Genomic DNA, 53,566 nt, shown 5'->3' with positions numbered 1-53,566 from the left:
CGGCGACTGGTTCGCCTATGCCGACGTCAACTACGCCCTCGTCGCCCAGTTGATCGAAGCCATCAGCGGCGAGCGGTTCGACCGGTTCATGGCCCGGGTCGTGTTCGCGCCCCTGGGCCTGTCGTGCGGCTACAATTGGAGCGGGGTTCCCCAGGCTGTCCGCGATCGCCGCGCCGTTCTCTATCGCAAGGCCCCGTCCGACGACGGCCCATGGGACCCCGAGGGCCCCTGGATCGCCCAGCTGGACGCCGCCGTTCCGCCCGCGCCGAAACCGGCCGTCCGCATCGCGCCCGAAGCGGCCAGCCGGAGTCTCGACAGCTACCGCCCCGGCGAGAACGGCTTCGTTTTCGGCCCGCAGGGCGGGCTGCGCGCCTCGGTCCTGGACCTGGCGGTCATCGGCCGCGTCCTGTTGGCCAAGGGCGCGCCGATCCTGAAGCCCGCGACCTTCGCCGCCATGACCACGCCGAGCTGGCGCTTCGATCCCAGGCGTCCGAATGGCGAGGGCTATGGCGGCCTGATCGCCGCCTATGGCCTGGGCGCACAGACCCTGACAGGCGGGTCCGGCGATAACATCTTCGATGGCTGCGCCGGCTGGATCGGCCACGCCGGCGACGCCTATGGCCTGACCTCCGGCCTCTGGGTCGATCCGATGACCGGACGCGGCGTCGCGTATCTGACCACCGGCCAGGCGGCGCCGCTGAAGGTCAACAAGGGTCGCTCGATGCTGACGCGGCAAGAGGAGCGGCTGGCCCGGCTCCTGGCCGAAGCGCTCTAGGCAGCCGCGCCGCGCCGGGCCATCGTCCCGCCATGACCAAAGCGCCGACTTCCCCCGACGAGACGATCTCGCCCGCGCGCGGCCGGCTGATCCTGGCGGCCACGGTGCTGGGCTCCAGCCTGGCCTTCATCGACGGCTCGGTCGTCAATGTCGCCCTGCCCGCCATCCGCGAGGCGCTGCGCGCGCGGCCCGAAGAGATCCAGTGGATCGTCAACGCCTACCTTCTGCTGCTGGGCTCGCTGGTGTTGATCGGCGGCTCGGCCGGCGACCGGTTCGGCCGGCGCAAGGTGTTCGCCCTGGGGGTGACGGTGTTCGCCACCGCGTCCCTGGCCTGCGCGCTCGCCCCGACCATCGCCCTGCTGATCGCCGCCCGCGCCCTGCAGGGCATCGCCGCCGCCTTCGTGGTGCCCGCCAGCCTGGCCATCCTGGGCGCGTCGTTCGACGAGAAGGCGCGCGGGCCGATGATCGGGGCCTGGGCCGGGTTCGGCGCGGTGACCGGCGCGTTCGGGCCGGTGCTGGGCGGCTGGCTGGTCGACGCGGTGTCGTGGCGCGCCATCTTCCTGATCAACCTGCCGATCGCCGCCGCCACCGTCTGGCTGACCTTGAAGGCCGTGCCCGAGAGCAAGGATCCCGACGTCGATCACCTGGACTGGCGCGGCGCGGTGCTGGCCGCCCTGGGCCTGGGCGCCTTGACCTGGGGCCTGACGGCGGCGGGGGCGCGCGGCTGGCAGAGTCCCGCCGTCTGGACCGCCTTGGTCGCCGGCGCGGCGATCCTGTTCGGCTTTGTCGTGCTGCAGGGCCGCGAGAAGCATCCGATGATGCCGCTATCGCTGTATCGCTCGACCACGTTCAGCGGCGCCAACCTGCTGACCCTGGCGCTGTATTTCGGCCTGACCGGGGCGATGTTCTTCCTGCCCTACGAGCTGATCGCGCATCACGGTTACAGCGCCGCCAAGGCCGGCGCGACCCTGCTGCCGATCTCGGCGGTGATGGGGACACTCTCCGGCGTCGCCGGCCGCGTCGCCAACAAGGTCGGGGCGCGGGCCATGCTGACCGGCGGCCCGATCGTCGCCGGAATCGGCTTCGCCCTGCTGGGCGCGCCATGGCTCGGTAGCGGCTTCTGGACCGGCGTCCTGCCGGGACTGCTGGTCCTGGCCCTGGGCATGACGATCAGCGTCGCGCCGCTGACCAGCACCGTGATGGCGGCCGTGCCCTCGAGCCATTCCGGCGTCGCCTCCGGGATCAACAACGCCGTCGCTCGGGTCGCCGGCCTACTGGCCGTGGCGGTGCTGGGTCTGGTCTATTTCGCGCCCGGCGGCGCGGGCTATCCGTGGGTGATGGGGATCAGCGCCGTGGCGGCGGTGGTCGCCGGTCTCGTCGGCCTGGCGACGATCAGAACCCCAGACCCTAAAACCGATGCGCCACGCCAAGAACCAGCTCCAGGTCCGGCGTCCGACGATTGAGCCCGACATAGGCCGAGGCGTCGAACTGCACGTCGCGCAGACTCCTGGGCGTCCAAGCCGCGGTCAGGTCGAAGCTGGCCTGGGTGACCCGGCCCGAGGGATCGTCGTCGACATCGACCCATAGCTCCGCGCCCAGGTTCACCAGTCCGACCGCGCGGCCGACCCCACCGGCCAGGGCGTAGCCGGCGTGGCGGCCCGCGCCGCTGGCGTTCGGCCGTGCGTCCAATTCGGGGGCGAGGCTCAACGACCAGTCGGCGTTCAGCGGGATCGCGACGGGCGCGATCACCCCGCCCTGCCAAGCGTCGTCGCCGATGCCGTTCGCGCCGGTCGGGGCGATGACGAACGGCTGAACGGCGACCGACAGGCCGTCGCCGGTCGGATTCTTCAACGACCACCGCAGGGCGAGCCCCAGGTCGCCGGCGCCGGAGACCGTCGAGGTCGCGCCGCCGGCCTTGGTTCTCACCCGCTCGCGCGCCGTCCAGGTCAACTGCCCCTCGACCGTCGAGGTCAGGCCCAGACGCAGCTCTAGCCCACCATACGAGACGTCGTCGACGGAACTCCCGCCGCCGCGGCTGAACGCGGCGTCGATCCCGGTCTCGGCCTGGAAGCGTCCGGCGTCCAGGACGCACGGCGGCGAGCCCTTGCCCGGCCGATCGGCGCAGAAGTCCCGGTCTTGAGCGTGGGCGGCGCCGGCGACAGCCAGGGCGGCGATGAAAACCGAGAGACCCGAAGCCTTCATTCCCGCCCCCTTCTTCAATTCTACATCGAGGCGTAAGCCGCCTCGATCAGGCGCACGGCGCGCGGGTCGCCGATCAACGCGTTGCCCTGCTTGTTCATCACGTACGAGCCCGACACGCCGCGCGTCGGATCTGCGAACGCGCACGAACCGCCCCAGCCGGAGTGGCCGAACGCCTCGGCGGTCGGACCGTAGAACATGTTCGGTTCATTGCGCATGAAGCCCGCGCCCCAGCTGATCACATAGGGCAGGACCAGATCCTGGCCGACGATGCGCTGGGTCGTGGCGGCCTTGATCCCGGCCGGGGTGATCAGCGAACGGCCGTCCAGGCCGCCGCCGCTGGCCAGGGCGCCCATCAGCCGGGCCAGGGCCGAGGCGGTGGCGTGGCCGTTGGCCGAGGGAATCTCGACCCGCCGCCATTCGGCCGCGCCCTTGCCGCCCGGCGAGGCCCACGGGGTCATGAAGGCGGCCTTCACCGCGGCGTTGATCTCGCCGAACGCTGGCAGGGCGGTCGGGCGCATCAGCTCGGCGACGCGGCCGTGCTCGCTGTCGGGCAGGCCGATCCAGATATCCAGGCCCAGGGGCCTGGCGATATCCTCGCGCAGCGCCGTTCCCATGGTCCGGCCGTCGACGCGGCGGAAGATCTCGCCGGCGATGTAGCCGAAGGTCAGAGGGTGGTAGCCGCTGGCCGAGCCGATCGGGAACAGAGGGGCCATGGCCGCCAGCTTGGCGCAGGTGGCGTCCCAGTCGAACCAGATGGCGGGGTCGGTCTCGTCCGGGAAGCCGGACAGCCCCGCCTGGTGCGACAGAGCCTGCTCGACCGTGACCGCCTGCTTGCCGGCCTGGGCGAATTCGGGCCAAACGTCGGCGACGGGCTGGTCGTAGGCCAGCCGGCCCTCGTCCACCAGCCGCGCGACCAGCAGGGCCGCCACGGCCTTGGTGGTCGAGAACAGGGCCGTCAGGGTGTCGGGGCCGAACGCGACCTCGCGCTTGCGATCGGCGAAGCCGCCCATCAGGTCGACGACGATCTCGCCGTCGATGGCGAAGGCGAAGCGGGCGCCCAGTTCGCCGTTGTTTTCGAAGTTCGCCTCGAACGCCTCGCGGACGCGGGCGAAGCGGTCGGGGCAGAGGCCGGTGATGTCCGTCATGGCTAGACCAAGCGCTCCCCTAAGCAAGCCGCTCGATGCGCACGGTCGGCGAGGTCTGCTTGATCCGCGCGCCCATGGCCACGATCGGCAGCTCCGGCGCGTTCCAGATGTTGGCGGCCGTGACCGTCTCGGCGACGCCGCCGACGGCGCGGGCCAGGCCGTACGAGAAGGTTTGCCCTTCCAGGATCGAGGCGGCGTAGAGCGCGGTCAGCAGGTCGCCGGTGCCGTTGGGCGAACGCTCGGACTTGGCGTGGGCGGCCAGCCAGGCTTCCTTCTTGTCGGCGAGCACGGCGCCGATCTCGGCCCCGCGCTGGACCGACGAAACCAGGGTCGTCTTGCCCAGCAGGCGGGCGGCCTTCATGGCCGAGACCGGATCGCGGGCGTCTGTCCCGGTCAGCTTTTGCAGCTCCCAGGAATTGCAGGCCACGACGTCGGCGCGGGGGATCAGGTCGGCGATGATCGCCTCCGCGGTGTCGGCCGGGATGTAGAGGCCCTTGCCGGCGTCGCCCATGGTCGGATCGACGATGACGACGGGCTTGCGCGTGGCCGCGCCCTGGCGGGGACTCTCGCGCACGGCGTCGATCACCCGCGCGGCGGCCCGGACCTGGGCGGCGGTGGCGAAGTAGCCGGTGATGACCAGGTCGACCAGGCCGAACAGGCCGTTGGCCTCGATGCCGTCCAGCATGCCCTCGAACACCTCGATCGGCACGGGCGCGCCGCCGGGCAGGCCCCAGCCGGGATGGCGGCCGTACAGCACGGTCGGCACGACCATCGAGTCGATGCGGAACTGCGCCAGGGCGGTGGCTTGGGCCGTCGCGCCCACCTGGCTGCCGGCGACGTGGCTGGAGATGATCAAGGCTAACGGCATGGCAAAGCGATTAGCCGAGCATTGCGGACTTGAATAGGGCGGTTTCGCGAGGGAGCCGAAAAGAGAAAGGCCCACCGTCGCCGGCGGGCCTTTCCTTTGAAAAATCAGACAATTCCGTAACGGAAACGTCGCTCTTTATAGCGACGCGGCCGACAGGAACCTAGTAGCGGTAGTGGTCCGGCTTGAACGGGCCGGCTTCCGGCACGCCGATGTAGTCGGCCTGGTCCTTGCGCAGGGTGGTCAGCTTCGCGCCCAGCTTTTCCAGGTGCAGGAAGGCGACCTTTTCGTCCAGGTGCTTGGGCAGGGTGTAGACCTGGTTCTCGTACTTGGCCTTGTTGGTCCACAGCTCGATCTGGGCCAGGGTCTGGTTGGTGAACGAGGCCGACATCACGAACGAGGGGTGGCCCGTGGCGTTGCCCAGGTTCACCAGGCGGCCTTCCGACAGCACGATCAGCTTCTTGCCGTCCGGGAATTCCACGTGGTGGACCTGCGGCTTGATCTCGTCCCACTTGAAGTTGCGCAGGCCGGCGATCTGAATTTCGGAGTCGAAGTGGCCGATGTTGCAGACGATGGCGTTGTTTTTCATCTTCCGCATGTCTTCGACGGTGATGACGTCCTTGTTGCCCGTCGCCGTCACGAAGATGTCGGCCTTGTCGGCGACGTCGTTCAGGGTCTGGACCTCGTAGCCTTCCATCGCCGCCTGCAAGGCGCAGATCGGGTCGACCTCGGTGACGATCACGCGGGCGCCGCCTTGGCGCAGCGAGGCGGCCGAGCCCTTGCCCACGTCGCCGTAGCCGCAGACCACCGCGACCTTACCCGACAGCATGACGTCGGTGCCGCGACGGATCGCGTCGACCAGCGATTCCCGGCAGCCATAGAGGTTGTCGAACTTCGACTTGGTGACGCTGTCGTTGACGTTGATGGCCGGGAACGGCAGTTCGCCCTTCTGGGCCATCTGGTACAGGCGGTGGACGCCCGTGGTGGTCTCTTCCGAGACGCCCGTGATGGCCGCGCGGATGGCCGAGTAGAAGCCCGGCTTCTCGGCCAGGTACTTCTTCATCACCGCGTAGAGGGCTTCTTCTTCCTCGTTCTGCGGATTGTTCAGGATCGAGGGATCCTTCTCGGCCTTCGGGCCCAGCACGCAGAGCAGGGTGGCGTCGCCGCCGTCGTCCAGGATCAGGTTCGGATAGCCGCCATCGTGCCACTCGAAGATCTTGTGGGCGTATTCCCAGTACTCGACCAGGTTCTCGCCCTTGAAGGCGAAGACCGGGATGTTGGCGGCGGCGATGGCGGCCGCGGCGTGGTCCTGGGTCGAGAAGATGTTGCACGAGGCCCAGCGGACCTCGGCGCCCAGCGCCGTCAGCGTCTCGATCAGCACGGCGGTCTGGATGGTCATGTGCAGGCTGCCGGCGATGCGGGCGCCCTTGAGGATCTGTTGCGGACCGTATTCGGCGCGCGTGGCCATCAGGCCCGGCATCTCGGTCTCGGCGATGGCGATTTCCTTGCGGCCGTAATCGGCGAGCGAGATGTCCTTGACGATGTAGTCGGCCACGGTCGGCTCCTGCGGTCGGTGTGTCGTGAAAATGAATTGTCTTGGGGCCGGCTTATACAGGGCCGAGCCCTTCCGAGCAATTAACGCATAAAGATATCTTTATGTCCGATGCCCTAGCGGGCGCGGAACATCGTGACCCAGAAGTCCCGCGGCAGTCCCCGACAGATCTGTAGCTCGCTGCGCTCGACCAGGACGAAACCCTTGCCGGTCCAGGCGTGGGTCGTCGACTCGCCGCAGTCGGCCACGCCCCGGGCCTTGGCGTAGGCATAGAGCTTCTGGGCGGCGGTGTCGTAAACGGCGTTGGTCGCCATGGCGCGCGCGTTGGCGTCGCCTTTGCCGCCAAGGTCGGCTAGGCGGACATGGCCGCCCCGTTCGTCGGTCAGCACCAGGGCCGAGGCGATCTGATAGGCGCCGACCCAGCAGGGGACGACCCACAGCACCACGCCGCGCGACAGCCGGTACGCGGTCGGGATCTCCGGCGTATCGACCTGACAGTCGAGCGCCTTGATCCGCGCCCTCACGGCGGCGGGCGGCGTATCGGCCAGGCCGGCCTGGCTCACCGGCTTGGCGGCGCGGATCACCGGCGCCAGAGGCGGCGCGGGCACGGCCGAGGCCGGGGCTGGCCCTCTGGCGACAAGCGCGGTGACCCCGCCGGCCCGCTTCTGGCGGTCGTCGATCCAGCGTAGGGCGGCCGAGGCGCCGGCCAGCGATATGGTGACGACCGTCCGCTCGCCCGCCTTCGCCTCCAGGGCCTTACCGCGCACGATCGCCGCCAGCAGGGCCGGCGTCTGGGCCTCGGAAATTCGCCAGCCGCGATCGTCGTCTTCCGCGCCCTCGGGCGGCTGGGTACGCGCCACGATCTCGCCGTCCACCGCCAGGGCCAGCGGCCCGGAGACCCCCTTGGCCAAATCGGCCGAGATGTTCAGGTCCAGTTCGGCGGCCGCGTCGGCTTGGGCCTCGCGGCGCAGGCGCAGGACGACGCCATACTGATCGCCCGACGGGAAGCCATAGCCCGTGCAGGCCCGAACGTTGTCGCAGGTGACCCACCAGTCGCCATAGACCACATCGGCCCGAGCCGGCGCGGCGATCGCCAGCAGCGCGGCGACGAGAACCGCGACCGGCCGGAGCATCCTAGAATCCCAACTCCGGCTGCATCGCGCCGGGCTGCTGGGTCTCGGGCAGGTGGCAAGTGAAGGTCGAGCCGGCGCCCGGCTCGCTTTCCAGCGCCACCCAGCCGCCGTGCAGCTCGACCAGCGCCTTGACCAGGGCCAGGCCCAGGCCAGGACCGCCCCGGTCGCGGCCGACGAAGCGGTCGAAGATGTGGGCCTGGACGTGGAACGGCACGCCCCGGCCGGTGTCGGAGACGTCCAGGCGCACCTCGCCCAGGGCGCGGCGGGCCTGCAGGGTGACGCGGCCGCCGGGCGGGGTCTGGCGCAAGGCGTTCTCGACCAGGTGGTCCAGGGTCTGGGCCAGGCGCTTGCCGTCGCCGCGGATCAGGCCGACATCTTCCTCGCACTCGACGGCCAGGGTCACCGCGCCCAGTTGGGCGTCCTTCAGAGCGCGCTCCTGGGCGTTCAGCAGCAGGTCGGCGACCCGGATGTCCTCGATCTCCAGCGCCATCTCGCCGGCGTCGATCTGGGCCATGTCCAGCACGTCGTCGATCGAGCGCGCCAGCTGGGTCGCCGCGGCGCGGACGGCGGCCACGTGGTTGCGGCCGCGCTCGGAGATGCCGTCGGCCCGCTCCAGCAGTTCGGAATAGCCGATGATCGTCGTCAGCGGCGTGCGCAGCTCGTAACTGACGTTGCCGACGAAGTCGCGCTTCAGCCGCTCGGCCTCGGCCAGGGCCGCCGAACGATCCGCGAGCGCGCTCTGCAGGTCGCGGGTGTCGGTGACGTCGGCGAAGGCGATCAGGGTCGCGCCGTCGGGCAGCGGCCGGCTCTGATAGACGACGATGCGGTCGTCGGAGGTCCGGACCTCGCCCGAGGTCGGGGCGCGCATCTGCGGATCGGGATCAGCCACCCGCCCCTTCAGCTCACGCCAGAAGGCCAGGTCGTGGAGGCGCGGCACGCACAGCTCGACCACGCCCTCGAAGTCGCCGGCCGCTTCCAGGGTATGGGGCGAGACGTTCCAGAAGGTTTCGAACGCCTCGTTGTGCAGGCGCAGACGGCCGTCCGAGCCGAACACGGCGACGGCGTCGTTCAGCTTGTCCAGCGTGGCCTGCTGCACTTGGATCAGGGCGTTGTACTGGGCCTTCAGCTTCAGCTCGCCGGTGATGTCGGAATAGATCAGCAGCATGCCGCCCAGCGGGTGGGGCTGGCGCACGACCTTCAAGGTCCGGCCGTCGGGCAGGTGCCAGAGGTCGTCGGCCTGCGGGCTCAGGTCCTCGTAGCGGGCCAACTCGGCCGCCTTCCAGCCGGCATAGTCGATGGTCTCGGGCAGGCGGCGGCGCTGGCGCAGGCGGTCCAGCACCTCGCCGTGGGTCGGCCGCTCGTCCAGCCAGGCCCGCTCCAGGCCCCACAGTTCGGCGAAGGCGGTATTGTGATACGACAGGCGCCGCGTCTGGCTGAAGATCGCCACCGCCTCGGCGATGTGGTTCAGCGTCTCGTCGTGGGCCTCGACGTGCTTCCTGAAGGCGTCGCGGACGTCCTCGATCTCGGTGACGTCGGCGCAGAACACGCCTACCCCGCCGCCGTCCAGCGGCTGGGCCGACAGGCGGAACGCCCGGCGGCGGCCTTCCAGATTGATCCAGCGCAGGGCCTCGCGGCGCTCACCCGTCTCCGCCGCCTCGACGACCAGGGCGTCGGCGGCGCGGTCGAAGCTCTTGCCGGCCAGGGCCGCGGCCGTGGACGCGGTCGCCCCGACGGCGCGGATGAAGGCCTCATTGCCCCAGACCGCCTGGCCGTCGGCCCCGGCCACCCAGGCCGGCTCGACGACGCTGTCGATAAGAGCCGCGAAACGGGCCGCCGACGGCAGGCCGGAGTCTTCGCCGGTGACGGCGGACATCCGCAGCCAGGCCAGCGCCCCGGCCGCGCGGCCCTCGACCGACACCGAGCCGTTCGGGCCGCGGGTCTCGAAGACGCACGCGTCGCCGCGTTCGAACAGGGCGGTGAGTTTCTGCGCGTGATCGGGGTCGGCCTGGCCCAGCGCGGCGACCACCGCGTTGACCTCGGCCGCGACGCCCAGGGCCTGGGCGCAAGCCGCCAGGCTCTCGACGCCCGAGACCAGGCCGGCCTGGCCGCCCTCGACCTCGATCACGGCGGTGTCGAAGGCCTCGGCCCACGCCTGGACGCCGGACGCCCCGCCCGCTTGCTGAGCGAGGCGCGCCTTGAGCGCGGCGATGCGGGCCTCGAAGCTCCGGCGCTGGCCCAGCGACCACAGCGTGACGCAAATGGCGAGACAAACCGCGCCGGCCGCCGCCGCGAGGATCAGGTCATACGAAGTCATCAGGCGCGTCGCTTACCCCAGCGGGTCGTCGAATCAGAATCCCAGATTAGTCCGGCCATGACCAGAGCGCGATCAGGGCCACGTGAGGCGCTCTGTCGCTATTTCCCCGAAAGGCCGGATGGCGCCCGCCTCCAATCGCTCTATTTGGAGGGTCATGACCTGGTCCGACCGCCTCGCCCCGTCGCTCGACGACTTCGCCGTCCTGGCCAAACAGGCCTTCGACGCCCTGCCGGCCGACTTCCGCGCCCTGTCCGGCGAGGTGGTGATCCGGGTCGACGACTTCCCGTCCGAGGAGGTGCTGGACAGCCTGGGGATCGAGGACCCGTTCGAGCTGACCGGCCTCTATCAGGGCGTCGATCTGGGCCGCCGCTCGGTGCTGGACTACGGGACCGAGCCGTCGCGAGTGTTCCTGTACCGCCGCCCGATCCTCGACGAATGGGCCGAGCGCGGCGATGTCAGCCTCGGCGACCTGATCGCCCACGTGCTGGTCCACGAGATCGGCCACCATTTCGGCCTGTCGGACGACGACATCCACCGCATCGAGGACGACGCATGACCTTGTTCGACACCGAAGCCTGGCGTGAGCGGATGGACGAGCGCTGGTTCGAGAGCGGCGCGGCCATGGCCGAGAAGGGCGACGTCGACCTGGTTTCGATCGAGGACGAGAAGGTGACCGCCCACGTCACCGGCAGCGTCGGCGACCTCTATGTCGTGGAGCTGCGCGCCCCGGCCGGCGAGGGCTCGTGCACTTGCCCCGGCTTCGAGAAGTTCGGAGCCTGCAAGCACCAGGCGGCCGTGGTGACCGCCGCCAACGCCGGCGACCTCGCCAAGGTCCGGGACCGCATGGCCCGCCTGCGCGACGGCTTGGCTCTAGACAGCCGCGAGGCGCTGGTCGAGCGGCTGGTGGAACTAGCCCGCGTGCAGCCGGCGGTGCTGGCGGCGCTGGAGGGGCGCTAGAGGAAGTCGTCGATCGCGGCCCGCTTCTTCTTCGGCTTCGGCCGCTCCCACATCACGCCGGGATAGCCCTTCAGCGGGACCAGCTTGCCGCCGGCATAGGCCCAGTCGGGCGCTTGATCGAGCGAGGTGTGATAGCGCGCCTCGCGACCGGTGCGGGTGGTGAACAGGGCGCGCGGCAGGTTGATCATGGTCGCCGCCCGCTTTCGCTCCATGAACAGCGGCGTCCCGCAGCGGGCGCAGAAGCCGCGGGTCGTGCCTTCGTGCTCGTAGCGGGTGACAACCTCTTCGCCGTCCAGGAACCGGAAGCGGCTGCGATAGCTGCCAACATAGGTGACATAGGCGCAGCCCTGGGCGCGGCGGGCCTGCGCCGAGTGGTCGTGGAACGCCCACCGCGCCGGCACGCCGATCGCGATCCGCACCGCCCCGCAGGCGCAGGCCCCTTCGGCTTCCTCGGCGGGCGGTTTCAGGGTTTTGGGCATCGACGGCTCCGGCGGCTGGTCGTTTCCGAATAAACCTCATTGCTGCCAGATCTGACAGGAGCCGGCCTTGACCGCGCGCCCTCCGCCCGGCCTGCTGGCGGTCGAGGGAGATCCGCCATGGCGTCTTGGTACGAGCGCAACATCCTGCCCAAGCTGCTGTGCTGCGCCTGTGGCGCGCCGGCGTTCCGCGAGCAGCGCGAGAAGCTCGTGCCTCGCGCCGAGGGCCGGGTGCTGGAGCTGGGCGTCGGCGGCGGCCTGAACCTGGCCTTCTACGATCCTGCCAGGGCGATCAGCGTGACCGGCGTCGATCCGCACCCCGAGCTGCGGGCCATCGCCGAGGCCGCCCCGCGTCCCGAGGGCTTGGCGGTCGAGATCAAGGCGGGCGAGGCCGAGAACCTGCCGTTCGACGCCGCCAGCTTCGACACTGTCCTGTGCACCTTCACTCTGTGCTCGGTCCATACGCCGTCGGCCGTGCTGTCCGAGGCGCGGCGGGTGCTGAAGCCCGGCGGCCGGTTCCTGTTCTGCGAGCACGGCCTGTCGCCCGACGCCAGCGTGTCGCGCTGGCAGCGCCGGATCGAGCCGGTCTGGAAGCGGATCGCCGGCGGCTGCCATCTGACCCGCCCCGTCACCGCAGCCATCGAAGCGGCCGGTTTCCGGCTGGACGAGGTTCGCCGCTTCTATTTCGACAAGACCCCGCGCCCCTTGGGCTGGTGCGAACAGGGCGTGGCGAGCCCGGCCTAGAGGGCGGCCAGCACGCGTTCCACCCAAGCCGGCACGACCTCGCCCGCCGGGCCATAGAGCTTTTCGTCGAACACATAGGCGTTGGCCGAGGGCTCTAGATTGATCTCGCAGGTGGCGATTCCCATCGCCCGCGCTTCGGCGACGAAGCCGGCGGCCGGATAGACCGAGCCCGAAGTGCCGATCGCGACGAAGAGGTCGGCTTCGGACAACGCGTCCTCGATCTCGTCCATGAACAGCGGCGTTTCGCCGAACCAGACGACGTGCGGTCGCGCCCCGCCGGTGCGGCCGCAGGCCTCGCACGCGGTCTCGGCGATCAGCGGGCCGACATCGGGCCGCAGGGCCTGGCAATGGGCGCAGCGGGTCACGGCCAGCTCGCCGTGCATGTGGATCACGCGCTTTGAACCCGCCTTCTCGTGCAGGTCGTCGACATTCTGGGTGCAAAGGAAGAGGTCGTCGCCGCGCGCCGCCAGCTCGACCGCCAGTCGGGCCAGGGCGAAGTGGGCCGCGTTCGGCGCGGCGCCGGCCAGGTTGGCGCGGCGGGCGTTGTAGAACGCGCGGACCTTGGCCGGATCCTTCGCGAACCCCTCCGGCGTGGCGACCTCGGCGAGGTCGTACTTCGTCCACACGCCGTCCTTGTCGCGGAACGTGCCCAGGCCGCTCTCGGCGGAAATCCCGGCCCCCGTCAGCACGAAAATCTTCATTCCGCCTCCAGACCGAGCGCCAGCGCAAACCTGACGCTGCCGTCACTTTTCATTTGACCGCTCCGCCTACTTGAGTTGACAGTGTTCAGATAGCCGGAGGAACGCGCAAGACGCCCCGGCCGATGGACGTCACCGGCCGATAGGGAGCGCCGACATGACCGACCAAGTCACCAAAGACCGGAACATCACCAAGGACGCCATGTACGACGCGGTCGCGCCGGACGACTTCGAGTCGATGCTCGAACTCGACCGCTACGGCGCCCGCTCCAGCGCCTTCGACAAGATCATTTCCGCGACCCACGACCACTTCTGGGATCCGCTGGACAAGGCCTATATCGACTTCGACGTGCCGTTCGACATGGAGAACCAGGCCCTGGTGCCCGAGGATCTCGTGATCGCCCTGTCGACCGACTACGTCTCCGATCACCTGAGCGACCCCAAGCAGCGCATCCGCTTCATCAACCAGTCGGTGCTGCGCAGCTTCTCGTCGATCCTGCATGGCGAGCAGGGCGCGCTGAACCTGTCGGCCAGCCTGTGCCACGTGCTGAAGGACCAGGGCGCGCAGGAATACGCCGCCAACCAGACCCGCGAAGAAGCCCGCCACGTCACGGCCTTCGCCAAGTATATCAAAGCCCGCTGGGGCAAGCCGGTCGAATGCGGCCCGGCCCTGAAGACCCTGCTGGTCGAGATCATCGGCGCGCCCGAGGTCTACAAGAAGATCATCGGCATGCAGATGCTGGTCGAAGGCCTGGCCATGGGCGCCTTCGCCACCTTCTTCAACAAGATCAACGACCCGGTCGGCAAGAAGCTGCTGCAGCTGGTGATGACCGACGAGGCCTTCCACCACAAGTTCGGGAAGATCTGGGCCGACCGCACCGTGCCCAAGCTGACCCCCGAGGAGCACGCGATCATCGAGGACTGGGCGGCGCACTGCTTCCAGACCCTGCTGTTCAACCTGGTCTCGCCGCATCAGCAGCTGGACCTCTACCGCGAGTTCGGCCTGGATCCGGACAAGGTGGTCGAGGAGTACGGGAAGATCATGACCGACGACCTGCGTCGGGAGAACATGAAGGAGCAGACCAACATCTTCCGGGTGCTGGTCAAGACGCTGCTCAACGCCGGCATCATCACCGACCGCACCCGCGCCTTCTACGCCATGTACGTCGACATCGACGAGCTGAAGGCCGAGGGCGACCGGATGGTCGGCGACGACATCGCCGAGGAGGGCATCCGCCACCTGCAGGCCATCAATTTCAAGAACCGCCCCACGGCCGCGATCGAGATCGCGGCCGAGTAAGCAAGACGTTCGGCGCGATCAATATCGCGGCCGAATAAGCCACGCGTTCCACACTATCGGCCGCCCCGCTGGAACCCGGCGGGGCGGTTCGCGTTTCGGCCAACCTGTAGCAAGGTGGCCCTATGCGCCCGATCAAGACCACCGCCGTCGTCGTTCTGGCCAGCGTCCTGGCCGCGGGGGCCGGCCTGGGCGTCGCCTGGGCCGCCGCCAAGCCGCCCGCCAAGCCGGTCCCGGCCGACTTCTATTCCGGCCGCTGGTACGAGATCGCCCGCACGCCCAACGCGGGGCAGCGCAACTGCGAAGCCCCGACCACGGACTTCACCGCCGAGGGGAGTAATTTCAAGGTCCGCCAGGTCTGCCACCGGGGCTCGCCGATGGGCGAGGCGAAGGTCTTCACCACCACCGGCAAGATCATCGACGGCAGCCAGAACACCCGCTTCACCATGAGTTTCCTGGGCGGACTGAGGAAGCAGGAGTACTGGGTGCTGGACTGCGCCAACGACCACAGCTGGGCGATCATGGGCACGCCGGGCGGCAACTTCGTCTGGCTGATCGCGCGCAAGCCCGACATGCCCGCCTCGACCAAGGCCGTCGCGATCGAACGGGTGAAGGCGTTGGGCTACCAGAAGCTGGAATATCCGGAGCATCCGCCCGCATGAAGCCACTGCTCGCCACGTTCGCCGCACTGGCCCTGACCGCCTGCGTCGCCGGCCCTGTCGGCAATCCCAACCCGCCCCAGCCGGCCAAGGCCGTCGACCTCGATCGCTACGTCGGTCGCTGGTACGAGGTCGCCCGCTACGACATGCGGTTCGAAAAAGGCTGCGAAGGTGTCACCGCCGAATATTCCCAGCGTCCGGACGGTCTGATCCGGGTGGTCAACACCTGCCGCCAGGGCGCCGTCGATGGTCCGGTCAAGGTCAGCGAGGGCAAGGCCAAGGTCGCCGACGCCTCGACCAACGCCAAGCTCAAGGTCAGCTTCTTCGGTCCGTTCTTCGGCGACTACTGGGTCTTGGACCACGCCGACGACTACAGCTGGTCGATCGTCGGCGAGGGCTCGGGGCGGTATCTGTGGCTACTGTCGCGCCAGGTTCCGACCCAGGCCGACCGCGCGGCCCTGACGGCCCGGGCCAGGGCGCTGGGCTATGACGTGAGCCTGCTGCGTCCGACGAAGCAGCCGGCGCCCTAACGGGAAGTTCCTCGCAAAAAGCGGCTCGAGCCCGCGACATAGGCGGGCCGAGTCCGCCTGAGAGGCCTGGCTCGGCACGCTCGGAGATCCGGCCCGAACGTCGGAATGGCGCTCGGAAGTTGCGCGACCATTCCAGACACCGTTCGGCTTGGGAGGCCGATCTCGCGGAGCCGTCGCCGTCGCCGCCCTCTTGTTTCGCGAACAAAGCTGGAACATGATCGCCCCGATGGACGTGATCATCCAGCTGCAGCCCTCCCGACCGGAGACCACCCTGGCCGTGACGCGGGGCGCCGCGCGGCTGCTTGTCGATCTGGGCTACGCGCCGCTGGCCGAGGTGACCCTGCCCAACGGGCGGCGGGCCGACCTGATGGCGCTGGGCCCCAAGGGCGACGTACTAATCGTCGAGGTGAAGTCAGGGCTGGAGGACTTCCGGGTCGACCGGAAGTGGGGCGAATACGCGCCCTATTGCGACGCCTTCTACTTCGCCGTCGCGCCGCACTTCCCAGAGGGCGTCTTGCCGGACGAGCCGGGCCTGGTCGTCGCCGACGGCTTCGGCGGCGCGGTCGTGCGCGAGGCGCCGCTCACCCCTCTGGCGCCGGCGCGACGCAAGGCGCTGACACTGGCGTTCGCGCGCCTCGCGGCCTTGCGGGCCGCGGGCGTGCAAGCCGAGCGCCTGAATATCTAGCTAATCCAGTTATTTACTAGTCGAGATTGCGGGCGATCAGGAAGCCGACGCCAAGGCCGATCGCGAAGGCGCCGACGGCGACGCCCAGCGGATGCTCCTCGGCGGCGTGATGCGCGACCTTGGCCTTTTCCGCGGTCCAGGCGGCGCCGACCTTGGCCTTTTCGCTGGCTGCTTTGGCCTTCTCGGTCGCGAAGGTGCGGGTCTGCTGGGCCACTTCGGTGGCGGTCTCGCGGGCGGACTTCACGGCCTTGCTGACCGCTTCCTTGGCTTGCTTGGTCTTCTCGGCGGCCACGGACTTGACGCCGTCGGTGGCGGCCTGGGGGTCGGAGGGAGTGAAGCTGCTGATGTCGGTCATGGGGGAGGCTCCTCGGCTTGACCCGGTACCAACTCATCCGCGGCCGTTTAGTTCTCCCGCACCACCTTCAAAACCGCCTCGCCATAGCGATCGAGCTTGCCCTGGCCGACGCCGCCGGCCTTGCCCAAGGCCGCCAGACCTGCCGGCCGCGCGGCGGCGATCTCGGCCAGGGTGGCGTCGTGGAAGATGACATAGGGCGGCACGTGCTGAAGCTGCGCCTGCTCCTTGCGCCACGATCGCAGAGCCTCGAACAGCACCTGGTTCTCGGCGGGAATGGTCAGAGCGCGGCCCTCGCGGCGCTTTCGGGCCCCCGCGGCGCGGCCGGTCTCGGGCGTCTCGGCCATCTGACGCAGGGCGACCCGCCGCTCGCCGCGATAGACCTGGCGCACGCCCTCGACGTCGCCCAGGCCGATCAGCGGCCGGCCGTCGTTGGGATCCTCGCGCAGCAGGCCCTCGAAGATCAGGGTGTCGAACAGGTCGCGCCAGACCGGCTGGCTAAACTCGCGGCCGATGCCGAAGGTCGGCAGCTGGGCTTCCTGGGGCGTGACGTCCTTGGTCTTGCCCAGCAGGTGCTCGATCAGCCGCCCGCGCCCGAAACGGCCGCCCATGCGGTGGACGGCCGACAGGGCCTTCTGGGCCGCCTCGGTGGCGTCGATCCCGGTCGGCGGCGAGACGCAGACGTCGCACACGCCGCAGCGGGCCACGCCCTCCTCGCCGAAATAGCGGCGGACGGCGGCGGCGCGGCAGGTGACGCCTTCCAGCATCGCGTAGAACTGGCGCAGCTTGCGGTTCTGCGCCTGCTTGACCTCGTCGGGCGCGTCCTTGGTCTCGATCCGCCGCCCGGCCCAGGCCATGTCGGCCGAACCGTAGAGGGTGATGCCCTCGGCCGGCTGGCCGTCGCGGCCGGCGCGGCCGACCTCCTGCCAATAGGCTTCGATGGCGGCCGGCGGGTCGGCGTGGATCACGAAGCGCACGTCGGGCTTGTCGACGCCCATGCCGAACGCGATCGTCGCCACCATCACTGCGGCGTCGGCCTCCAGGAAATCCTCCAGCCGGCGGGCGCGGACGGCCTTGTCGAGCCCGGCGTGATAGGCCAGGGCCGGGACGCCCTCGGCGATCAGCTTCTCGGCCAGCTTCTCGGTGGAGTCGCGGCTGCCGGCATAGACGACGCCGGCCCGGCCGGGGCGCTCCAGCACCAGCTCGACCACGCGGTCGTGACCCTTGCCGCGCTTGCGCTCGGCCGAGAGGGCCAGCTCGGGACGGGCGAAGCTGTCGACGAATTCGGCCGCGCCCTGCAGGCGCAGCTCGGCGCGAATGTCGTCGCGGGTGCGGGCGTCGGCCGTGGCCGTGACCGCCAGGCGCGGGACGTCGGGGAACAGCTCCGCCAGCCGGCCCATCATCCGGTATTCGGGCCGGAAGTCGTGGCCCCACTGGCTGACGCAGTGGGCCTCGTCGACGGCGACCAGGGCCAGCGGCGTGCGGGAGAGGCGGTCCAGCATCCACGGCTGCATCAGGCCTTCGGGCGACAGGTAGAGCATGTCCACCTCGCCGGCGTCGATACGCCGCCAGATGTCCGAACGCTCGTCCAGCGAGACGTTGCTGTCCAGCCGCTCGGCCGCCACGCCCGCCTGGCGCAGGCCCTGGACCTGGTCGGCCATCAGGGCGATCAGCGGCGAGATCACCAGGCCCAGGCCGGGGCGGATCAGCGACGGGATCTGGTAGCACAGGCTCTTGCCGCCGCCGGTCGGCAGCACGGCCATGGCGCTGCGCCCGTCCAGCAGCTCGCTGATCACCCCGGCCTGCAGGCCCCGGAAGTCGGCGTGGCCGAACGTGCGCCGCAGGACGTCGCGCGCGTGGTTCAGGGCTGGGGATTCGGGAGGAACGTACACGGGGCTGTTATGGCGGCCCGGGGGCGGCCCGCCAAGACGGGATTGGAGGCACGGCGGTTTCTGGAATCCCTCCACGGCGGGACGACCCGGCCGCCTGAAATCGGCCGCGTTCATACCTCGTCAATCTTGTCGCGCGTTCTGTGGGCTTCGGCTAAACGGAACGCGCGCGCGTGCGCGCTTTCACGCGCCCCTGACGGCCATCTTTAAGACAGGACGACCATGGCGAACGGACCCTTCGGCGGGAACAGAGCGGCCAAGCCGCAGCGCACCCCGCTCCAGGCCCTGGTCTATTGGGGCACGGTCCTGGGCGTCTGGGGCCTGATCTTCGTCGTCGCCTTCTTCGCGGTGTTCGCCAGCGACCTGCCCGACACGTCCAAGCTCTACGACGTCAAGCGCCAGCCTTCGATCAACTATCTGGACCGCTCGGGCGCCCTGCTGGCGGTGCGCGGCAGCCAGTACGCGCCGCCGGTCGACATCGACGCCCTGCCGAAATACGTGCCGGCCGCCTTCGTGGCGATCGAGGACCGCCAGTTCTACCACCACTTCGGCTTCAACCCCTGGGGCATCATGCGGTCGCTGGCGTGGAACGCCACCCATGACGGTCCCCAGCGCGGCGGCTCGACCATCACCCAGCAGTTGGCCCGCAACCTGTTCCTGAGCCCGGCCCAGAACTATCGCCGCAAGGCCCAGGAGCTGATCCTGGCGGTCTGGCTGGAGATGAAGTTCTCCAAGAAGCAGATCCTGGCCCTCTATCTGAACCGGGTCTATTTCGGCGCCGGCGCCTATGGCATCGAGGCCGCCTCGCAGCGCTATTTCAACAAGCCGGCCGACCAGCTGACGATCGGCGAGGCCGCCCTGCTGGCTGGCATGATGAAGGGCCCGGCCCGCTATTCACCGGTCTCGGCCAAGGAGCGCGCCGCCCGCCGCGCCACGATCGTCCTCGACGAGATGGTGCGCATCAAGGCCATCACCGCCGACCAGCGCGACGAGGCGTTCCGCACCCCGGTGCAGGTCTCGGCCACCCTGGCCAACCAGCGCGCCCAGTACTTCACCGACTATATCGACGCCCAGGTCCGCTCGCTGGTCGGCGAACCGACCGAGGATCTGGTCGTCGAGACCACGCTGGACCTGCCGATCCAGGTCTCGGCCGAACGCGCCGTCAAGCTGGGTGTCGAGGGCCACGGGGCCCAGGGCGTGCAGCAGGCGGCCCTGGTGGCGATCGACGGCGAAGGCCGCATCCGCGCCTATGTCGGCGGCGCCGACTACGCCGACAGCCAGTTCGACCGCGCCACCACCGCTCGCCGCCAGGCCGGCTCGGCCTTCAAGCCGTTCGTCTACCTGACCGCCATGGAGCAAGGCCGCAACCCGTCGGTCATGGTCGTCGATGAGCCCGTGAAGATCGGCAACTGGGAGCCGAAGAACTACACCAACAAGTATCTGGGCCCGATGACCCTGCAGACGGCCCTGGCCCAGTCGATCAACACGGTCGCCGCGCGCCTGGCCAACGAGGTCGGCACCAGCAACGTCGCCGCCACGGCCCGTCGCCTCGGCATCACCAGCAAGATCCAGCTGGACCCGTCGATGGCCCTGGGCGCGGTCGAGGTCTCGCCGATGGAGATGGCCCAGGCCTACGCCCCGTTCTCGAACGGCGGCTTCCTGGCCAAGGGCTACGGCATCGAGCGCATTCGCACCGCCAGCGGCAAGGTCCTCTACGACCACGGCGTCGAGAAGCAGGCCCGCTCGGCCGTGATCGGCTCGCCCGCCCTGCAGTACATGAACCAGATGATGCGCCAGGTCGTCGCCAGCGGCACCGGCACGCGCGCCAAGGTCGCCGGCTACGATATCGCCGGCAAGACCGGCACCACCAGCGACTACAAGGACGCCTGGTTCGTCGGCTACACGGGTGGCTTCGTCGCGGCCGTCTGGACCGGCAAGGACGACAATACGCCGATGAAGCGGGTCACCGGCGGCGGCGCCCCGGCCGAGGTCTGGCGCACCTTCATGGCCGCCGCCCTGCCGCGCCTGAAGGCCACCCCCATCCCCGGCGGCGTGGCGGAACCGCCGCCGATCGATCCCGCCGATCCGATCGGCGACCTGGTGAACCCGACCCCGGCCCCGGAAGGGCCGGCCGCGGAAACCCCCGCCAGCGCTCCGCCGCCGGCGGATCAGCTGCCCTATTGAGGCTGCCCTAGGCTCCGATCGCGTGCAGCTCCGCCGCGTGGGCGCGCAGCCACGCGCGATGGGGGGCCGGATCGCCGACCAGCTGCCGGCACAGCGCCCAGAAGCGTGGGCCGTGATTGGCTTCGATCAGGTGGGCGCATTCGTGGGCGACGACGTAGTCCGCCACCGCCGGCGGGGCCAGGATCAGCCGCCAGCTGTAGCGGATCGCCGCCGCGGCGCGGGGCGTGGCCGGCCGGCATGAGCCCCAGCGCGCCTTCGGATCGGCGATCGCCACCGACGGCATCGGCCGCTCGAGGGCGGCGGCGTGGACGGCGGTGCGCTCGGTCAGCACGGTCAAGGCCTCGCGCTTGGCCAGGCGGATCACCTTCAGGCCCCAGTTGGCGTCGTCGGGCGCGACGATGCGGTCGCCGTCTATGCGAGCCCGGCCGGCCCCCACCTCCAGGCGATAGGGCTGGCCGTACAGGCGCAAGGTCCCGCCGGGCGCCAGGCTCATCCGTTCGGGCAGGGCCGCCAGCTGCTTGGCGATCCAGCCGGATTTCTCCTGGGCGAAGGCCACGGCCTCGTTCAGGCGTCGGGGCGTGGGGGCCAGGGCGACGATCTCGGACTTGGCCCGGTCGACGCGCAGCGACACCCGGCGCGCCCGGCCGTCCACCCGCAGGCGGACCGGCCAGCCGCCGATCTCCAGTCGATCACCGTCAGAAAAACGTTGGGCCGAGCGCGCGAACATCAAGCCCTAAGATCGGGTGCGCCGGCCCCGGCCGCAAGCCGGACTCGCGCTAAGCTTCTTCCGCGAAGTTCGGGTCGCATTTGCGGATGAAGGCCCGCACGCGCGGATAGATCTCCTCGCGGAACCGACGGCCGTTGAACACGCCGTAGTGGCCGACATTGGGCTGCACATAGTCCAGCTTCAGGTCGTCGGGCAGGCTCGAGCAGAGGCCGTGGGCGGCCTGAGTCTGGCCGATGCCGGAAATGTCGTCATTCTCGCCCTCGACCGTCATCAGGCCGATGTCGGTGATCGCCTCGGGCTTCACTCGCGTCCCCCGATGCATCAGCTCGCCCTTGGGCAGCAGGTACTGCTGGAAGACGATGTCGATGGTCTGGAGATAGAATTCCTCGGTCAGGTCCAGGACCGACAGATATTCGTCGTAGAACTCCAGATGCTTGTCGGCGCTGTCGCCGTCACCCTTCACCAGGTCGTTGAAGTAGCGGCGGTGGGCCTCCTGGTGGCGTTCGGCGTTCATGCTCATGAAGCTGGCCAGCTGGACGAAGCCCGGATAGACGCGCCGGCCCGCGCCCGGATAGGGCGGCGGCACGGTGTAGATCATGTTCGACTGGAACCAGGTGAACGGCTTTTCCTCGGCCAGCTGATTGGTGACGGTCGGCGACAGGCGCGCGTCGATCGGCGAGCCCATGAACGTCATGCTGGCCGGGCGCGACGGATGGTTCTGCTCGGCCATCAGGGCCGCGGCGGCCAGGACCGGCGGCCCCGGCTGGCAGACGGCCACCACGTTCGGGCGCGGCCCCAGCACCGACAGCATCTGGACGATGTGGTCGATATAGTCGTGGAAGTCGAAACGGCCTTCGAGCACCGAGACGTCGCGGGCGTTGACCCAATCGACGATGAACACGGCGTGGTCGGGCAAGAACGCCTCGACGGTGCCGCGCAGCAAGGTCGCGTAGTGACCCGAAAGAGGCGCGACGATCAGCACGGCGGGGTCCAACGAGAACTTGCCGGCTCGGCGCATGTCGGCCATGTCGCGGTCGAACTGCACCAGACGCGCCCACGGGCTTTCCCAGACGACGGTCGGGCGCACGCGGACGTCGACCTGTCCGACCTTGATCGTGTCGATGTTCCAGCGCGGCTTGCCGTAACGCCGGGTGATGTTGGCGAACAGGTCCGCGCCGGCATGCATCCGCCGGCCCACGGCCGTATCCGCCGCCGGGTTCAGCGGCGATCCCCAGAAGTTCCGGGCCGCCAGCGCCATTTGGCGCATGGGGGTCGAGGCGTAGTAAGCCGCCTCATGAAGAGCGTAGAGCATGGCGCACTCGCGATGTTGCAACGCAACATAACACGTCGAAGCCTAAGAAAGTCCACTCTTTCACGACTTTTTGCGGCGCGTCACAGCGTCGCCGTAGAGTGGGCTGGTACGGCTCCCCACCTTCGCGGTCGGGGTGAGGGGTGCTAACGGTGAACGCCGACCCCCAGCGGATCGATCGCGATGACCCACCGGCTCTACACGACCAGCTTCGCCAGCGTTTATCCGCTTTACGTCGCCAAGGCCGAGAGAAAGGGCCGCACCAGGGCCGAGGTCGACGAGATCATCCTCTGGCTGACCGGCTTCACGCCGGAAGCCTTCCAGGCGCGCCTCGCCGAGAACACCGACTTCGAGACCTTCTTCGCCCAGGCGCCAGCCCTGAACCCCGCTCGCGCCGAGATCAAGGGCGTGGTTTGCGGCGTCCGTGTCGAGGAGGTCGCCGACCCGCTGATGCGCGAGATCCGCTATCTCGACAAGCTCGTCGATGAACTGGCCAAGGGCAAGCCGATGGCGAAGATCTTGCGGGGGGTGAGCGCCTAGCGGCCGCGACCGGCCTCACCCCTCGCGCATGGCGTCCTTGACCCGGCGGGCGATCTCGTCGGGCGGCAGATTGTAGGGGATCACCGTCCTGAAGCGGCCCTTGGGGTCCATCAGGTAGATCGCCGTCGAGTGGTCCATGGTGTAGCCGGGACCGTCGCCGACCTTGGCGTAATAGACCTTGTAGGCCTTGGCCGCGGCCGCGACCTGCTCCTGCGTCCCGGTCAGGCCGATCGTCGACTTCGGGATGTAGTCGGCCGACAGATAGGTCTTCATCTGCTGGGGCGTGTCGCGGGCCGGGTCGATCGAGATGAAGACGATTTGCAGATCCTTGGCCTTGGGACCCAGCTGGTCGGTGGCCGCCGACAGGGCCTGCAGCGTGCCGGGGCAGACGTCGGGGCAATAGGTGAAACCGAAGAACACCGCGCTCCACTTGCCCTTCAGGACCTTCTCGGTAGCTGGAGCGTTGTTCTGGTCGACCAGCTGGAACGGTCCGCCGACCGCGGCCGGCGGCTCGGACTTGAACACGCCGGCGCGCCACGCCAGCCCCGCCGTAACCGCGAGGCCGACGAGGCAGGCTAGGATCAGGACAAGGCGGTGACGCGGCATGTGCATTTCGTCCTTTTGCGGCCGCCCGTTGTTTTACTCTCGCCAGGCGCGAGAATATGGACAATCTTGCGGACATGGCTGACGTTTCGTTCGCGAGAGCGCCCGACGACCAACGTCATATGGGGCTCGATAAGCCGGGCGAAGAACCGGCGCAAGACGACGCCTGGTCCTGGACCGCGCCTGGGCTTCGCCGTGGACGCTTAAGGGTTCGCACCCTGCTCGCCCAACGGTGGCTCTCGGTGGTCGGCCAGGTCGCCGTGCTGCTGATCGCCGGCCTGGCGCTGAAGTTGCGCGTCCCGTGGGCGCTGTGCTTCACCCTGATCGCGCTGTCGGCCTGGCTGAACGTGCTGCTGGGCCTGGCCTCGAGCGGTCAGCGCCTGGCGCGCGACGGCGAGGCCACCGCCCAGATCGCCTTCGACATCCTGCAGCTCTCGGGTTTGCTGTACCTGACCGGCGGGGCGCTGAATCCGTTCTCGCTGCTGCTGATCGCCCCCGTCACCCTGGCGGCCGCCACCCTGCCGGCGCGCTTCGCCTTGGCGCTGGGGCTGCTGGCCATCTTCTCGTCGGTGATGCTGGCCCTGTTCCACATGCCGCTGCCGACCCTGGCCGGCGCGCCGGCGCCGACCGATCCCAGTCCCCTGATGTTGTGGACGATCGTCACCGCCCGGATCTTCGGCATCGTCATCACCGCCGCCTACGCTTGGCAGGCGGCCAGCGAGTCGGCGCGGATGGAGCTGGCCCTGAACGTCACCGAGACGGTGCTGGCCCGCGAGCAGCGTCTATCGGCCCTGGGGGCCCTGGCCGCCGCCGCGGCCCACGAACTGGGCACGCCGCTGGCCACCATCTCGGTCGTCTCGCGCGAGATGGCCCGCAACGCCACCAGCGAGGAGGTCCGCGAGGACGCCGAACTGCTGATCGGCCAGGCCGCCCGCTGCCGCGAGATCCTGCAGCGCCTGACCGAAATGCCCGAGGCCCAGGACGCCGTACACGAGCGCATGAGCCTGGTGCAGCTGGTCCAGGACGTGATCGAGCCGCACATGGTGCACGGCATCCGCGTCGAGGCCGTGGTCAACGGGCCTTCGGGGGAAACCGCGCCCGACATCTGGCGTCGGCCCGAGATCATCCACGCCATGACCTCGATCGTCGAGAACGCCGTCGATTTCGCGCGTAGCGAGGTGATCGTCATCGCCCGCTTCGACGCCCGTTACGTGGTCATCGAGGCCCGCGACGACGGTCCCGGCTTCTCGCCCGAGGTGCTGGCCAAGCTGGGCGAGCCCTACGTGACCACCCGTCCCGGGGCGGAAGGGTCGCGCACCGGCCATATCGGCATGGGCCTGGGTTTCTTCATCGCCAAGACGCTGCTGGAACGAACTGGCGCGACCGTGGATTTCCGTAATGGACGTCGCGGCGGCGCGGTCGTTTCGGCGCGCTGGCCTCGGCCGGCGCTCGAAGCGCCCGGCTATACGGGAGTCTGATTTTTTACGCGCGCAAGAGGGGGCTTGAGTCTTGTCCGCAAGCACGAAAGTATAGGTTGTTATTGGCCTGCTGAGTATTGGCCCGGGGAGGGGCTGACTTCATGGCGGATATTGGCGAGCTGGTTGCGGCGCTGCCGGACAAGACACTGCTGCTGCTGGACGACGACGGACCCCTGCGGACCCGGCTCGGACGCGCGCTGGAGCAGCGCGGGTTCGAGGTGACGCTGGCCGCTTCCGTCGCCGAGGCGCTGACCATTCTGCGCGGCGCGGCTCCGGCCCACGCGGTGCTGGACATGCGCCTCGAGGACGGTTCGGGCCTGAAGGTGGTCGAGGCCGTGCGCGACGCGCGGCCCGACGCCAAGGTCATCATGCTGACCGGCTACGGCAACATCGCCACGGCCGTGGCGGCGGTGAAGGCGGGGGTGGTCGACTACCTCTCCAAGCCCGCCGACGCCGACGACGTGGCCCGCGCCCTGCTGGCCGCCAAGGACGCCGCCCCGACCCCGCCGGAAAACCCGATGAGCGCCGACCGCGTGCGGTGGGAGCACATCCAGCGCGTCTACGAGATGTGCGGCCACAACGTGTCGGAAACGGCGCGCCGGCTGAACATGCACCGCCGCACGCTGCAGCGGATCCTGGCGAAGCGCGCGCCGCGGTAGCCTATGAGTATCATCCCGGACGGCCCGATGGCCGATCCGGGACCGCCGGAAACGCCGGCGCACGCCGCGGTCCCGGCTCGGCGCGCTGGCGCGCTTGGCCGGGATGACAGCTTTTCAGGTCACATCGCCGAGATGCCGCCGTCGACCTTGATCTCGGCGCCGGTCATGAACTTGCTCTCGTCGCTGGCCAGGTAGAGCACGGCGTTGGCGATGTCGTTCGGCTCGCCGATGCGGCCCAGCGGCACTTGGCGCGCCAGTTTGGCGAAGGCCTCCTCCTTGCCGAACCGCGCCGAAAAGCCGTCCAGGATCGGGGTGTCGATGAAGGTCGGGTGGATCGAGTTCGAGCGGATGTCGAGCTTCATCTTGGCGCAGTACAGCGCGATGTTCTTGCTCAGCAGCCAGACCGCCGCCTTGCTGGCGTTGTAGGCCGGCGAATTGCCGTTGGCGATCAGGCCGGCGATCGAGGAGAGGTTGATGATCGAGCCGGGCTGGTGGGCCCGCATGTGGGTCAGGGCGTGCTTGGCCCCCAGGAACACCGAGTCGACATTGACCGACATCACCTTCTTCCAGAGCCCGAAGTCGAGGCTCTCGATCGGGCCGTCGCCGCCGATGCCGGCGTTGTTGACCAGCACCGAAAGGCCGCCCATGGCTTCGGACGCCTTTTCCAGCACCTCGATCCACTGGTCTTCCTGGGTGACGTCCAGCTGGAAGGCGAAGGCCGTGCCCGCCCCGTGCGCGGCGTTGATCTCGTCGGCCACGGCTCGCGCGCCGGCCAGGTTGATGTCGGCCAGGGCGACCTTGGCGCCCTGGCTGGCCAGCATCCGCCCCGCCGCCGCGCCGAGTCCCTGGGCCCCGCCCGTGATGAAGGCCTTCTTGCCGGCGACCCGGCCCGTGCTCTGCGCCATTGTCGGCGTCCTCCCGCTTATAATTCAAACGATAGTTTGAACCGTGCGAGGAGCAAGGGGAAGCCGAAATCTCTCCTCCCCCTCTGGGGGAGGGGGACCGGCGAACGCCGGTGGAGGGGCCCTGTGCGGTTGCCAGCGCACAACCGCTTCGCGGACCCCCTCCGTCTCGCCGCGTATTCGCGGCGATCCACCTCCCCCTAATGGGGAGGAGAGATCATTTCATCGCCGCCCCATCCATGAACTTGGCCAGCGTCACATCCAGTTCCGTCACCCCATCGGCGTCGTGCGTGGTCAGCAGCACCTCGACGCGGTTGTAGACGTTGAACCATTCGGGGTGGTGGTCGAGCTTGTCGGCCATGATCGCCACGCGGGTCATGAAGCCGAACGCCTCATTGAAGTCGGCGAACTTGAAGGTTTTGGCGATCGCGTCCTTGTGGTCCGGCGCGACGCTCCAGCCGGTCAGCTGGGCGATCGCGGCGGCGGCGCCGATCTTGGGGCGGGACATGAGATCCTCCGGAAGAACTTTCCCCCTCAGAACGCCAATCCGGTCGCTTCGGCAAGGTCGGCCAGCAATTGCGCCTCGGTCGCGACCTTGATCGCCCTCATCCCCAGGGCCGCCGCCGGCTTGCAGTTGACCCCCAGGTCGTCGAGATAGACGCAGGCCTCCGGCGCGACGCCCAGCAGCTCGCACATCATCCGGTAGATACGCGGGTCGGGCTTGCGGACTCCAGCCTTGGAGCTTTCGATCACCGCGTCGAACAGGCCCATGATCTCGCCCACCGCCAAGGCCTTTTCGGCGCTCTGGGCCATGCCGGGCCCGTGACCGGTGGGGACGTTGTTGGTGATGCAGCCGACCTTGAAGCGCGCCTTGCAGGCCTTCAGCGCGTCCAGCACCTTGGGCCGAAGATCACCGTATAGCAGCGGCAGCACCTCGGCCCCGCGCACGGCGTGGCCCAGCCGCGTCGCCTCTTCCAAGAACAGGACGTCGAAGGCCGGGGCGTCGATCTCGGCCCGCTCGAACCGGGCCCAGGCGTTGGTGTCCGGGTTGGTGGCGTTGACCGTTCGGATGAAGTTGTCCGGCAGGCCGCGTTCGGTCTCGTAGCGGCGGAACGCCTCGAACGGCGAGGTCGTGAACACCCCGCCAAAGTCCCAGATCACCGCCTCGATCGCCATGGCCGCCCCATCAAACGCTTGTTTGATCCGACGGTAGCCGCGCGGCGCGCGCGGGGGAAGCGCCAATGGGGCGCGAAAGTCCATGGCTACGCTCGCGTGAGAGGTGAAACGACGACCGACTCCGCGCCGTTAGTGATTTGTTAACCGTCCTGGAGCCGCCCATGTCCGTTTTTCGCCTGCTTCCCGCCCTCGTCATCGTCGCCGCGAGCCTCGCGGCCGCGCCGGTCGTCGCCGGAGCGCGGCAAGGCGGCCTGCCGCTGGATCCGGAGCTGCTGCCGGCCAATTCCGGCCCCGGCGACTGCGTGACGCGACGGGTGACCGGTCCCGGCGGCGCCTATCGCTGGGACCGGGTCGAGTGCGATCCGGATCACGGCTGGGCCGGCCACGACCAATGGGGTTATGGCCGCAATCGGCTCGAGGTCGAGACGCGCGGCCCGGAACTGCTTGGAGGACCGCCGCCGCGTTACAATTCCGACGTCGGTCACGGCTATAGTGATCGCTACGGCGAACGCCGACACGACCAGGCATTCTACGAGCGGCGGGCCGACGACTACGAACACGAACACGTCCGCGCGTACGACAGCGGCTATGACCAGGGTCGTGGGGGCCCGGTCGACAGCTATCCGCCGTCCTACGCCTACGACTACGTCGCCGCGGGCCGCGACGAAGCCGGTTACCTGGTCTGGCCCGGAAAGACGCCTTAACTCAATCCGGGTGGCGCCGCCCTTGCGCCGGACGCGTGGACACGCGCCAAAATGGGACGGGGGAACTATCATCATGCGCACGCCGAGCCGACCGCTCTTCAAACTCTATGAACTCGTGGCCATCGCCGTCTTCGTGGTGGCCGCCGCGGCCGTCAGCAGTATCGGTCTGGTCTACTAGGCCGGGGGCCTAGCTTAGCGCCAAATTGGAACAGGCCTCGTTGGAACCGGCCTCGTTGGAACCGGCCTCGTTGGAACAGGATTGCCGGCCTCGCGCGTTACGAGGGATCAACCGGAGCCACGATCCTGTCGACCGCCGACGCCATCCTCGACCCGAAACCGCCTCGGAAGCCATTCCAGAGGCCGTCGCGTCGCGCCCTGATCGGCATCGGCTCGGCCCTGGCGCTGGTCGCGGCCGTCGTGGCGTTCCTGGTCATCTTCGACTGGAACTGGCTGCGCGGGCCGATCGGACGCTACGCCTCGGCTCAATTGCAGCGCGAGGTGGCGATCACCGGTGACCTACGGGTCCATCCGTGGTCGTTCGCGCCCAAGGTCGAGGCCTATGGCGTCCGGGTCGGCCAGCCGGCCTGGGCCAGGACGATCGATCCCGATCCCGCGCCGATGGCCCGGATCCAGCGGATCGCCATCCAGATCAAGATCCTGCCGCTGCTGCGCGGCCAGATGATCCTGCCCTTCCTGGCGATCGACAAGCCCGACGTGCGGCTGCTGCGCGCCAAGGACGGCAAGGCCAACTGGACCTTCGGCGCGCGAACCAGCGACAAGCCGTTGAAGCTGCCGGCCATCCAGCGCTTCGTGATCCATGACGGCCAGCTGCGCGTCGACGACCGCCAGCGCGACGCGCTGTTCGTCGGCACGGTCGACGCCCAGGAGCGGGCCGGCGAGCGCGGCGGCCGTTTCGTTCTGGAGGGCAAGGGCAGCCTGAACAAGGCCGACTTCCTGGCCCAGGTGACCGGCGGGCCGCTGCTGAACATCTCGCCGGACCGGCCCTATCCGTTCGACGCCGAGATCCGCGCCGGCTCGACCCGCATCACCGCCGAGGGCCAAGTCAACAAGCCGTTCGACCTGGGCCGGCTGGAGACCCAGCTGACCGTCTCGGGCGCCGACCTCAACCGTCTGCACGACCTGACCGGCCTGACCTTGCCCAACACCCCGCCCTATCGGGTCTCGGGCCATCTGGTTCGCAAGGGCCTGCGCTACGACTTCGAAAAGCTGTCGGGTCGCGTCGGCGACAGCGACATCCGGGGCGACCTGTTCGTGCTGACCGGCCGCGAACGGCCTTATCTGGAAGCCGACCTGCGCTCGCGCCGCCTGGATTTCGACGACCTGGGCAGCCTGGTCGGCGCCGCCCCGGCCACCGGTCGCGGCGAGACCGCCTCGGCCGGCCAGCAGGTCGAGGCCGCCCAACGCGACGCGACCCAGCGCCTGCTGCCCGACGCCACCTTGCAGGTCGACCGCGTCCGGGCCATGGACGCCAAGGTCAGCTACCGCGCCGAGACGGTGAACGCCCCGAACCTGCCGCTGCGCAAGGTGTCGATGGAACTGGCCCTGGACAAGGGCGTGCTGACCCTGGACCCGATCGCCTTCACCTTCTCGCGCGGCGACCTCAAGGGAAAGGTGCGGCTGGATGCGCGTCCCAAGATCCCGCGCACCGACGTCGACCTGCGCCTGACCAACGCCCGTCTCGAGGACTTCATCCCGATCATGAGCGATGGCAAGCGGGCGATCGAGGGGCCGGTGATGGCCCGCGCCAAGCTGTCGGGCGTCGGCAACAGCGTCCATCGCGCCGCCGCCAGCGCTGACGGTTCGATGACCGTGGTCGCGCCGCGCGGCGAGATCCGCCAGGCCTTCGCCGAGCTGCTGGGCGTCAACGCCTCGAAGGGGCTGATCCTGCTGCTCTCGAAGAGCGACAAGGAGACGCCCGTCCGCTGCGCCGTCGCCGATTTCGACGTCAAGAACGGGGTGATGACCACCAATCATCTCGTGGCCGACACGGGCGTGGTGTTGGCGCGCGGCCGGGGCACGATCAATCTCGAGACCGAGCGGATGGATTTCCGCATCGAGGGCGACAGCAAGAAGCCGCGCCTGGTGCGGCTGTTCATCCCGATCACCATCAAGGGCCCGTTCATGGCCCCAAAAATCGGCCTGGACCCCAGCAAGGCCGTCGGCCAGGGCGGCATCGCCGCGGCCCTCGGCTCGATCATTAACCCGCTGGCCGCCCTCCTGCCCTTCGTGACCACCGGCGAGGCCAAGGACGCCGACTGCGCGGGCCTGGTCGCCGACGCCAAGCAGCAGGGCGCGCCGGTGAAGGTGACCCAGACCACCCCGGCCAAGCCGAAGAAGTAGGGCCAGCGGCTTGGATCACCGGCCGCCGGCGACCATTATCCGACCCATGCCCCAACTCCGCGTCCGCGTCATCGACCTCGAGACCGCCGGCTCCGGTCCGCATGACGTCTGCGAGATCGGCTGGCAGGACGTGACGCTGGGCGTCGACGGTCGCTGGCGGGTCGACGAGACACGCGGCGCGCTGCTGGTCAATCCCGGGCGGCCGATCTCGCCGGAAACCATGGCCGTCCATCACATCATCGACGCCGACGTCGCCGGCGCGCCGTTCTGGAAGGATGTCGCGCCGGGTGTCCTGAAGCCCGAGGCCGGCGTCCAGGCCCTGGCCGCCCATCGCGCGGCGTTCGAGCAGCGCTATTGCACGCCGAAACTCTCGAGCGGCGCGGCGTGGATCTGCACGTGGAAATGCGCCTTGCGACTGTGGCCGTCGCTGTCCGGCTTCTCGAACCAGATGCTGCGCTATCAGCGCAACCCCGAGGGCCTGGTCCGCGACCTCGGCCTGCCGGCCCACCGCGCGCTGCCCGACGCCTATGTCACCGCCCACCATCTGCGCGACATGCTAAACCAAGCGTCGCTGGAACAGCTGCTGGCCTGGAGCCGCGAGCCCGGCCTGCTGCCGCGCGTGCCCGCCGGCGTCGACCGCGGCAAGGCCTGGGATCGCCTGGGCCTCGACGCTCTGAAGGCGCTGGCTCAGGACCGCGACGTTAACATCCGCTTCAGCGCCGAGACCGAGCTGCGCCGCCGGGGAGACCTCGGCTCGCCGCCGGCGACCGAGCCGGCCCAGCAAACGCTGCTCTGAGTCCTGAAACGCGAAAGGCCCCGCCGGCGAACCGGCGGGGCCTTGCTTCGAAAAGCAGACGCGTAAGACTTACGCGCCGCCCGGGAAGCGGAAGGGAACCTTCACCGAACCGGTCTTGGCGCCCATCGGCAGCTTTTCGGCGATGCACATGGCGGCCTTGTCGAAGCCCTTACCAGCGGCGCTGTTGTCGACGACCTTGCAGTCCGACAGCTTGCCGGCGTCGGCATTGCATTCCAGCATCACCTGAGCGGCGTCGCGGGTGTTGGCGAACTGCTGCAGGCAGCGGCCCATTTGGTCTTCGAAACCGCCGGCGGCCGACGCGGCCTGAGCGACGAAGAAGCTGCCGGCGATACCCGCGGCGATCGCGATCGAGAATTTCATGCCCACCCGTTCCTTGTTTGGCGAACCCATTTGATGAACGCGTTCTCGCAGGTGCGAACTAAGGAACTCCCAAGGATCGCGGTTAATGATTTCCGAAAGTGATTAACCGAGGTGGAAGCGGGTTGACGGCTCCCGCGCATTGACTGAACCCGGCGCGCGTGGCTCGTTCGGCGCCCCACGTGAGAGTTCCCCATGGCCACCCTGATCCTGAGCGTCGTCGGCAGCGACCGGCCCGGCCTGACCCAGGCGCTGGCGCGCGCCGTGTTTTCGGCCGGCGGCAACTGGCTGGAGAGCCATCTCAGCCAGTTGGGCGGGCTCTATGTCGGCTCGGTGCTGGTCGAGTTGGGCGCCGATGACGTCGAGCGGCTGCGGGCGGCCGTCGCCGAGGTGGACGCCCAGGGCCTGGAGGTGCGCATCGCCCCCGCGATCGAGGGAAACGGCGCCCCGGGCGAGGCGGTCCGCTTCAGCGTGGTCGGCCAGGACCAGCCGGGCATCGTGCATCAGGTGACCAGCGCCTTGAGCGGCATCGGCGCCAATATCGAGGCGTTCGACACCCGGCTCAGCACCGAGCCCCATTCCGGCGCGCCGCTGTTCCACATCGAGGCGCGGCTGCGGCTGCCCGGCGGTCTTCACGCCGACGCTGTCCAGGCGGCCCTGGAAGCGATCTCGGGCGAGATCATGGTCGATATCGCCTTGGCCTCGTCCGAGGACGACTAAAGCGCTTCACGCCAATCCCGGCGGCGCTGTCCAGGCGCCGTTCCGATCCTTTCCGAGAGTTCGCCATGGCCGTGTTGACCGTCCTTTATCCCGCCCACGACGGCGCGAAGTTCGACCATGCCTATTACGACGCGGTCCATATCCCGTTGGTGAAGGAGGTCTTCGGGCCGACCGGCCTGGAGAGCGTGCAGGTCCTGCGCGGCCTGACCGCCGGCGACGGCGGGGCCGCGCCCTATGTGGTGATCGCCAACCTGATCTTCCGCGACGCCGAGGCGCTGCGAGCTTCGCGCAGCGGCCCGCGCGGGCTGGAGGTGCGGGCTGACTTGGCGCGCTTCACCGACATCCAGCCGATCACGCAGATCAGCGCGCTGGCATAGGGGCGGCCAACACTAACCTCGCCTCCACACGTTCGCCTTCCTAGGCCTTGTGCCTAGGACCCATGCGTCCGCTTGCCGGGAATGGCTACGGGTGGGCGACCACGCTCACGGAAAGCGCCGTCCAAACTGCGCCAAGTCCAACCATGGATCCTAGGCACAAGGCCTAGGAAGGCGACGGGGTTGGTTTCGCCCGGGAGGCGCTGTCGAACCTTCGCCTAGCCGAGAATCCCCGCCAGCGCGTTCACCACCCGCTCGACGTCACCGTCGGTCATGGCCGGATAGAGCGGCAGGGTCAGGCAGCGGGCGTACCAGGCGTCGGCGCCGGGCAGGTCGGCCAGGCCCTGGCGGTTCACATAATAGGGTTGCCGGTGGACCGGGATGTAGTGGACCTGGGTCCCGATCCCCTGCGCCTTCAGGCTCTCGACCACGGTGCGGCGCGACAGGCCTTCGGCCTCGAAATCGATCAGCACGGTCAGCAGATGCAGGGCGGGATTGGAGTACGTGGGGCTGGCGGCCAGCCGCGCCCTTGGCGCGCGTTCGGCCAGCAGCTTGGCGTACAGCGCCGTCAGCTGGCGGCGGCGAGCGACGAAACGATCCAGCTTGTTCAGCTGCGACAGGCCCAGGGCGCAGAGCACGTCCGGGATGCGATAGTTGAAGCCCAGCTCGGGCATCTCGTACCACCAGGGATCGCCGCCGGGCTGGCGGACCATGCCATGCGAGCGCAGCAGGCGGGCCTTGGCCGCGAGCTCGGCGTCGTTGGTGGTCAGCATGCCGCCCTCGCCGGTGGCTAGGGTCTTGACCGGGTGGAACGAGAAGCTGGCGAAGCTGGAATAGGCGCCATCGCCGACGGGGTGGGCGACGCCATCGAAGGTTCCGACCGAGCCCAGGGCGTGCGGGGCGTCCTCCACCAAGACCGCGCCCGAGGCGCTAGCCATGGCCTTCAGGGCCGGCAGGTCGCAGACGTCGCCGCGCAGGTGCACGGGCAGCACGGCCTTGACCCGCTTGTCGCGGGCGCCGTTCAAGGCGCGAGCCAGGGTGTCGGGGGTCATAAGGCCACTGTCGGGATCGACGTCGGCGAACACCACCTCGGCGCCGACATAGCGGGCGCAGTTGGCGGTGGCCAGGAAGGTGACCGAGGGGGCGACGCAGACGTCGCCTTCGCCGATCCCCAGCGCCAGCATCGCCAGATGCAGCGTGGCCGTACCGTTCGAGACGGCGATGGCGTGCGCCGCGCCGACTTTCGCGGCGAAAGCGGTCTCGAACGCCTCGACGGTCGGGCCGGTCGTGAGGAAATCGCCGCGCAGCGCCTCGGTCACGGCGGCGATGTCGTCGTCCTCGATCGTCTGGCGGCCGTAGGGGAGAAAGCCGCTCATCGCGCGGCCTTTTCCTCCAGCATGTCCAACAGGCCCTGCGGCGAGAGCCAGTCGTGGTTGTTGTCGCTGCTGTACGAGAAGTCCTCGGCGACCGGCTTGGCCCCGTCGGCCGCGCTGTAGGGTTCGCGGCCGAACTCGGCGAAGTTGGGCTCGATGGCGAAACGGTCCTCGAACTCGACGGTCGAGCGCGAGTCGTCGGCGCTGATCATGATCTCGTGCAGCTTCTCGCCGGGGCGGATGCCGATCACCTTCATGCCGGCGTCCGGCGACATGGCCTTGACCAGGTCGGGCATGGCCATCGACGGGATCTTCGGCACGAAGATTTCGCCGCCGCGCATCATGGTCAGGGACGACAGCACGAAGTCGACGCCTTCGTTCAGGGTGATCCAGAAGCGGGTCATGCGCGGGTCGGTGACCGGCAGCTCGGTCGCGCCCTGGCTCAGCAGGCGGCGATACAGCGGCACGACGCTGCCGCGCGAGCCCACCACATTGCCGTAGCGCACGACGCAGAACCGGGTGCCGATGTCGCCCGACAGGTTGTTGGCGGCCACGAAGGTCTTGTCCGAGGCCAGCTTGGTCGCGCCATAGAGATTGGTCGGGTTGCAGGCCTTGTCGGTCGACAGGGCCACGACCTGCTTCACATGGTTGGTCAGGCTGGCCCAGACCACGTTCTCGGCGCCCAGCACGTTGGTGTGGATGCATTCGGACGGATTGTACTCGGCCGCCGGCACCTGCTTCAGGGCCGCGGCGTGGATGACGATGTCGACCCCACGCAGGGCCAGGGTCAGGCGCTCGCGGTCGCGGACGTCGCCGAGGAAGAAGCGAGTCTTGGCGACGGTCTTCTCGTCGAACTGCTCGCGCAGCTCGATCTGCATGTCGCTCTGCTTCAATTCGTCGCGGGAATAGACGATGACCTTTCGCGGGTCGTAGCGGCGCAGCACGGTCTCGATGAATCGGCGGCCGAATGAACCCGTGCCGCCGGTGACCAGGATCACCTTGCCGTTCAGATCGAGGGATTTGGGGGAAAAACGGCCCAAGGTCTGCCTCCTGCGACGACCGCCGGCCCAACGGGACCTGGCGACGAATCGTGGTTAACGCCTGTTACTGCGCCCGCAGACGTAAAGAGGACGTCAACCACGCTGCGGTAGCAAGGGTCATGCGCCGTCATCGCCTCCTGCCGCTCGCCCTGATCGCCGCCCTGGCCGGCGGTCCCCTGGTCCTCCCGACGACCGCCCTGGCCGGGCATGGCGGCGGCGAGGAGAACAAGGCGCCGCCGACCTATTTCGCCATGGATCCGATCAACGCGATCGTCCTGCGCCGCGACGGCCGCCGGGGGGTGATGACCGTGGAGACGGGCCTGGAGGTCCGCGACCCCGAACTGATGAAGCGCGCCCAGGCCTCGACCCCGCGCCTGCGGGCCGCCTTCGCCCAGGTGCTGATGATCTACGCCGCCGGCCTGCGCGGCGGGGCGGCGCCGGACATCGACTACGTCGCCCGCGAACTGCAGAAGGCCGCCGACCAGGTGCTGGGCAAGCCCGGCTCCAAGGTCATGCTGGGTTCGGCGCTTCTGAGCTAGGCTTCTTGCGGCGGGCGCGGAAAAATCCCCGCAGCAGATCGGCGCTCTCCTCGGCCAGCACGCCGCCGGTGACTTCCGGCCGCCAGTGGCAGGTGGGCTGGGCGAAGAACCGCGGACCATGGACCACCGCCCCGCTCTTGGGATCTTCCGCGCCGAACACCACCCGGCCGATCCGCGCGTGGCTGATCGCCCCGGCGCACATGGCGCAGGGCTCCAGGGTCACCACCAGGGTCAGATCCGTCAGCCGGTAGTTCTCGAGCCTGGCCGCCGCGGCGCGCATCGCCGCGATCTCGGCGTGGGCGGTCGGGTCATGGGCGGCGATCGGGCCGTTGCCGGCGGTGGCGATCACCTCGCCCGTCCTCGGGTCCAGGACCACCGCGCCGACGGGCGTCTCGCCGGCCTCGGCCGCCGCGCGGGCGGCGCCGAGGGCCAGGCGCATCATGTGGCGGTCTTGATCCTCAGGAAGAACGGTGCGCATTCAGCCTCTAATCGCCCATCGTGAGATGCGCCCAGCCCAAGAAGGACGCTTAAAATGACCAAACCCCACGATCCCCTGTACGAGCCTGAACTGGACGGTCAAGACGGCGATCTCGACGGCGGCCCCGGCGAACGTGTCGCCAAGGCCCTGGCGCGGGCCGGCGTGGCCTCGCGGCGCGAGGTCGAGCGGCTGATCGAGGCCGGCCGCGTGGCGATCAACGGGAAGGTGCTGACGACCCCGGCGGTCAAGGTCCAGCCCGGCGATTTCTTGACGGTCGACGGCCAGCTGGTGGCCGAGCGCGAACCGACCCGGATCTTCCGCTACCACAAGCCCACCGGGCTGATGACCACCCACAACGACCCTAAGGGCCGGCCGACGGTGTTCCAGTCGCTGCCCAAGGAGCTGCCGCGCCTGATCTCGGTCGGCCGCCTCGACCTGAACTCCGAGGGTCTGCTGCTGCTGACCAACGACGGCGAGCTGTCGCGCGTCCTGGAGACGCCCAGCAACGCCTGGGTCCGCCGCTACCGCGCCCGCGCCTTCGGCGACACCACCCAGGCCAAGCTGGACACCCTGAAGGACGGGATCACCGTCGAGGGCGTCAAGTACGGCGCGATCGAGGCCAAGCTGGACAAGGCCCACGAAAAGGCCGGCGGCGGCAAGAACGTCTGGATCACGGTCAGCCTGTCGGAAGGCAAGAACCGCGAGGTCCGCAAGGTGCTGGAAGCGCTGGGCCTGAAGGTCAACCGCCTAATCCGCCTGTCCTACGGCCCGTTCGCCCTCGGGACGCTGGCCGCCGGCCAGATCGAGGAGGTCGGCCCCCGGGTGATCCGCGAGCTGATGGAAGGCATTATTTCCGAAGAGAACATGCCGACGGGCGACCGCCCGAAGTTCGGCGGGATCGCCAACGCCGTGAAGGCCCCCGGCACGGCGGGCGGCGGCGACCTGCAGCGCCGCGGCGTGCCGCGCGCCGACCGCGACATCATCAAGTCCGACGCCCCCGAAAAACCCGAGAAGCCGGTCTACAAGGCCGGTTGGGCCAAGCCGAAGAAGAAGGTCTCGCCCCACGCTCCGGCCAAGGGGGCCAGCAAGGGCTTCGCCCAGCCCAAGCCCAAGCGTGCGCCCAAGTCGATCGAGACCAAGTTCATCGACGACCGCAAGCCGGTCGCGCGCGGCAGGCCGCCAGCCCGCCCGGCGGAGGGCGTGAAATCTCGTCCGGCTGAGGGTGTGAAATCGCGCCCGGCCGAGGGCGCGGCGCGGCGTGTCGCAGAGAAGCCGGGCAAGCCGTCGGGGCGTCCGGCCCCGCGCGGCGGCCCCAAACGCTAAGCCGCCGCCGGCGCCTGGACGCCGGTCCAGCGGCGCAGGGCGGGCCAGCGGACCGACAGTTCCGCCACGCCGATAAAGCCCGTCAGCACGACCAGGGCGCTGGCGATCAATCCGGCCTTGAACTCGTGCGGCGCGTCCGGCTGGGTGGTCATCGGCCGGATCAGCAGGATGATCACGGCGTTGTTGGCCGCGTGAGCGCCGACGCCCAGCTCGATCCCGCTCAGGCGCAAGGTCATCCAGGTCAGGCCCGCGCCCATGGCGGCGCGCACCAGGAAGGCGTCGAGATTGAAGTCGAGGTGGAGGGCGGCGAACAGGAGGCCGTTCAGGACCATCAGCGTCAGGGGATCGCGGATATAGGCCGCGCTCTGTTTCAGCAGCCAACCCCGGAACACCAGCTCCTCGGCGGCCGCCGCCAGGATCAGCAGGCCGATCGCCATCAAGGCGTAGAATGAGCGGCCGACCAGATTCGGCGACACCTTCCACAGCGGCGGATCGAACGGCTGGCCCATCAGAGCGGCGACGCCGACCACGGCGGTCATGGCCAGGCCGGCCAGGATCAACCCGCCCAACATCAGCCGCCATCGCACCGGCTGGCCACGGTTGACGTAACCGAGCAGGCGGCGGTGATGGATGCCTCCGGCGGCGAATACGAAGCCGATCGCCGCGCCCAGGTTCAATCCGGCGAGCACGCCCAGGATGAACAGCTGCTGCCGCGCGGTGGGCTCGACCAGCTTGGTGTCGAACAGGGTTTTGACCAGTTCGAGGGCGGCCGGCGCCCCGTCCAGCCCCCCGACGATCAGCATCGCGGTCAGGATCGCCGCGCAGCCGCCCAACAAAGCGCCCACGGCTCCAGCCAAAACCCCGACAGGCGCGGCGAACACGCTACGCCAAGGATCGCGATCGTACGGCGACAGGTCGGCCAGAAAGCGCGAGCCTCTCACCGCCTCCAGGACCTCGCCCCCTCGCAACCACGCCATGCGCATCGTCCGATCGCCTCTTCCCTTCGGCGCGACTAAGAAGGAAGGGTCGCGATCTTGTAAAGCACGCGCTTGCCGCCGCGCGCGGAGGACGGCACACATCCGGTTACCGGTTGTAAGGGGGCAGCATGAGCGACAAGGATTTGGGCAAGGGCGATACCGGCGCGGGGCACCTGCATCGACTGATCCTGTTCTCGGACGCGGTGTTCGCCATCGCCATCACCCTGCTGGCCATCGAGATTCATCCGCCGCATCACTGGACCACCATCGGCGACCTGTTCGCCCAGATGAACAGCAAGCTGATCGCCTATGCCGTCAGCTTCGCGGTGATCGGTGTGTGCTGGATCAGCCATCGCCGGGTCTACGGCCGCCTGGTCAATGCCGACGGAGCGCTGGACGTGCTGAACTTCCTGGTGCTGGCCCTGATCGGCCTGCTGCCGCTGGGCACGGAACTCCTATGGGAACAGCACGGCAAGGCTTTGGTGGTCTATGTTTCGCAGGTGGCGCTGATCGGCGTGTCCATGGGCGTGCTGTGGACCTACGCCGCCTTCGTCGGCGGCCTGACCGAAACGATGCCGACGGCCGAGAAGCTGTTCGTCCTGCTGCGCGTGGCCCTGTTGCCGGGGCTGATGTGCACCTTGACCTTCCTCAGCATGGCCAAGCCGATCTTCGCCCTGCTGTTTATCCCGCTGATGGCGGGCCTGTCGTTCCTGGGACGGCGGATCAAGACGCCTGAAGTCACACCGGAGGCCGCCGCCTGATGCGCATCGTCTCGGGCCAGTATCGCGGCAAGGCCATTGTCGCCCCGCCGGGCGAGGCCACCCGGCCCACCTCGGACCGCGCCCGCCAGGCGGTGTTCAACATCCTCGAACACGCCGCCTGGGCGCCAGAGCTGCATGGCGCGCGAGTGATCGATGTCTTCGCCGGCTCGGGCGCCCTGGGCCTGGAAGCCCTGTCGCGCGGCGCGGCCTTCTGCCTGTTCGTCGAGACCGACGACGCCGCGCGCGGCGCGATCCGCGAGAACATCGACGCCATGCATCTGTTCGGCGTCACCCGCGTCCACCGCCGCGACGCCACCGACCTCGGCCCCCGCCCGGCCAGCGCCGGCGCGCCGTTCGACCTCGCCTTCCTGGACCCGCCCTACGCCAAGGGCCTGGGCGAGAAGGCGGTCGCCGAGCTGCGCGCGCACGGCTGGCTGGCCCCCGGCGCGATCCTGATGTTCGAGCGCGGCCGGGGCGAGGTCGACCCGGTGTTCGAAGGCTTCGAACAGATCGACGCGCGCGACTACGGCGCCGCGCGCGTGCTGTTCTTCAAGCTGCAATAAAGGCTGTCATCCCGGCCAAGCGCGCAGCGCGCCGAGCCGGGACCGCCGGAAGCTCTGAGTTCGTCGCGGTCCCGGGTCTACGCTGCGCTACGCCCGGGATGACAGGTTAGGGCGCTACCACGCCTTGGCCCCCACCCGGTTGTCGAGCTGGGCGCGGAGGTTGCCCAGGCCCAGCCGGGTGATCCGGTAGGGGCCGCCGTCCTGGCTGGCGATCAGCCGCTTGCGCTTCAACGCCTGGAAGACGCCCACCGTGCAGTCGGTCAGCGCCCAGCCGTCGCGAGTGATGCAATCGGCCGAGGTGATCCGGCCCTTCTCGTCGCGTTCGAGTTCGATGCGGCCGCCCTGGGCCAGCGCGTGCAGCGTCCTTTGCTGCGGTTTGGAAATGTTCAAGGGAGTGTCCGAAAGATCGAGGCGTACGATCGCGAATTCCGGCCAGCGGAAGACGCGGGCGGAGCGGGCCTATCGACTTTCGAACCGAGGTTCGGAGCCTGTTAGGCCCGGACCTCGCGCACAATCTCGGACATGAACCACACAAGAGAGGTTGGTGCGGGGAAGATGGGCGAAATGGGCGGGGAGCTCAAGCGCCGGAGCGCGCGCCGCTTGCGTGACGCGGCTGGCGATGGAAGATCGCCGGGCTGTTCCCTTGCGTGACCTCTGGCTTTCCCCACGACCCGAAAGGAGAAGACATGCCGAAGAAGTACACGGCCCAATGCGCCTGCGGCGCCGTCAAGTTCGCCTTCGACACTGACCCGACCTTCGTCGCCAACTGCCATTGCAATGACTGCAAGCGCGCCTCGGGCGGCGAGATGGCGACCTTCTTCGCCGTGCCGGCGGACGACTTCAGCCTGATCAGCGGGGCGCCGAAGGCGTTCCACTACGTGGCCAATTCCGGCAAGGGGCTGGATCGGAACTTCTGTCCGGAGTGCGGGGCGCGGGTATTCACCAGCAATCTCGAAAGCTTCCCCGGCACGGTCTTCGTCCAGCTGGGCAGCCTGGACCGCCCCGATCTGGTCGCGCCGAAACTGGAGATGTTCAACAGCCGCCGACTGAGCTGGAACAGGCCGCTGGACCTGCCGCAGTTCGACGGGATGCCGAGCTGAGGGCCGTTCGCTAGGCCGCCTGGCCGACCAGGCTCTTGATCAGGTCCATGGTTTGCGGCGACCCGGCCAGCTGTTCGCGCGAACTGGGGTCGCGCGCCAGTTTCAGCGCCTCGACCCGGGCCTTGTCGGCGACCGGACCGGTCGGGCCGGCCTCGCCCATGGCCAGCTTGGCCAGGAGTTGCAGGCGGTGGGGCAGCGGCGCGGGCGCGCGGACCAGCATGGTCAGCAGGCGCGAGTCGGCCTCGATCAGCGCCCCGATGTCGCCGAGCTTGGTGCACAGCGGCTCGTAGTCCTCGCGCACCAGGCCCGAGCGGGTCACCGAGCGCTGCAGGCTGGCCAGCTGGCTGAGCTTGGCGACCGGCGAATCCGGGCCCTGGCGCAGCTCCTTCTCGAAGCGCATGGCGCTGATATTGGCGTTCAGCCAGCGGGCGGCGTTGCGCTTGTTGACCGCGCCCATGACGTTCTCGGCCAGGCGGATCAGCATCTTGATCTCTTCGTGGGACGAGCGGTCTCGGCCCAGCAGCGACTCGATGAAGTCGCCGTTCAGCAGGGTCTTCGAGCGGGTGGTGAACGCGACCTGGATGTCCTCGGCCTGCAGGATGCGGCCGGCGGCGGCTGTCAGGCTCATGGCCAGGGCGCGCAGATATTCGATTTCGGCCTCGGCGTCGGCGGGCTTGAGGCGGCGCACGCCGTTCAGCTCGGTCAGAACGCGTTCGGCGATGGCCTTGCGCACCGACGGGAAATCGTCGCCGCACAACCAGTCGCCCAGGCGGCGAGCGACGCCGGACAGCTCCGGCATGACGCCGCGCACGTTGGCTTCGATCCGGATCAGCGCCTCGACGGCCGAGCCGCCGGTCATGCGGGTCATGGCTGCAAGGGTCGAGCCCAGATCGTCCTTGTTGTCCAGCAGCAGGTCGGCCATGCCGGCCCGCGAACCGATGATCTCGGCCAGGGGTTGTTCGATGGCGGCCAGGGCGGCGGCGCGCGCGCGCGGCTCTTCCGGCGCGGCGTCGGCCAGGTCCAGCAGGCGGGCGATCTTGTCCGACCAGCTGGTGGCCGGGGCGATCGAGGCCGCGACCCCGGCGCCCAGCAGGAAATGGCGGTCGGGATCGGCGACCAGGCGCTCGGCGGCCTTGGCGAAGCCTTCCTTGTCGAGATCCGGCAGGGCCCCCTTCTTGAAGGCCTTCATCAAATTGGCGACGGTGCGCTCGACCAGGCCCTGGAAGTGGCGGATGACCTCGTGCACGGTCTGGCCGCGCGCCTCGGCTTCCGGAATGGCGATCTTCTGCAGCGCGTGCTGCAGGTCGGTGCCGGACGCCTCGAGCTGCTCGACGAGGTCCGGGCGGTGCAGCAGTTCGAACGGCGTGGCCTTGTGGCGGGCCAGGAAGCCTTCCAGCAGGCGGCCGATGCGGTCGCGGGCGTGGGCGGTATAGAGGTCGGCCGGCTGGACGCAGAGCGGATCGCGCTCCTCGACCTCCTTCTTGGGCTTGCCGCCGTCGACCATCCCCTTGGTGAAGATGGCGATCGACTTGTATTCGCCAGTCGAGGCGTCGAGGGTTTCCTTGCTGACGCGTACGGCGACGGCGCGGTTCTGGGTCAGAACGTCCTCGGCCACCTGCAACGCATGCGCGCGGTTCTCCGTGGCGATCTCGAGCGTCCACTGCGCGCCGGCTTTCCGCCGGACAAAAAGCTCGTAATGGACTTGGCTCATGCCCAACCCGCCTCAGGAGCGTGGATTATGGGATCCAAGACCTTAAGGTGAGGTTGAGGCGGCGCGCGACGGCGGGGTTCTGATACGTTCGGGGCCGAGGCGCCCCATTGGCGCCTTCCTGGAGCCGCAAAGCGCGCGGAGAAGCAACGGGAAAGCTTTGCCGCGCCACGCGTTGAAGCTGGGTCGGTCGATCGATAAGATCAACGACCACGAAGGCGAAGGATAAGATCGAATAGATGGCCGCCATCACGCTCATTGACGATGACGAGAACATCGTCGCCTCGGTCTCGCTGGCGCTGGAAAGCCACGGCCATGCGGTGAAGGCCTATTACGACGGGGCCTCGGGCCTCGAGGCCGTCGAGGCCAGCCCGCCGGATCTCGTCATTCTCGACGTGAAGATGCCGCGCATGGACGGCATGGAAGTGCTGCGCCGCCTGCGCCAGACGTCCGAGATCCCGGTGATCATGCTGACGTCCAAGGACGACGAGATCGACGAGATCCTCGGCTTCAACCTCGGCGCCGACGACTACATGCACAAGCCGTTCAGCCAGCGCCTGCTGCTGGAGCGGGTGAAGGCCGTGCTGCGCCGCGCCCGTCCGGACGACGAGGACCTGGCGCCGATGGCCGGCTCGGCCGCCGCGGCGGCGGGCTCCAAGGTCATGAAGCGCGGCAAGCTCACCCTCGACCCGGCGCGCCACGACAGTCTGTGGGATGGCAAGCCCGTGCGCTTGACCGTCACCGAGTTCCTGCTGCTGCAGGCCCTGGCCCAGCGCCCAGGTTTCGTGAAGAGCCGCGACAACCTGATGGACGCCGCCTACGACGATCAGGTCTATGTCGACGACCGCACGATCGACAGCCACATCAAGCGGATGCGCAAGAAGTTCCGTCAGGTCGACCCGGAATTCGACTCCATCGAGACCCTGTACGGCGTTGGCTATCGTTACCGCGAATCCTGATCGCCCTCCGTTCTGGCGACGCCTGCGCTGGCCGCGCGGGTCGCGGCTGGGGCGGCTGATCGTCATCCTGAACGTGCTGGCCCTGACGATCGTGATCGTCGGGGCCCTCGTGCTGAACGAGCTGCGCAGCGGCCTGGTCAACGCCCGGATCGACAGCCTGACCACCCAGGGCGAGCTGATCGCCAAGGTCGTCGACCAGCTGGCGACGGTGGGCGATCCCGAGCCCGCGCTCGATCCCTATGTGGCCAGCCAGCTGCTGCAGGTGCTGTTCATTCCGCGCAACCAGCGGGCCCGGCTGTTCGACGCCCAGGGCAAGACGCTGGCCGACTCGTTCGTGGTCGCCGACCGCGTCGACTGGAAGGTGCTGCCCCCCGCCCGCAAGCCCGGGGAAAAGGACGCCACGCCGCGCAAGACGCCCCGCGAGGAGGCTCGCGCCGAGCGGGCTCGCCGGGCCCTGGCCAACGAGATCGCCCAGGCGATGAAGGGCCGCGCGGTGGCCGGCACCCGCATGTCCGAGGACGGCGAGCGGGTGGTGTCGGTCTCGATCCCGATCCAGCACGTCCGCGCCGTGCTGGGCGTCCTGACCCTGGAGGCTGGCGACGTCGACGAGATCATCTCGGCCGAGCGCAAGGCCCTGCTGCCGTTCATCGTCGTGGCCATGACCGCGATCCTGATCTCCAGCGTGCTGCTGCACCGCCTGATCGCCGTGCCGGTCCAGCGTCTGGCGCGGGCCGCCGACCATGTCCGCCTGCAAGGGGCGCGGGCCATCTCCCTGCCCGACCTGGCGCGCCGCTCCGACGAGCTGGGCGACCTGTCGCGCTCGCTCGAGGACATGACCCATTCGCTGTCCGAACGGATGGACGCGATCGAGCGGTTCGCCGCCGACGTGGCCCACGAGATCAAGAACCCGCTGACCTCGATCCGCTCGGCCATCGAGACCCTGGACATCGTCAGCGAGCCCGCCGCCCGGGCGCGGCTGCTGGCCATCCTGCAGCAGGACGTCAACCGCCTGGACCGCCTGGTGACCGACATCTCGAACGCCTCGCGCCTGGACGCCGAGCTGTCGCGCGAGCATCCTAAGGCGCTGGACCTAGGCCGCCTGCTGACCGAGGTGGTCGGCCTCTACGAGGCCCAGCTGCGCCCCGGCGAGGCCCCGGGCAGCGTCCGCGTCAGCCTGCGCGTCGCCGATCCGGCCCATCCGGCCGTGATCCTGGCCCGCGAGACGCCGATCGGCCAGGTGTTCCGCAACCTGATCGACAACGCCCGCTCGTTCAGCCCGGCCGGAGGCGAGGTGCGGATCCACCTGGCCCGCGCCCGCGGTCGGCTGATCGCCACGGTCGAGGACGACGGCCCGGGCATACCGCCCGACAATCTCGAGACCATCTTCGAGCGGTTCTACACCTCGCGCCCCAAGGGCCGGGCGTTCGGGAGCAATTCGGGCCTGGGCCTGTCGATCGCCCGCCAGATCGTCGAGGCGCACGGCGGCGTGATTCGGGCCGAGAACCGCAAGGCCAGTGACGGGGCGGTGATCGGCGCGCGCTTCATCGTCGACCTGCCGGACGCCCACGCATGACCAGCTCCGAGATTAGACACGCCGGCCTGATCGCCCTGCGCGAGGACGGAGTCTGGCGCGGCGCCCTGATCGAGGGTCCGTCCGGGATCGGCAAGAGCGACCTGGCCCTGCGCGCCCTCGAGACCGGCTTCCGCCTGGTCGCCGACGACCGAACCGTGGTGTTCGCCTCGGGCGGCCGGCTGTGGGGCAAGGCTCCCGAGGCCCTGGCCGGCCTGATCGAGGTGCGCGGCCTGGGCGTGGTCGCCGCCTGCGCCCTGCCGTTCGCGCCGATCGCCCTGGTCATCCGCTGCGTCGAGCGGCCCGAGGCGGTCGAGCGCCTGCCCGATCCACGCGCCGAGACCATCCTCGACATTTCCGTTCCGGTTTTCGACCTGTGGCCGCGAGAACCCGCCGCGCCCGTGAAAATCAGACGCATGATGCAGTCTCTTGGAGTCGCTTCCTAACGGGCGTATCAAGGCCGCCCGCGCGACACTCTCCCGGTCGCGGCGGGGTATTGGGGATCCCGTTTGAGATATCAGGCATGATCGGGCTCGTGATCGTGACGCACGGGCGTCTGGCGGAAGAATTCGTCTCCGCCATGGAGCATGTCGTGGGCCCGCAGGCCGCCGTGAAGGCGATCTGCATCGGTCCCGAAGACGACATGGAACGTCGCCGTTCGGACATTCTGAAGGCCTGCGCCGCCGTCGACGAGAGCGGCGACGGCGTCATCCTGCTGACCGACATGTTCGGCGGCACGCCCAGCAACCTGGCCATCTCGGTCATGGAGCAGACCAAGGCCGAGGTCATCGCCGGCCTGAACCTGCCGATGCTGATCAAGCTGGCCAGCGTGCGCCAGCGCGAGAGCCTGCAGGCCTGCGTCGCCCACGCCCAGGAGGCTGGACGCAAGTACATCTCCGTGGCCTCCTACGTGCTCGCCGGAGAAAAGTAACGGGCATGGCTTCACGAACGGTCGAGATCGTCAACGAGCGGGGATTGCACGCCCGGGCCTCGGCGAAATTCGTGAAGGTGGCGTCTGGTTTCGACGCCGAGGTGACGGTCAGCCGCGACGGCTCGTCGGTCGACGCGCGCTCGATCATGGGCCTGATGATGCTGGCCGCCGGCATCGGCTCGACCATCGACATCAGCGCCGAGGGGCCCGAGGCGATTCCCGCCGTCGAAGCGCTGTGCGAACTGGTGGCCAACCGGTTCGACGAGGAACGGTAGCCGGGCCTCGTCCCCGCCGCTGAGTCTCAGTCCAGCGTCTTGGCGAACCACATCTGCGCGTAGGGGTCGTCGTTGAACCGCGCCACCGGGTCGTAGCCGGCCTTGGCGTAGAGGCCGATCGCCTCGGTCAGGGCGCCGTTGCTGTCGAGCCGCACGCGCCGCAAACCCGCCGCCCGTCCCAGCTCTTCCAGGGTCAGCAACACCTTGCGGCCCAGGCCCAGGCCGCGCGAGGCCGGGTCGGTCCATAGCCGCTTGATCTCGCCGGTCTCGGCGTCGACGCGCTTGAGCGCCCCGCAGGCCACCGGCCGCCCCTCCAGCCGGGCGACCACGAACCAGCCCTTCGGCGGCGCGAACTGATCTTCCGGGGCCGGCGCGGCCTGGGCGGGGTCGTAGCCGGCATCGAACCGCTCGGCCAATTCGGCGAAGTAGCGCGCCAGACACCAGCGCGCGTCGGCCGAGCCGGGCGGCGCGACCTCGACCACGACGGCCGAGGCGCGCAGCAGCCGTTCCACCTCGCCCATGGCCGCGATCAGCCGCCGGCGTTGGGCCGCGTCCAACGGATCGATCAGCGACTGGGCTAGCCGGTCCGACTGGACGTCATAGGCCTCGACCTCGATCCGCCCCCGTGGGGTGAGCCGCGCCACCCGGGCTCGGCGGTCGGCGGCGGACGCCTCGACGACGACCAGCCCCTGCCGTTCCAGCGCCCGCAGCAGCCGGCTCAGATAGCCGGAATCCAGTTCCAGCCGCCGGCGCAGGTCCGCGACGTCCGCGCCCTCCCGCCCGATCTCGAACATCACCCGCGCCTCGCCGAACGGCCGCCCCTGGTCGAGGTAGTTGGCCTGCAGCACGCCGATGCGCTGCGTGACCAAGCGGTTGAAGCTGCGGATCTGGGCGAGGCCGTGGCTGGACATTACCTGACTTTAGTCAGGTATATTCGAACGGCAAGCCCGGAATCTCGCGCCAGGCGCCGCTAGCGAAGCGGAAGCGATCGTGCGCATTTGTGGGTTCACGACCTAGGGAGAGCCGTTTTGAAGACAATCGCTAGAGCCTTCACGATCTGTGCGACGGCGCTGCTGCTTACCGCGTCAGGCGCCGCGTCCGCGCAGACGAGCCCCGCTCAAGCGGCCGATCCGACCGGTTTCGCCCGCGGCGCGGATGTCCAGGCTCAGCTGCGCGAGATGCTGGCCGCCATGAAACCCGATCAAGGGTTCATGTGGCGCCCGCTGGTCCGCGATGGCGCCAACGTGGCGGCGATCGAAATCTGGAAGAAACCGGGTCGTCCCGCCGTTCATCCGGCCCAAGCCGAATACGCGATCGTGCTGGAAGGCTCCGGCACGCTCATTTCGGGCGGCGCCATGGCCGACGCGAAAGTCAGCAACGCCAATCTGGTCGAAGGCAGCCGCATCGAGGGCGGCGTGACACGGCCGCTCGGCCCGGGCGACGTCATCCTGGTGCCCGCGGGCGTCCCGCACTGGTTCGGGATCACCGGCGATCGGCTGGTCCTGCTGGGGATCAAACTTCCCGCCGCGAAATGACAGGGATGGCAGGAGCGGTTTGAAGCGCTGCTTCGGGGGCCCCGGACGTTTCTCAAGGTGCGGACCGCCTCCATGGGGTTGGTCAAAAACCGACCTTCCTTCGGTGTCGTCCTTACATCTCTTGGAGGCAGCCCCCCGCGACGGGCCCCGCCGCGCAGCGGTGGGAGGGTGAGGGGTTTCATTGCTGGCCGGAGATCCGAGGCTTTGGCCTCCTGAACCCGCTCTCCCCGGCCAACGCCGCTGGCCCCCACCTGACCACGCTCCGCGTGATCGTCCGCCCCCGGAGGGGGCGGAAGGATGACCTTCTTCCCCCTCCGGCGGAGGAGCGCCGCAGGCGCGGAGGGGGCAAGTACGGGGATTGAGCGGGCTGTATCCCCGGCGTTCGCGAGATCGAACCCCACGAAATCAACGACTTCTCACTTTTACGCGCTTCTGAATGATCCGCGTTCAAACCCGTTGCACAATCAATCCCGTCCCCGTCGCAAGGGGAGGGCGCTTGGATCCGGCCCAAAGCGGCGACGGGGATAGGTTGAGCGGGGCCGCTGGCGGTTCCCGAGCGGTCAAGTCAGGTCGTGTGGCTTACTCTTTAGGAGCGCACACGGGTGATCGGATCGTCCGGGACCAAGCCGACCGCGGAGCGACAGGGCGGTGATCGTACAAGCCGCCTATCGTGGATCGTCGGGGTCGAGACGGATGTAGCCGATCGACTTGGTCCACGCCCGTCCGGGGGTAACGGAGGCCCGAGCAGACAACGCTCACGCCCGCCGTCCTCACGGGCAAGAACAACCTGGCGGAGCGGTCGTCCGAGCCGAAACGTAAAACAAACCCACGGTCTCCGGGTTCGCCCGGCCGCTCCGTCGCCTCCCCACACTTCAGCGGTCAGGCCGCGTGAAGCGGAGACGTCGTGCGTCTCGTCACAGGAGAAACCGAATGACCCAATCCCTGATCCGCGCCCGTCACGAGCGTATGTTTGGCAAGGGGCGCAGCCGCAAGCGTCGCCTGCGGAAAAGCGACGACATTTGGCTCGCTCTGATCGCCAAGACGATGACGATCCTCGACGAGGCCGAACACGACATGCGCGCCATGACGCGCGACTATCCGCCCGAGGTCTTGGCGGAATATCTGGCGGCGGCCGCTGAAACGCGACGCGAGCTCGAGGCGCAGCGCCGCGATATCCTGCTGAATCCGAGGTCCTAGATCTGGAAGAGCAGCGGTCGTTCTATTCCGCCGCCACGGCCTCGGCTTGAACCGCGCCCTGTCCCATCGGCCGCAGGTCCAGGTCCTGGAACAGGCGGCTGTCCTCGTCCTGGCCCGGCAGCGGGGTGGTCAGCAGCTTGCCGCCGACGAAGATCGAGTTGGCGCCGGCCAGGAAGCACAAAGCCTGCAGCTCGCGGCTCATGCCCTCGCGGCCGGCCGACAGACGGACCATCGACTTCGGGCAGACGATGCGGGCGACGGCGATGGTGCGGACGAACTCGATGGAGTCGATCTCGCGGCCTTCCGAAAGGATCTTGTCGCCCAGCGGCGTGCCGCTGACCGGCACCAGGCCATTGATCGGCAGGCTGTCCGGATGGGCCGGCAGGGTGGCCAGCTGGTGCAGCAGGCCGGCGCGGTCGCGGCGCTGCTCGCCCATGCCGACGATGCCGCCGCAGCAGGTGCTCATGCCGGCGTCGCGGACGTGGGCCAGGGTGTCGAGGCGCTCCTGATAGGTGCGCGTGGTGACCACGTCGGCATAGTAGTCGGGGCCGGTGTCGAGGTTGTGGTTGTAGTAGTCGAGGCCGGCGTCCTTCAGCTGCTGAGCCTGCTCGGCGGTCAGCATGCCCAGCGTGGCGCAGGTCTCCAGGCCCAGAGCCTTCACGCCGCCGATCATGGCGGCCAGCTTGGGCAGGTCGCGGTCCTTCAGCTCGCGCCAGGCCGCGCCCATGCAGAAGCGCTGGGCGCCGCCGTCGCGGGCTTCGCGGGCCTTGGCGATGACGACGTCGGCGTCCATCAGTTTCTCGGCCTTCAGGCCGGTCTTGAAGTGGGCCGACTGGCTGCAATAGCCGCAGTTCTCGGCGCAGCCGCCGGTCTTGACCGACAGCAGCTGCGACAGCTGCATCTCGGATGGATCGAACCAGGCGCGGTGGACGGTCGCGGCTTCGAACACCAGCTCCATGAAGGGGCGTTCGAACAGGGCCTCCACCTCGCCGAGGGTCCAGTCGTGGCGAGGCTCATGGAGGCGGGGGGAAGCGTTGATCTTGCTCATGGCGCGCACGTTTGAACCCGCTCATGACGCTTGGCAAGACACCGGGTAGGCGTCATAGGGCTAGTGGCCTTTTTTGAAGGAGCCGAAGGCTCCGACGGGAGTTGCTCGGGTCATGGATCGCGAGATCGAGCTGAAATTCCTGATCCCGCCCGAGGCGGCGGCCCTGGCGCTGGCCCAGTTGAAGGGCGAGGGCGCGGTGCGCCAGCTGGACGCCACCTATTTCGACACCCCCGACCACGCCCTGCGCCGGGCCGGCTTCGGCCTGCGCGTCCGCGACGGCGAAGGCGGGCGCAAACAGACTCTCAAGTCGGCCTCGGCCGGCGGGGTATTCTCGCGCGGCGAATGGGAGGAGGCGATCGCCGGACCGGGTCCCGACCGCGACGCCCTAGCCCGGACGCCGGCCGCCGCCATGCTGGTCGGCGAGACCCTGGCCCCGGTCTTCACCACCCGCGTCGAGCGCATCGTCCGGCTCGTCCAGATCGGCGAAGCGGTGATCGAGGCGGCTCTGGATCGCGGCGAACTCAGCGCCGCCGATCGGCGCGCGCCGGTCTGCGAGCTGGAGCTGGAACTGAAGTCGGGCGAGCCCCGCGCCCTGTTCGACCTGGCCCGCCAGCTGGCGCGGCGCGTGCCGTTGCGACTGTCGCTGATCAGCAAGGCCGAGCGCGGCTACGAGCTAGCCGCCGGCGCCGAGCTCGTTCCGCCTCGGCGGCGGGCGGCGGCGCTGGATTCCGGCGCTAGCGTCGGCGAGGCGCTGCAGACCCTCGGCCACGCCGCCCTCGCCCATCTCTGCGCCGTCCTGGAAGCGCTGCGCGGTCGGCCCGAGCCAGACGGCGTTCACCAGGCGCGGGTCGCCACCCGCCGGCTGCGGGCCTTGCTGAAGATCTTCAAGCCCCTGGCCCAGGATCAGGCGGCGCGGAACCTCGACGCGGCGCTGGACTGGCTGGCCGGCGAGTTCGACGCCGCTCGCGACCTCGACGTCTTCGTCGGCGACGTCTGGGCCAAGGCGGCCGCCGGCGCGGCCTTCGCCGGCCGCGACGACTTCGAACGCGCCCTGAAAGCGGCCCGGGCCAACGCCTATCTGCGGATGGAGGCGGCGCTCGAGAGCCCTGCCGCCCGCGACGTTCTATTGGAGGCGGCCGCCTGGCTGGAGGCCGGCGCATGGACGACCGATCCCGCCCTCGCCAAGCTCCGCGACGGACGCGCGGACGCCTATGCCGCCGAGGTGCTCGATCATCGCCGCGAGCAGGTCCGGAAGGGCGCCAAGCGCTTCGACGCGCTCGACGCGCACCGGCGCCATCGGCTCCGCCTGAAGGGTAAGACGTTGCGTTACGCGGCCGAGGACCTCGGCGCGCTGTTTCCGGAGCACCCCAAGCGCGCCGAGCACTTCGTCGAAGCCACGAAGGCGGTGCAGGACACGCTGGGCGCGCTCAACGACCGCAGCGTCCGCCAGGACCTGGTCACGACGATCGCGCATGGCGACCAAGCCCTCGCGCAGGCCGCTGCCCGCGTCGTGCTGGCCGGCGACGAGAGCGACCTGCTGGACGCCGCTCGCGAGGCGCTGAAGGATCTGGTCGACGCCAAGCCGTTCTGGTGAGACTGCGGAGCCCGCTTCGTCAGGCGACCTGGGCGCTTGGGCCATATCTGGCGGGCTTCGAACGACCCGGGCGGCACGCCAGCAACGGCCGCTCGATCCAGTGATGGACGGCGAGGCCAAGCCCTGGACAGACGGCCAGGACGGTCAGCACGAGGAGATCGCCCGACAGCTCCGGCGCTGCGCCAAGACAGAGGCGGACCACGTACAGGGCCAGCGGATGCGAAAGATAGAGGGCGTAGGATGCGTCGCCCATCCGGGCCAGGCCGCGGCGGACCAGACCTGGCGGGCTCGGCGGCTCAAGGGCGATCGCGCCCATGACGACCAGCCCCGCCGGCAGTCCCCAGATCAGCACCCGTCGCGCCGCGACATCGCCGCCGGCGAGAACGTCGCTGAATTCGGAAATGGGGCCGAAGCCCAGCGCGATTCCGGCGACAAACCCCGCGAGGCCAAGGCAAAGCAAGGCCGCGCCCGCCCCACGGTTCAAACGCGGGGTCAGCCACGCCGCCGCCGCGCCCATCAAGAACTCCAGGATGATGGGATTTCCGAGGACCTTGAAGGTCGCCAAGCCGGTGTGCCGTCCCGCGATCCAGCAGGCGGCATAGCCCGACAGGGCGATCACCAGACTGGCTCGGCTCCGGCCTCGGGCGATGATCAGCGCGACGGCGGCGTAGAACAGCATCTCGAAGCACAGCGTCCAGCCGACATCCAGGGCCGGCGCTACGGGCTCGGGGCCAGCCGCCAGCCAGAAGGCGAACGAGGCGATCAGGATCGGCGCCGTCAGGACGCCGACCCATGACTTGATGACGATCCAGGGGATCGACGCCACATAGTAGAGCGGCGCGACCCGCCACAGGCGGTTCCACGCGAACGCCGCCGCCGAGCTCGCGCGCCCGGCCGTGCGCGTGATGATGAAGCCGCTGATGACGAAGAAGATATCCACGCCCGCCGCGCCGAAATTCTCCAGCGCTGCCACGCCCAGATGCGGCGGACTCGCGCCGAGACGTTCAGCCAGATCGACGGCATGGGCGTGAACGACCAGGAGCGCGGCCGCGAACCGCAATATCTGCAGATTGAAAAGCCGCCCGCGCCCACCCATCCTGGGAGTGAGCGACTCCGGCGGTTTCACTCCCGTTAAGGTCGCTGGAATTTGGCGCGCGAAACGGGATGCGATGCAGGGTTCTGGACGAGGAAGCGCGTAAGCCGCCGCATGAATAAGGCGCGGAATCCCCGCGAGCGGCCCTTAAGGCGCGCGAAGCCGATCGCCGCGCTCATGACAGGGTCATGAGCCGACAGCATCAAGAAATGTTGGAAAATCCTGGGTGCGGGGACAGGATTTGAACCTGTGACCTTCAGGTTATGAGCCTGACGAGCTACCGGGCTGCTCCACCCCGCGTCAGGGTGTTGTTGATTG

General features: G+C 69.0%; 59 protein-coding genes and 1 tRNA gene (1 of these 60 cut by a window edge). 32 read left to right on the top strand and 28 right to left on the bottom strand.

Going from position 1 to position 53,566, the window contains the following annotated elements; genetic code table 11:
- Together ABIC66_RS16430 and ABIC66_RS16425 are read left to right on the top strand one after the other, a co-directional pair.
- A protein-coding gene (locus ABIC66_RS16430) for a serine hydrolase domain-containing protein (RefSeq protein ID WP_354071355.1) crosses the window boundary here: on the top strand, positions 1-775 show its 3' portion. Its footprint begins 512 nt before the window's first position; the window shows 775 of its 1,287 coding nt (coding positions 513-1,287); the start codon falls outside the window, past its left edge; its stop codon occupies positions 773-775.
- Positions 776-807: 32 nt separating this feature from the next.
- A complete protein-coding gene (locus ABIC66_RS16425) occupies positions 808-2,238 on the top strand; it encodes an MFS transporter (RefSeq protein WP_354071354.1) in 1,431 nt (476 codons plus the stop codon).
- On the opposite strand, the gene ABIC66_RS16420 is transcribed toward ABIC66_RS16425, so the two are convergent.
- The 6 genes from ABIC66_RS16420 to divL form a co-directional block, all read right to left on the bottom strand.
- Positions 2,183-2,977 carry a transporter gene (locus ABIC66_RS16420; protein ID WP_354071353.1) on the bottom strand — a complete coding sequence of 265 codons (795 nt, stop codon included), beginning with the start codon at positions 2,975-2,977 and terminating at the stop codon, positions 2,183-2,185. The two genes, ABIC66_RS16425 and ABIC66_RS16420, sit on opposite strands and share 56 nt — an antisense overlap.
- Before the next feature lie 20 nt (positions 2,978-2,997).
- The gene (locus tag ABIC66_RS16415) at positions 2,998-4,122 is read right to left on the bottom strand and encodes a serine hydrolase domain-containing protein (protein WP_354071352.1); all 1,125 of its coding nucleotides are present in this window, start codon (positions 4,120-4,122) and stop codon (positions 2,998-3,000) included.
- Between the two features lie 19 nt (positions 4,123-4,141).
- Complete coding sequence (locus ABIC66_RS16410; protein ID WP_354071351.1) at positions 4,142-4,990, bottom strand: bifunctional hydroxymethylpyrimidine kinase/phosphomethylpyrimidine kinase; 849 nt, start codon at positions 4,988-4,990, stop codon at positions 4,142-4,144.
- A 160-nt stretch (positions 4,991-5,150) separates the two neighbouring features.
- Entirely contained in the window at positions 5,151-6,542 is a 1,392-nt protein-coding gene (gene ahcY, locus ABIC66_RS16405; RefSeq protein WP_354071350.1) for an adenosylhomocysteinase, read from the bottom strand.
- A gap of 113 nt (positions 6,543-6,655) precedes the next feature.
- The gene (locus ABIC66_RS16400) at positions 6,656-7,672 is read right to left on the bottom strand and encodes a DUF1176 domain-containing protein (RefSeq protein ID WP_354071349.1); all 1,017 of its coding nucleotides are present in this window, start codon (positions 7,670-7,672) and stop codon (positions 6,656-6,658) included.
- A gap of 1 nt (position 7,673) precedes the next feature.
- Positions 7,674-9,986, bottom strand: a complete 2,313-nt coding sequence (gene divL, locus ABIC66_RS16395; RefSeq protein ID WP_354071348.1) for a cell cycle protein kinase DivL — start codon at positions 9,984-9,986, stop codon at positions 7,674-7,676.
- Positions 9,987-10,140: 154 nt separating this feature from the next.
- On the opposite strand from divL, the gene ABIC66_RS16390 reads away from it, so the two are divergent.
- Together ABIC66_RS16390 and ABIC66_RS16385 are read left to right on the top strand one after the other, a co-directional pair.
- The gene (locus ABIC66_RS16390; protein ID WP_354071347.1) at positions 10,141-10,542 is read left to right on the top strand and encodes a metallopeptidase family protein; all 402 of its coding nucleotides are present in this window, start codon (positions 10,141-10,143) and stop codon (positions 10,540-10,542) included.
- Entirely contained in the window at positions 10,539-10,943 is a 405-nt protein-coding gene (locus tag ABIC66_RS16385; protein WP_354071346.1) for an SWIM zinc finger family protein, read from the top strand. The genes ABIC66_RS16390 and ABIC66_RS16385 overlap by 4 nt, the downstream gene beginning before the upstream one ends.
- On the opposite strand, the gene ABIC66_RS16380 is transcribed toward ABIC66_RS16385, so the two are convergent.
- Positions 10,940-11,422, bottom strand: a complete 483-nt coding sequence (locus ABIC66_RS16380) for a GFA family protein (RefSeq protein WP_354071345.1) — start codon at positions 11,420-11,422, stop codon at positions 10,940-10,942. The two genes, ABIC66_RS16385 and ABIC66_RS16380, sit on opposite strands and share 4 nt — an antisense overlap.
- 117 nt (positions 11,423-11,539) lie before the next feature.
- Between ABIC66_RS16380 and ABIC66_RS16375 the strand changes: the two genes are divergently transcribed.
- Entirely contained in the window at positions 11,540-12,163 is a 624-nt protein-coding gene (locus ABIC66_RS16375; protein WP_354071344.1) for a class I SAM-dependent methyltransferase, read from the top strand.
- Here the strand turns inward: ABIC66_RS16375 and ABIC66_RS16370 are convergent.
- Positions 12,160-12,864, bottom strand: coding sequence for an SIR2 family NAD-dependent protein deacylase (locus tag ABIC66_RS16370; RefSeq protein WP_354071343.1), 705 nt, complete (start codon positions 12,862-12,864; stop codon positions 12,160-12,162). The two genes, ABIC66_RS16375 and ABIC66_RS16370, sit on opposite strands and share 4 nt — an antisense overlap.
- A gap of 154 nt (positions 12,865-13,018) precedes the next feature.
- Between ABIC66_RS16370 and ABIC66_RS16365 the strand changes: the two genes are divergently transcribed.
- The 4 genes from ABIC66_RS16365 (at position 13,019) to mmcB (ending at position 16,032) form a co-directional block, all read left to right on the top strand.
- Complete coding sequence (locus ABIC66_RS16365; protein WP_354071342.1) at positions 13,019-14,161, top strand: ferritin-like domain-containing protein; 1,143 nt, start codon at positions 13,019-13,021, stop codon at positions 14,159-14,161.
- 122 nt (positions 14,162-14,283) lie between these two features.
- Positions 14,284-14,820, top strand: a complete 537-nt coding sequence (locus tag ABIC66_RS16360; protein WP_354071341.1) for a lipocalin family protein — start codon at positions 14,284-14,286, stop codon at positions 14,818-14,820.
- Positions 14,817-15,347: a lipocalin family protein gene (locus tag ABIC66_RS16355; protein WP_354071340.1), complete on the top strand. Its 531-nt coding sequence runs from the start codon at positions 14,817-14,819 to the stop codon at positions 15,345-15,347. Before ABIC66_RS16360 ends, ABIC66_RS16355 begins: the two co-directional genes overlap by 4 nt.
- Positions 15,348-15,573: 226 nt before the next feature.
- On the top strand, positions 15,574-16,032 hold the full coding sequence (gene mmcB, locus ABIC66_RS16350) for a DNA repair putative endonuclease MmcB (protein ID WP_354071990.1): 459 nt from the start codon (positions 15,574-15,576) through the stop codon (positions 16,030-16,032).
- 16 nt (positions 16,033-16,048) lie between these two features.
- Here the strand turns inward: mmcB and ABIC66_RS16345 are convergent, their stop codons facing one another.
- The gene (locus ABIC66_RS16345) at positions 16,049-16,387 is read right to left on the bottom strand and encodes a hypothetical protein (RefSeq protein ID WP_354071339.1); all 339 of its coding nucleotides are present in this window, start codon (positions 16,385-16,387) and stop codon (positions 16,049-16,051) included.
- 47 nt (positions 16,388-16,434) lie between these two features.
- Complete coding sequence (recQ, locus tag ABIC66_RS16340) at positions 16,435-18,276, bottom strand: DNA helicase RecQ (protein WP_354071338.1); 1,842 nt, start codon at positions 18,274-18,276, stop codon at positions 16,435-16,437.
- Between the two features lie 219 nt (positions 18,277-18,495).
- Between recQ and ABIC66_RS16335 the strand changes: the two genes are divergently transcribed.
- On the top strand, positions 18,496-20,457 hold the full coding sequence (locus ABIC66_RS16335; protein ID WP_354071337.1) for a transglycosylase domain-containing protein: 1,962 nt from the start codon (positions 18,496-18,498) through the stop codon (positions 20,455-20,457).
- Between the two features lie 7 nt (positions 20,458-20,464).
- On the opposite strand, the gene ABIC66_RS16330 is transcribed toward ABIC66_RS16335, so the two are convergent.
- Positions 20,465-21,184 (bottom strand): M48 family metallopeptidase, encoded by a 720-nt coding sequence (locus ABIC66_RS16330; protein ID WP_354071336.1) that lies wholly within the window; start codon positions 21,182-21,184, stop codon positions 20,465-20,467.
- A 49-nt stretch (positions 21,185-21,233) separates the two neighbouring features.
- Positions 21,234-22,496 (bottom strand): polyhydroxyalkanoate depolymerase, encoded by a 1,263-nt coding sequence (locus tag ABIC66_RS16325; protein WP_354071335.1) that lies wholly within the window; start codon positions 22,494-22,496, stop codon positions 21,234-21,236.
- Positions 22,497-22,676: 180 nt separating this feature from the next.
- On the opposite strand from ABIC66_RS16325, the gene ABIC66_RS16320 reads away from it, so the two are divergent.
- Positions 22,677-23,033, top strand: coding sequence for a DUF2200 domain-containing protein (locus ABIC66_RS16320; RefSeq protein ID WP_354071334.1), 357 nt, complete (start codon positions 22,677-22,679; stop codon positions 23,031-23,033).
- A 15-nt stretch (positions 23,034-23,048) separates the two neighbouring features.
- On the opposite strand, the gene ABIC66_RS16315 is transcribed toward ABIC66_RS16320, so the two are convergent.
- Complete coding sequence (locus ABIC66_RS16315) at positions 23,049-23,639, bottom strand: SCO family protein (RefSeq protein WP_354071988.1); 591 nt, start codon at positions 23,637-23,639, stop codon at positions 23,049-23,051.
- Positions 23,640-23,713: 74 nt separating this feature from the next.
- Here ABIC66_RS16315 and ABIC66_RS16310 point away from each other — a divergent pair, with 74 nt between their 5' ends.
- Entirely contained in the window at positions 23,714-25,114 is a 1,401-nt protein-coding gene (locus ABIC66_RS16310; RefSeq protein ID WP_354071333.1) for an ActS/PrrB/RegB family redox-sensitive histidine kinase, read from the top strand.
- Between the two features lie 101 nt (positions 25,115-25,215).
- Positions 25,216-25,773 (top strand): stationary phase response regulator transcription factor SpdR, encoded by a 558-nt coding sequence (gene spdR / locus ABIC66_RS16305; protein ID WP_354071332.1) that lies wholly within the window; start codon positions 25,216-25,218, stop codon positions 25,771-25,773.
- Positions 25,774-25,892: 119 nt separating this feature from the next.
- Here spdR and ABIC66_RS16300 read toward each other — a convergent pair whose 3' ends face one another.
- The 4 genes from ABIC66_RS16300 to ABIC66_RS16290 form a co-directional block, all read right to left on the bottom strand.
- A complete protein-coding gene (locus ABIC66_RS16300; protein WP_354071331.1) occupies positions 25,893-26,678 on the bottom strand; it encodes an SDR family oxidoreductase in 786 nt (261 codons plus the stop codon).
- A gap of 17 nt (positions 26,679-26,695) precedes the next feature.
- On the bottom strand, positions 26,696-26,821 hold the full coding sequence (locus ABIC66_RS24250; protein WP_502910371.1) for a hypothetical protein: 126 nt from the start codon (positions 26,819-26,821) through the stop codon (positions 26,696-26,698).
- Positions 26,822-26,892: 71 nt separating this feature from the next.
- On the bottom strand, positions 26,893-27,183 hold the full coding sequence (locus ABIC66_RS16295; protein ID WP_354071330.1) for a 4a-hydroxytetrahydrobiopterin dehydratase: 291 nt from the start codon (positions 27,181-27,183) through the stop codon (positions 26,893-26,895).
- Between the two features lie 26 nt (positions 27,184-27,209).
- Positions 27,210-27,851, bottom strand: coding sequence for an HAD-IA family hydrolase (locus ABIC66_RS16290; protein WP_354071329.1), 642 nt, complete (start codon positions 27,849-27,851; stop codon positions 27,210-27,212).
- Positions 27,852-28,012: 161 nt separating this feature from the next.
- Between ABIC66_RS16290 and ABIC66_RS16285 the strand changes: the two genes are divergently transcribed.
- From ABIC66_RS16285 to ABIC66_RS16270, 4 genes are all read left to right on the top strand, one after another.
- Complete coding sequence (locus ABIC66_RS16285) at positions 28,013-28,555, top strand: hypothetical protein (RefSeq protein WP_354071328.1); 543 nt, start codon at positions 28,013-28,015, stop codon at positions 28,553-28,555.
- Between the two features lie 73 nt (positions 28,556-28,628).
- Positions 28,629-28,733 (top strand): hypothetical protein, encoded by a 105-nt coding sequence (locus ABIC66_RS16280; protein ID WP_354071327.1) that lies wholly within the window; start codon positions 28,629-28,631, stop codon positions 28,731-28,733.
- Positions 28,734-28,813: 80 nt separating this feature from the next.
- Entirely contained in the window at positions 28,814-30,916 is a 2,103-nt protein-coding gene (locus ABIC66_RS16275; RefSeq protein WP_354071986.1) for an AsmA family protein, read from the top strand.
- A gap of 46 nt (positions 30,917-30,962) precedes the next feature.
- On the top strand, positions 30,963-31,712 hold the full coding sequence (locus ABIC66_RS16270; RefSeq protein ID WP_354071326.1) for a DNA polymerase III subunit epsilon: 750 nt from the start codon (positions 30,963-30,965) through the stop codon (positions 31,710-31,712).
- A 69-nt stretch (positions 31,713-31,781) separates the two neighbouring features.
- On the opposite strand, the gene ABIC66_RS16265 is transcribed toward ABIC66_RS16270, so the two are convergent.
- Positions 31,782-32,093: a hypothetical protein gene (locus tag ABIC66_RS16265; protein ID WP_354071325.1), complete on the bottom strand. Its 312-nt coding sequence runs from the start codon at positions 32,091-32,093 to the stop codon at positions 31,782-31,784.
- A 192-nt stretch (positions 32,094-32,285) separates the two neighbouring features.
- Between ABIC66_RS16265 and ABIC66_RS16260 the strand changes: the two genes are divergently transcribed.
- Together ABIC66_RS16260 and ABIC66_RS16255 are read left to right on the top strand one after the other, a co-directional pair.
- Positions 32,286-32,810, top strand: a complete 525-nt coding sequence (locus ABIC66_RS16260) for a glycine cleavage system transcriptional repressor (RefSeq protein WP_354071324.1) — start codon at positions 32,286-32,288, stop codon at positions 32,808-32,810.
- 65 nt (positions 32,811-32,875) lie between these two features.
- Positions 32,876-33,187 (top strand): EthD family reductase, encoded by a 312-nt coding sequence (locus ABIC66_RS16255; protein WP_354071323.1) that lies wholly within the window; start codon positions 32,876-32,878, stop codon positions 33,185-33,187.
- Positions 33,188-33,402: 215 nt separating this feature from the next.
- Here the strand turns inward: ABIC66_RS16255 and pseC are convergent, their stop codons facing one another.
- Complete coding sequence (gene pseC / locus ABIC66_RS16250; RefSeq protein ID WP_354071322.1) at positions 33,403-34,560, bottom strand: UDP-4-amino-4,6-dideoxy-N-acetyl-beta-L-altrosamine transaminase; 1,158 nt, start codon at positions 34,558-34,560, stop codon at positions 33,403-33,405.
- A complete protein-coding gene (gene pseB / locus ABIC66_RS16245; protein WP_354071321.1) occupies positions 34,557-35,597 on the bottom strand; it encodes a UDP-N-acetylglucosamine 4,6-dehydratase (inverting) in 1,041 nt (346 codons plus the stop codon). Before pseB ends, pseC begins: the two co-directional genes overlap by 4 nt.
- Positions 35,598-35,716: 119 nt before the next feature.
- On the opposite strand from pseB, the gene ABIC66_RS16240 reads away from it, so the two are divergent.
- Positions 35,717-36,136, top strand: a complete 420-nt coding sequence (locus ABIC66_RS16240; protein ID WP_354071320.1) for a hypothetical protein — start codon at positions 35,717-35,719, stop codon at positions 36,134-36,136.
- On the opposite strand, the gene tadA is transcribed toward ABIC66_RS16240, so the two are convergent.
- On the bottom strand, positions 36,108-36,614 hold the full coding sequence (tadA, locus tag ABIC66_RS16235; protein WP_354071319.1) for a tRNA adenosine(34) deaminase TadA: 507 nt from the start codon (positions 36,612-36,614) through the stop codon (positions 36,108-36,110). The genes ABIC66_RS16240 and tadA overlap by 29 nt on opposite strands.
- Positions 36,615-36,668: 54 nt before the next feature.
- Between tadA and ABIC66_RS16230 the strand changes: the two genes are divergently transcribed.
- Positions 36,669-37,937 carry a pseudouridine synthase gene (locus ABIC66_RS16230; RefSeq protein ID WP_354071318.1) on the top strand — a complete coding sequence of 423 codons (1,269 nt, stop codon included), beginning with the start codon at positions 36,669-36,671 and terminating at the stop codon, positions 37,935-37,937.
- Here the strand turns inward: ABIC66_RS16230 and ABIC66_RS16225 are convergent.
- Positions 37,934-38,920, bottom strand: coding sequence for a CPBP family intramembrane glutamic endopeptidase (locus ABIC66_RS16225; protein WP_354071317.1), 987 nt, complete (start codon positions 38,918-38,920; stop codon positions 37,934-37,936). The genes ABIC66_RS16230 and ABIC66_RS16225 overlap by 4 nt on opposite strands.
- A 122-nt stretch (positions 38,921-39,042) precedes the next feature.
- Between ABIC66_RS16225 and ABIC66_RS16220 the strand changes: the two genes are divergently transcribed.
- Together ABIC66_RS16220 and rsmD are read left to right on the top strand one after the other, a co-directional pair.
- Positions 39,043-39,675 (top strand): TMEM175 family protein, encoded by a 633-nt coding sequence (locus ABIC66_RS16220; protein ID WP_354071316.1) that lies wholly within the window; start codon positions 39,043-39,045, stop codon positions 39,673-39,675.
- The gene (gene rsmD, locus ABIC66_RS16215) at positions 39,675-40,238 is read left to right on the top strand and encodes a 16S rRNA (guanine(966)-N(2))-methyltransferase RsmD (protein WP_354071315.1); all 564 of its coding nucleotides are present in this window, start codon (positions 39,675-39,677) and stop codon (positions 40,236-40,238) included. Before ABIC66_RS16220 ends, rsmD begins: the two co-directional genes overlap by 1 nt.
- A gap of 114 nt (positions 40,239-40,352) precedes the next feature.
- Here rsmD and ABIC66_RS16210 read toward each other — a convergent pair whose 3' ends face one another.
- The gene (locus ABIC66_RS16210; RefSeq protein ID WP_354071314.1) at positions 40,353-40,628 is read right to left on the bottom strand and encodes a YjhX family toxin; all 276 of its coding nucleotides are present in this window, start codon (positions 40,626-40,628) and stop codon (positions 40,353-40,355) included.
- A 296-nt stretch (positions 40,629-40,924) separates the two neighbouring features.
- Between ABIC66_RS16210 and ABIC66_RS16205 the strand changes: the two genes are divergently transcribed.
- On the top strand, positions 40,925-41,338 hold the full coding sequence (locus ABIC66_RS16205) for a GFA family protein (RefSeq protein WP_354071313.1): 414 nt from the start codon (positions 40,925-40,927) through the stop codon (positions 41,336-41,338).
- Between the two features lie 10 nt (positions 41,339-41,348).
- Here ABIC66_RS16205 and ABIC66_RS16200 read toward each other — a convergent pair whose 3' ends face one another.
- The gene (locus tag ABIC66_RS16200) at positions 41,349-43,049 is read right to left on the bottom strand and encodes a hypothetical protein (RefSeq protein WP_354071312.1); all 1,701 of its coding nucleotides are present in this window, start codon (positions 43,047-43,049) and stop codon (positions 41,349-41,351) included.
- A gap of 236 nt (positions 43,050-43,285) precedes the next feature.
- On the opposite strand from ABIC66_RS16200, the gene chvI reads away from it, so the two are divergent.
- From chvI to ABIC66_RS16175, 5 genes are all read left to right on the top strand, one after another.
- Positions 43,286-44,005, top strand: a complete 720-nt coding sequence (gene chvI, locus ABIC66_RS16195) for a two-component response regulator ChvI (RefSeq protein WP_354071311.1) — start codon at positions 43,286-43,288, stop codon at positions 44,003-44,005.
- Positions 43,980-45,578, top strand: a complete 1,599-nt coding sequence (gene chvG, locus ABIC66_RS16190; protein ID WP_354071310.1) for a two-component sensor histidine kinase ChvG — start codon at positions 43,980-43,982, stop codon at positions 45,576-45,578. Before chvI ends, chvG begins: the two co-directional genes overlap by 26 nt.
- Positions 45,575-46,021, top strand: a complete 447-nt coding sequence (locus tag ABIC66_RS16185; RefSeq protein WP_354071309.1) for an HPr kinase/phosphorylase — start codon at positions 45,575-45,577, stop codon at positions 46,019-46,021. Before chvG ends, ABIC66_RS16185 begins: the two co-directional genes overlap by 4 nt.
- Before the next feature lie 77 nt (positions 46,022-46,098).
- Positions 46,099-46,506 carry a PTS sugar transporter subunit IIA gene (locus ABIC66_RS16180; RefSeq protein WP_354071308.1) on the top strand — a complete coding sequence of 136 codons (408 nt, stop codon included), beginning with the start codon at positions 46,099-46,101 and terminating at the stop codon, positions 46,504-46,506.
- Positions 46,507-46,511: 5 nt separating this feature from the next.
- On the top strand, positions 46,512-46,781 hold the full coding sequence (locus ABIC66_RS16175; protein WP_354071307.1) for an HPr family phosphocarrier protein: 270 nt from the start codon (positions 46,512-46,514) through the stop codon (positions 46,779-46,781).
- 26 nt (positions 46,782-46,807) lie between these two features.
- Here the strand turns inward: ABIC66_RS16175 and ABIC66_RS16170 are convergent, their stop codons facing one another.
- Positions 46,808-47,692: a bifunctional helix-turn-helix transcriptional regulator/GNAT family N-acetyltransferase gene (locus ABIC66_RS16170; RefSeq protein WP_354071306.1), complete on the bottom strand. Its 885-nt coding sequence runs from the start codon at positions 47,690-47,692 to the stop codon at positions 46,808-46,810.
- A 267-nt stretch (positions 47,693-47,959) separates the two neighbouring features.
- Between ABIC66_RS16170 and ABIC66_RS16165 the strand changes: the two genes are divergently transcribed.
- Both ABIC66_RS16165 and ABIC66_RS16160 read left to right on the top strand, forming a co-directional pair.
- Positions 47,960-48,316: a cupin domain-containing protein gene (locus ABIC66_RS16165; RefSeq protein ID WP_354071305.1), complete on the top strand. Its 357-nt coding sequence runs from the start codon at positions 47,960-47,962 to the stop codon at positions 48,314-48,316.
- A 930-nt stretch (positions 48,317-49,246) separates the two neighbouring features.
- Positions 49,247-49,513 carry a hypothetical protein gene (locus tag ABIC66_RS16160; protein ID WP_354071304.1) on the top strand — a complete coding sequence of 89 codons (267 nt, stop codon included), beginning with the start codon at positions 49,247-49,249 and terminating at the stop codon, positions 49,511-49,513.
- Between the two features lie 22 nt (positions 49,514-49,535).
- On the opposite strand, the gene bioB is transcribed toward ABIC66_RS16160, so the two are convergent.
- Complete coding sequence (bioB, locus tag ABIC66_RS16155) at positions 49,536-50,561, bottom strand: biotin synthase BioB (protein ID WP_354071303.1); 1,026 nt, start codon at positions 50,559-50,561, stop codon at positions 49,536-49,538.
- Positions 50,562-50,673: 112 nt separating this feature from the next.
- Between bioB and ABIC66_RS16150 the strand changes: the two genes are divergently transcribed.
- The gene (locus tag ABIC66_RS16150; protein WP_354071302.1) at positions 50,674-52,155 is read left to right on the top strand and encodes a CYTH and CHAD domain-containing protein; all 1,482 of its coding nucleotides are present in this window, start codon (positions 50,674-50,676) and stop codon (positions 52,153-52,155) included.
- 19 nt (positions 52,156-52,174) lie between these two features.
- On the opposite strand, the gene ABIC66_RS16145 is transcribed toward ABIC66_RS16150, so the two are convergent.
- Positions 52,175-53,215: an acyltransferase family protein gene (locus tag ABIC66_RS16145; RefSeq protein ID WP_354071301.1), complete on the bottom strand. Its 1,041-nt coding sequence runs from the start codon at positions 53,213-53,215 to the stop codon at positions 52,175-52,177.
- Positions 53,216-53,471: 256 nt separating this feature from the next.
- Positions 53,472-53,548, bottom strand: a tRNA-Met gene (locus tag ABIC66_RS16140).
- Between the last annotated feature and the right edge of the window lie 18 nt (positions 53,549-53,566).

This window comes from Caulobacter sp. 1776 (assembly GCF_040545685.1).
Lineage (GTDB): Bacteria > Pseudomonadota > Alphaproteobacteria > Caulobacterales > Caulobacteraceae > Caulobacter.
The sequence above is the reverse complement of the archived record's forward strand: the minus strand, read 5'-3'. Positions and strand labels throughout refer to the sequence as shown.

Excerpts from the sequence above, each read along its gene's own strand:
- chvI (WP_354071311.1), top strand. The coding sequence starts at position 43,286 with ATGGCCGCCATCACGCTCATTGACGATGACGAGAACATCGTCGCCTCG.
- ABIC66_RS16345 (WP_354071339.1), bottom strand. The coding sequence starts at position 16,387 with ATGACCGACATCAGCAGCTTCACTCCCTCCGACCCCCAGGCCGCCACC.
- ABIC66_RS16265 (WP_354071325.1), bottom strand. The coding sequence starts at position 32,093 with ATGAAATTCTCGATCGCGATCGCCGCGGGTATCGCCGGCAGCTTCTTC.
- ABIC66_RS16205 (WP_354071313.1), top strand. The coding sequence starts at position 40,925 with ATGCCGAAGAAGTACACGGCCCAATGCGCCTGCGGCGCCGTCAAGTTC.
- ABIC66_RS16400 (WP_354071349.1), bottom strand. The coding sequence starts at position 7,672 with ATGCTCCGGCCGGTCGCGGTTCTCGTCGCCGCGCTGCTGGCGATCGCC.
- ABIC66_RS16280 (WP_354071327.1), top strand. The coding sequence starts at position 28,629 with ATGCGCACGCCGAGCCGACCGCTCTTCAAACTCTATGAACTCGTGGCC.
- ABIC66_RS16240 (WP_354071320.1), top strand. The coding sequence starts at position 35,717 with ATGCGCCGTCATCGCCTCCTGCCGCTCGCCCTGATCGCCGCCCTGGCC.
- ABIC66_RS16415 (WP_354071352.1), bottom strand. The coding sequence starts at position 4,122 with ATGACGGACATCACCGGCCTCTGCCCCGACCGCTTCGCCCGCGTCCGC.
- ABIC66_RS16170 (WP_354071306.1), bottom strand. The coding sequence starts at position 47,692 with ATGTCCAGCCACGGCCTCGCCCAGATCCGCAGCTTCAACCGCTTGGTC.
- ABIC66_RS16225 (WP_354071317.1), bottom strand. The coding sequence starts at position 38,920 with ATGCGCATGGCGTGGTTGCGAGGGGGCGAGGTCCTGGAGGCGGTGAGA.
- ABIC66_RS16360 (WP_354071341.1), top strand. The coding sequence starts at position 14,284 with ATGCGCCCGATCAAGACCACCGCCGTCGTCGTTCTGGCCAGCGTCCTG.
- ABIC66_RS16295 (WP_354071330.1), bottom strand. The coding sequence starts at position 27,183 with ATGTCCCGCCCCAAGATCGGCGCCGCCGCCGCGATCGCCCAGCTGACC.
- ABIC66_RS16290 (WP_354071329.1), bottom strand. The coding sequence starts at position 27,851 with ATGGCGATCGAGGCGGTGATCTGGGACTTTGGCGGGGTGTTCACGACC.
- ABIC66_RS16260 (WP_354071324.1), top strand. The coding sequence starts at position 32,286 with ATGGCCACCCTGATCCTGAGCGTCGTCGGCAGCGACCGGCCCGGCCTG.
- ABIC66_RS16330 (WP_354071336.1), bottom strand. The coding sequence starts at position 21,184 with ATGTTCGCGCGCTCGGCCCAACGTTTTTCTGACGGTGATCGACTGGAG.
- ABIC66_RS16150 (WP_354071302.1), top strand. The coding sequence starts at position 50,674 with ATGGATCGCGAGATCGAGCTGAAATTCCTGATCCCGCCCGAGGCGGCG.
- ABIC66_RS16390 (WP_354071347.1), top strand. The coding sequence starts at position 10,141 with ATGACCTGGTCCGACCGCCTCGCCCCGTCGCTCGACGACTTCGCCGTC.
- ABIC66_RS16420 (WP_354071353.1), bottom strand. The coding sequence starts at position 2,977 with ATGAAGGCTTCGGGTCTCTCGGTTTTCATCGCCGCCCTGGCTGTCGCC.
- ABIC66_RS16285 (WP_354071328.1), top strand. The coding sequence starts at position 28,013 with ATGTCCGTTTTTCGCCTGCTTCCCGCCCTCGTCATCGTCGCCGCGAGC.
- divL (WP_354071348.1), bottom strand. The coding sequence starts at position 9,986 with ATGACTTCGTATGACCTGATCCTCGCGGCGGCGGCCGGCGCGGTTTGT.
- ABIC66_RS16325 (WP_354071335.1), bottom strand. The coding sequence starts at position 22,496 with ATGCTCTACGCTCTTCATGAGGCGGCTTACTACGCCTCGACCCCCATG.
- ABIC66_RS16370 (WP_354071343.1), bottom strand. The coding sequence starts at position 12,864 with ATGAAGATTTTCGTGCTGACGGGGGCCGGGATTTCCGCCGAGAGCGGC.
- ABIC66_RS16375 (WP_354071344.1), top strand. The coding sequence starts at position 11,540 with ATGGCGTCTTGGTACGAGCGCAACATCCTGCCCAAGCTGCTGTGCTGC.
- spdR (WP_354071332.1), top strand. The coding sequence starts at position 25,216 with ATGGCGGATATTGGCGAGCTGGTTGCGGCGCTGCCGGACAAGACACTG.
- ABIC66_RS16220 (WP_354071316.1), top strand. The coding sequence starts at position 39,043 with ATGAGCGACAAGGATTTGGGCAAGGGCGATACCGGCGCGGGGCACCTG.
- ABIC66_RS16230 (WP_354071318.1), top strand. The coding sequence starts at position 36,669 with ATGACCAAACCCCACGATCCCCTGTACGAGCCTGAACTGGACGGTCAA.
- ABIC66_RS16380 (WP_354071345.1), bottom strand. The coding sequence starts at position 11,422 with ATGCCCAAAACCCTGAAACCGCCCGCCGAGGAAGCCGAAGGGGCCTGC.
- ABIC66_RS16255 (WP_354071323.1), top strand. The coding sequence starts at position 32,876 with ATGGCCGTGTTGACCGTCCTTTATCCCGCCCACGACGGCGCGAAGTTC.
- ABIC66_RS16385 (WP_354071346.1), top strand. The coding sequence starts at position 10,539 with ATGACCTTGTTCGACACCGAAGCCTGGCGTGAGCGGATGGACGAGCGC.
- ABIC66_RS16160 (WP_354071304.1), top strand. The coding sequence starts at position 49,247 with ATGACCCAATCCCTGATCCGCGCCCGTCACGAGCGTATGTTTGGCAAG.
- ABIC66_RS16185 (WP_354071309.1), top strand. The coding sequence starts at position 45,575 with ATGACCAGCTCCGAGATTAGACACGCCGGCCTGATCGCCCTGCGCGAG.
- mmcB (WP_354071990.1), top strand. The coding sequence starts at position 15,574 with ATGGACGTGATCATCCAGCTGCAGCCCTCCCGACCGGAGACCACCCTG.
- tadA (WP_354071319.1), bottom strand. The coding sequence starts at position 36,614 with ATGCGCACCGTTCTTCCTGAGGATCAAGACCGCCACATGATGCGCCTG.
- ABIC66_RS16315 (WP_354071988.1), bottom strand. The coding sequence starts at position 23,639 with ATGCCGCGTCACCGCCTTGTCCTGATCCTAGCCTGCCTCGTCGGCCTC.
- bioB (WP_354071303.1), bottom strand. The coding sequence starts at position 50,561 with ATGAGCAAGATCAACGCTTCCCCCCGCCTCCATGAGCCTCGCCACGAC.
- ABIC66_RS16165 (WP_354071305.1), top strand. The coding sequence starts at position 47,960 with ATGCTGGCCGCCATGAAACCCGATCAAGGGTTCATGTGGCGCCCGCTG.
- ABIC66_RS16320 (WP_354071334.1), top strand. The coding sequence starts at position 22,677 with ATGACCCACCGGCTCTACACGACCAGCTTCGCCAGCGTTTATCCGCTT.
- ABIC66_RS16175 (WP_354071307.1), top strand. The coding sequence starts at position 46,512 with ATGGCTTCACGAACGGTCGAGATCGTCAACGAGCGGGGATTGCACGCC.
- ABIC66_RS16300 (WP_354071331.1), bottom strand. The coding sequence starts at position 26,678 with ATGGCGCAGAGCACGGGCCGGGTCGCCGGCAAGAAGGCCTTCATCACG.
- ABIC66_RS16410 (WP_354071351.1), bottom strand. The coding sequence starts at position 4,990 with ATGCCGTTAGCCTTGATCATCTCCAGCCACGTCGCCGGCAGCCAGGTG.
- ABIC66_RS16310 (WP_354071333.1), top strand. The coding sequence starts at position 23,714 with ATGGCTGACGTTTCGTTCGCGAGAGCGCCCGACGACCAACGTCATATG.
- ABIC66_RS16335 (WP_354071337.1), top strand. The coding sequence starts at position 18,496 with ATGGCGAACGGACCCTTCGGCGGGAACAGAGCGGCCAAGCCGCAGCGC.
- ABIC66_RS16200 (WP_354071312.1), bottom strand. The coding sequence starts at position 43,049 with ATGAGCCAAGTCCATTACGAGCTTTTTGTCCGGCGGAAAGCCGGCGCG.
- ABIC66_RS16270 (WP_354071326.1), top strand. The coding sequence starts at position 30,963 with ATGCCCCAACTCCGCGTCCGCGTCATCGACCTCGAGACCGCCGGCTCC.
- rsmD (WP_354071315.1), top strand. The coding sequence starts at position 39,675 with ATGCGCATCGTCTCGGGCCAGTATCGCGGCAAGGCCATTGTCGCCCCG.
- ABIC66_RS16355 (WP_354071340.1), top strand. The coding sequence starts at position 14,817 with ATGAAGCCACTGCTCGCCACGTTCGCCGCACTGGCCCTGACCGCCTGC.
- ABIC66_RS16425 (WP_354071354.1), top strand. The coding sequence starts at position 808 with ATGACCAAAGCGCCGACTTCCCCCGACGAGACGATCTCGCCCGCGCGC.
- pseC (WP_354071322.1), bottom strand. The coding sequence starts at position 34,560 with ATGAGCGGCTTTCTCCCCTACGGCCGCCAGACGATCGAGGACGACGAC.
- ABIC66_RS16180 (WP_354071308.1), top strand. The coding sequence starts at position 46,099 with ATGATCGGGCTCGTGATCGTGACGCACGGGCGTCTGGCGGAAGAATTC.
- ABIC66_RS16365 (WP_354071342.1), top strand. The coding sequence starts at position 13,019 with ATGACCGACCAAGTCACCAAAGACCGGAACATCACCAAGGACGCCATG.